Origin of the sequence: uncultured Campylobacter sp., assembly GCF_905372745.1 — a bacterium.
Taxonomy (GTDB): Bacteria; Campylobacterota; Campylobacteria; order Campylobacterales; family Campylobacteraceae; genus Campylobacter_A.
In genome coordinates this window covers 1-56,685 of record NZ_CAJPQR010000004.1, presented here as the reverse complement: position 1 = coordinate 56,685, position 56,685 = coordinate 1, and the positions used below count along the sequence as shown (strand labels likewise).

Sequence of the window (56,685 nt, the reverse complement as noted above, 5' to 3'; positions counted from 1 at the left end):
GTCATAGACATCACGATGCAAAGCAAGAGCCTACAAGCGGTATTTTATAGCCCGGAGCCCGTCATTTTCACGGGCATAGTTTACTACGTCAGCGTGAAGTTCTTTACGTTTTTGGTTAAAATTTTAGAGAGGAGACTAAATCGCCATGATTGAGATTAGAAATTTGAGTAAAAATTACGGCGATTTACGCGTCCTCGATGGTATCAGCGTAGATATCAAACAAGGCGAAATCATCGCTATCATAGGTCCTAGCGGCGGCGGAAAGAGTACCTTTTTACGCTGCATAAACCGCTTAGAAGAGCCAAGCAGCGGGCACATCAAGATAAACGGCGAGGATATAACGGATAAAAAAACGGATATAAACAAAATCCGTCAAAAAGTGAGCATGGTTTTTCAGCACTTTAACCTTTTTGCAAATAAAAACGTCTTGCAAAATTTAACCCTAGCTCCGATAAAAGCGGGAATTTTGGATAAGCAAAGCGCGGAAAAAAGAGCCGACGAGCTACTAAAAAGCGTGGGTCTAAGCGATAAAAAATACGCATTCCCGCACAAGCTATCAGGCGGTCAAAAACAGCGTATAGCAATCGCTAGAAGCCTTGCTATGAATCCCGAGGTCATACTTTTTGACGAGCCAACGAGCGCGCTAGATCCCGAGATGATCGGCGAGGTGCTAGACATCATGAAGGACGTCGCGGCAAAAGGCATCACGATGCTAGTCGTCACGCACGAGATGGGCTTTGCTAAAAACGTGGCAAATAGGATATTTTTCATGCACGGCGGTAAAATAGCCGTGGACGACACGCCTAAAAACGTATTTGAAAACCCTAGCAATCAGCGTTTGCAGGATTTTCTAGGTAAAATTTTAAACCACTAAAAGGGGGTCAAAATGTCACGAAACATCATTGCGGCTTTGTCCGCCGGCAAATTTAAAAAACTTTTCGTTTTCGTAGCCGCCGCTTTGATGCTTTCAGGCTGCGGTCAAAGCTCGAATGAAAAAGCGAGCAAAGACGCCGCAGTAAAAAACGAGGCAACCCCCGTAGCGGTACAACAAACGATAAAAGTAGGCTCTAGCGCGGACTATCCGCCGTTTGAGTATATCGACGAGCACAACAAGATCGTAGGCTTTGAAATCGACATGATAGAGGCCGTCGGCAAGAAAATCGGCGTCAAATTCGACGTACAAAACATGAGCTTTGACGGGCTGATCCCGGCTCTAAAAACGGGCAAGATAGACGCCGCGCTAAGCGGTATGAGCGCGACCGAGGAGAGAAGAAAATCGGTCGATTTTACCAAGCCTTATTATTTTTCGGATAATCTTTTCATCCGCAAAAAAGGCACCGACGTAAATGCAACCAATATGCACCTCAAAAAAATAAGCGCGCAAATAGGCACATTGCAAGAGACCGCGGCTAAATCCATTTGCGGCGACCTATCCGTGCCTGCAGAAACCGTAGCGGCTGCGATTTTATCGCTAAAAGCGGGCAAGATCGACGTCGTGCTAACAGATAGCCCGATCGGTTACGAGTATCTAAAGCAAAACTCTGATTTGGAGGAGTTTTTAAAGCTTCCCGACGGCACCGAGGGTTTTGCCGTCGCGTTTGATAAGGGCAAACACCTAGAGCTAATCGGCAAGATAGACGCTGCGATAGAGGAGCTAAAAAAGAGCGGTGAATTTGATAAGATGATGGAAAAATACGGCCTGAAGTAAATTTACGAGCCCGCACTAAGACGCGGGATTAAATTTGAAACCAAATTTTAAAGGAGAGAAAATGAAAAAGATTTTTGCGCTGCTTTTAGCGGCTCTAGCTACGCTTGGCGCCGCCGAGCTAAAGATCGGTACGGCCGCAAACTATCCGCCGTTTGAGTACGTGGACGAGCAAAACAAGATCACCGGCTTTGACATGGATCTAGTAGCCGAGCTCGCTAAACGAGCGGGTTTTGAGTACAAGATCGTAAATATGAGCTTTGACGGCCTCATCCCGGCTCTAAAAACGGGCAAGATCGATGCCGTAGCAAGCGCGATGAGCGCAACCGACGATAGACGAAAATCTATCGATTTCACGCAGGCCTACTATGCGGCCGAAAATATCTACTTGCGTGCTAAAGGCAACGACGCTATCGCGAGCAAAGACGCGCTTAACGGCAAAAGAGTAGGCGTACAACAAGGCACCGTCCAAGAGATCGCCGCTAACGCTATCGCAGGCGCTAAAGTAGTACCTGCCGAAGATCCGGTTCCGCTAATCATGGGACTAAAAAAAGGCAAGATAGACGCAGTCGTACTAGATAGCTCGATCGGGTACGGCTTTTTAAAGAAAAATCCCGAGCTTGAGGAATTTTACAAAGAAAACGACGGTAGCGAGGGCTTTTCTATGGCGTTTGACAAAGGCAAGCAAGCCGATTTAATCGCTAAAATAAACGCCGCGCTTGATGAGATGAAAAAAGACGGCAGCTACGACAAACTGCTAGAAAGATATGATCTGAAATAATGAAAAAAAGCGCATTTTTTACTCTGATTAAATTTTGCGCTTTAGCCTTGCTGTCGGTAAATTCGGCTGCCCAGTTTACCGACATGCAAATCACTCAAACAACCAAATCCAAACGCGAAAAAGTCGTCAAAGAGGTCCTTTTTCTAGAAAAAATTTTAGACTACGATACCTTTGTCTTTAGACTAAACGCCGCCGTGATCGCCCCTTGCAAGCTTGCAAACGTTAAATTTTACGACGGCTCAAAATGCATAAAAGATAAAAAAGAGCTGGAAAATTTCAGCAAATCCTACGACAAAGAGATCAAAAAGATATTTCGTCCTGAGCGCAACTACTACGTGCTCACGCTAAAAAATCTAGGCGATAGATGGCTGTGCGAAGTAAGCGACGAAAGCAAAATCCTAAACAAAACCCTAGTCAAAAACGGCCTTGCCTCGCCTACTAGCGAAGGGTATCAAAAAATCGAGGTCAAAGAGGACTGGACAAAGAAAAATCACGCGGAAATTTACGAGTGCCTAACCGGCAAAAAGCTAGAAGAACCGAAGAAAAAACCTAAAAAAGCCGAAAATAACGCCACTAAAAACGTTCAAACCGAGCAAAACTCTTTAGGCTCGCAACCTGCGCAAACGCAGCCGCAAACCGCGCCTGCGCCGATGGAGTCGCAAGGAAACGGCCCCGTAAATTTAAAGGAGCTAGGCGTCGAGTTTGGCAAGGATTTTGGCGACAGATAAATTCGCCTAAAGATAAATTTAACAAAACCGCTCAAGGCAAAACAATGAAAAATCCTAAAAAAAATATCCTAATCATCGCTGGCAGCGACAGCGTCGGGAGTGCCGGCGTGCAAGCCGACATAAAAACCTGCGAGGCCTACGGCTGCTACAGCGCGACTGCGATCACGGCTCTAACCGCGCAAAACACGAGCGGCGTGAGCGCGGTGATGCCCGTAACGCCCGAGTTTTTAAACGCGCAGCTAGAGGCCGTCTGCGCCGAGCTAAAATTTGACGCCGTAAAGATCGGCATGCTCTTTAACGAACAGCTCATAGCCTGCGTCAAATCCTGGCTGGAGCAAAACCGCGGCATACCAGCCGTGATAGATCCAGTCTGCGTGGCGAAATCAGGCGCAAAGCTACTGCAAGAGGGCGCCATAAACGCATTAAAAGAGCTTTTAAGCCTAGCTCGCGTCGCGACGCCCAATTTAGACGAAGCGCGAATTTTGGGGTTAAATTTTGACGGCGAGCGGTTAAATTTAGGCGCGGATCTTCCATGCGACATCGTGCTAAAACGCACGCAAACAAGCGAGATTTGTGAGGACACGCTTTATAAAAAAAGCGGCGAGGTAGTTAAATTCGGAGAACCGCTAGAGCAACCTACGATCATGCACGGCGCAGGATGTAGCTTCGCCGCGGCTATCGCCTGCGCCCTAGCGTGCGGGGCAGACGAGATTACGGCGATCAGGCGTGCCAAAGCCTTCGTCGTAAACGCGATCAAAAACGCTCACGGCTCAAATTTCGGCGTGCGTCTGCTAGATCACAAAGCTGCGGGCGAAAATGTCTGAAATTTACGCTATCACGGACGACGTCCTAACGCCAGAAAACAGCGTACTCGAGCAAACTCGCGAGCTGCTAGAGTGCGGAGTGAAATTTTTACAGTACCGCACCAAGCTTGAGCCCAAAAACGAGCGCGTTGCGACTGCGCTAAAAGAGCTTTGCGAGCGCTACGGAGCGAGATTTATCATAAACGACGACGTAAAATTCGCCGCTAAAATAGGTGCGAACGCCGTTCACATCGGCAAAGACGACGGCGGAGTAAAGACTGCTAGAAAGATTTTAGGCGAGAACTCTTTCATCGGCGTTAGCTGCTATGACGATCTAAATTTAGCTCTAAAAGCGCAGGATGAGGGCGCCTCTTACGCGGCATTTGGCGCACTGTTTGCGAGCCCGACCAAACCGCACGCCCCGCTTTGCAAATTTGAAACGATAATGCGCGCAAAGGAAATTTTACGTATCCCCGTTTGCGTGATCGGCGGCATAAACGCGGCAAATATCGCGCAAATCGCCGCGCTAAACCCAGACTACGTCGCCGTTATCTCAGCGCTCTACCAGCCCGCATCCATAAAAGAAAATTTGCGAAATTTGCAAGCGTTTTTGTAAAAAAGCCCGCAAATTTACGCCCGCTTTATATCCGAGCAAGCAAAAGCGACTATTTTCCCGCGCGTTAAGACGGCGCGCTCAGGCTTGATTACCAGGTCCGTCCAAAAACGGCAGATCAAAGTTCGTATTTGCAGACTAGATTAAAGCCTGCGCGATGCTCTGCTCAAATTTAAGCCAAGTTTGTTAAAATCTACTTCGATGGAGCTTGAAACGTTTTGGGAACGGGCGCGCATCGATGGCTGGGTTAAATTTTACCTAGTTGGGGTTTGAAACGGCTTTTCGCATAAAATTCAAGGGCTGGAGCAAGGGCGTAAATTTACCCCATTTGGTTTTGAAACGCCGATCGCGAAATTCCGTATAGAAGCGCAAGGCAGTATAAATTTACTCCGTCGGGATTTGAAACCAGTCTGTCGGTTTATCTTATCGCCCACTTACCCACGCGTAAATTTATCCCGTGGAGTTTGAAACTCGAACCTCGCGATGCCACGACTGCGTCCTAGTCTAGCGTAAATTTACCCCGCTAGAGTTTGACCCCACCCCCCCCCGTACTTGATAGCTCTACGGTAGTGCCGTCGGTGCAAATTTACCCCGTTAGAGTATGAAACAGCGTATTTGCAAACTTAAGGCAGCGCTTGCCGACGGTTAAAATTTACTCGATTAAAAAGGATAAAAATGAAAACTCTAATCATCCTAGCCCACCCGGGCATCCAAAACTCGGTCATAAACAAACGCCTACTGCAAGAAGCTCTCAAAGAGCCGCAGCGCTTTAGCGTTCACGATCTGACGCAGGTTTACAGGAGCGGCGATATCGACGCCACGCGCGAGCAAGAGCTCATCAGAGCCCACGACGCCCTCGTTTTACAGTTTCCGCTTCACAACTTCTCCTGCCCTCCGATTTTAAAATCGTGGATCGACGCGGTGATGACGCACGGCTTTGCCTACGGACGGGGTTCAGACGGCATAGCGGGGCGCAAGGTGGCGCTAGCCGTGACCGCAGGCATCAAAAAGAGCGACTACTGCCCGCAAGGACGCTATCATTTTAGCTTGCGCGAGGTTCTTACGCCGTTTGAGCTTGCGTTTAAATACTATTTTCACGCCGATTACCGTGACTTTTTCGCATTTTACGGCGCCGAGGAGACTCCGGGCGTGGACTACGTATCAAGCAAGGACGATTTAGAGCGCGGCGCCAGAGAGTATGCGGAGTTTTTGCGAAATTTAGGCTAAATTTGATAGTCGCGGTAAATTTAGAGCGCTTTTTGAGCAAGCCAAGCAAGTAGCGCCCGCTTGTCTTGCCGTAAATATCGCTCTAAATCAAGCTAAGCCGCTGCCGTTTTTCTTTGCCGCGACCTTTTGGCGAAAATCCGCAAAATCCGAAAGCGATCTAGCAAAGGCGGTAGATTAGCGGGTTAGCAAAAGCGGCGATTCGTCCGCGCCGTTTAAATTAACGCGTTAAGTTAAGCTCGGCTCGCGTTTTGAAAACGGCTAAAATCGCCGAGTTTTTTGCGCCGCCTAAATTCGAGCGTCTAGCTTCGGTATTAAATTTAAACGACGACCGTGTTAAATTTTAAAACCGGCGCGCACAAATTTAGCCCGCTACGCGGCAAACTTCGCTTGACCCGCACGGAGATAAGCTTGCATTTTGCCCTAAGCTGCGCAAAAAGCCGTAAAATTACGCTAGCTTGCGCCGTTACGAGTCCAAATAAACTCTGCAAAACCTGCAAAAGCGTAAATTTCGCTCGTTTTGCTCCTCCCAAAAAACCAAACTAATCCCAAAGCGACCGCCGTACCCCTAAGCTCTAGAGGTCAAATTTAACGCCTCAAATTCGCGCCTTTTGGGATTAAATTTAGCCTGTTCCAGCCGAAAACGTAAATTTAAACGCAAGGTAAAGATGCAAAACTAATTTTAACCGTTTCGCGCAAGGCCAAATCCAGCCAGCAAAACTAAACGGCAGCTTAAATTTATGCCTTTGCCGTAAAATATCGACGCAAAACGCGCAAATTCGGCGTAAAATCAAACGGCGCGTTTGTAAATTTTAGGCGTAAAATAAAACCCGTTAAGACGGCTAGCCCGGATTTGCCTTGCCGTCTCGCGGCGTAAATTTACGCTGGGCCAAACCTAAACCGCGCGCCGATGAATTCAAGCTCTAAATTACGAGGCGGCCAAGTTCCGACCTACTCGCTCCACGCTAAAACTAGTCTCGCCGAAGGCTAATCTTTTTTATAAAACACGTTAAAACCAAATCCGCCAAGCAAGATTATCACGCCCGCAATCCCCGCAAAAGGCGAAAACCAAAAATCCATCATCCCCGCATAGAGCAAAGCAAGTCCCGCTAAAAGGCTTATCGCGATATCAACGTTAAACCAAAACACCCTCTCAAAAAAGCCTTGAGATTTTTTCGCCGTCAGATTTTTACTGAGATTTCGTATTTCTAAAACCTTGAAATTTTCGTATTTCACGCTCGCTTCGTCGCCGTTTGCTAGCTCCAGGGCGCGCTTTTTAGGGCTGCTACCCCACAAAAACGTATCGCCGACCGTGACGCTAAAATAGTTTTTCTCTTTTGCCTCAAAAATCCTTAGATTGCGCACCGCGCCGCTAACCTCGCCGCTAGACTTGGGCTCTTTTGCGGCACCGAGCACCGATCTAACGCGTAAGCCCAAAAACGCCTCGCGGTGAAATTTAAACCAAGCAAAGGCAAGAGAGCCCAAACCAAAAACAAGCAGCAAATCGCTAAAAAGCAGCCGCCATTCGTCAAGCCCCGAAAAAACAGCCCAAACGCAAGCCGCGGCAAACAGCGCAAAAAGCACAAAAAGCGCAAGAAATAGAGTCGCAGAAAAGAGGCTAGGCTCATAGGCATACCAGGCCGCGGAGTTCAAGGAGCGGTTTTTTAGCCCCAAAACCCGCCCCTTTTTATCGCAAACCGCCAGCATCTCATCGCCGTCATTTACCGGCAAGAGCGGACTTTGTAGCGAGCTAACGTTTAAAATTTGTCCCTCCAAGCTAAAGCTATAATTAAATCCGCTTTTGTCTTTATAGACGCACTCAAGCAAACCCGCGCGGCCGCTGAGTAGATTTAAACCGTTTTGCGTTTTCATCAAAAATCCCCTTAAATTTATCTCATTTAAAAATTTTCTTACAGTTAGATATGCCTCGACAGTGCCGCTTAAGCTCTTATTTTCGCTCCAGTATATGTGCAAAAATGGCAGCGATAAAAACAGGCAAACAACAAAGGCAAACAAGGCTGCCATGCCTGCAAATTCGGACAAATGCTTGCTTAGATAAATGATAGGTATCGCAAAAATCGCGCCTAAAATTTTACCCGGAACGATATCAAAGATCGCCGCCCAAGGTAGTATAAAGTGCGCGCGCCAAGCGTAGTTTTTGAGCCACTTGTTTGAGGTCAAATTTTTAAAATTCCAAACCTCGTTTTGCTCGTCGTAGGCTACGGCTAAACGGTCGTTTTCGCGCGGCACGAGGCGCTCTTTGAGGTTTTTAACGTTAAATTTCGCGCCCTCTATCTCAAAAACGCACTCGTCCGTCGCCGCATCCCATCTCACGTTTTTTACCTCGCCCGCTAAGACCTGAAACTCGCGCGAATCTTGCATCTAAATTTTCTCCAAAGTTTTTGTAAATTCGTAAAAATTAACGCCGTGCAAATTTGAGCTGGACATAAAAATACGTCAAATTTGAGCGAGGCAAAAACCCGCGCGGGCGTATAAATTTGACCGCATGCGCAAAAAAGCACAAGCAAAGACTTTAAGCTCTGCGGCCGAGTTTGCCTGGGCGCTAGCAGAATTAGCAAATTTACGCCGTAAAGATAGCCGGGCAAAAGCTCGCAAGCCGCAAAATGCCGCCGGAAGCGAGCTAAATTTATCCGTAAAAAGCAGTCAAATTTGGGCAAAAGCAAATTCTGCACCGCTCGATAAATTTACCCAAAAATCGACCCAAATTTAAGCCTAGCAATTACCGGCGCGTCAAATTTGAGCCGAGTAATCTAAATTTACATAAAACGCAAAGCCGCCCGCAAAAAGACAAAAGCGCGGACGGTCAAATTTGACGGATCGCCTGGCCGAAAAAAGCAAATTTATGCCGCAAAAGCCCGCAAATTTACCGCGCCGCTAGTCCTTCCAGCTCCTTTGCCAGCGCGTTTACTTTCGAGTCGTCCATACCGTTGCGCTCGACGTCGCTCACGACGATATCCTCCCACGTCTTGGCAAACTCAGCCTGAGATAGCCCGAGGCCGCCCTCGCCCTTTGGTAACATACCGCTTATCACCAGCGCGCGGAAGCACACGTGGCGGTCGCCCTTGTAGGCTTTGCACTGCTCTAGCGAGTTTTTAAACTCGGCTCCTAGGTGCTGCGTGACCTTGTCGTCCGGATATTTTTCTGCCGCTCGAGCTATGTCAAGCGCTGTTTCGTAGTACTGCGATATGGCCTTAAACTCGCCGTTTTTAGCGGCGTACCCTAGTAGTTCGCCCGCTCTTTTGCTATCTCTTGGCGCGCCTAGACCAGTAACGTAGAGCAGCCCCAGATCGCCGCAGGCGTCTCTTAGACCCTCGTCGCAGTATTTTTTGCGAAGCTCGAATTCCTCTTTAAATTTGCCGCTTTCAAAGTAGTTGTTCGCGCCCGCGACGGAGTTGTACTCGCGCAGTACTTTTGCGTACTGCTCGGGGCTAAAGGGCTTTGCCTGCGCACAAACGGCGCAAAGGGCAAACAAGGCTGCGGCTAAAATTTTATTCATTTCTTTTCCTTTTTGGTTTTAAATTTTTTGATAGTTTTTTTGATGGCCTTTAGCAGATATGCGACGTCTTTTTGCGTGTGCGAGTAGTGCAGGCTCGCGCGCACCCAGCCGGGCTTTTGATCAAATTTCTGATCGTCTTTTAGCCCGAGCAGATCGTGTCCGTACGGACCGGCACACGCGCACCCCGCACGGGTCTGCACGCCGTAGTCCTCGCTCAGCGCTTCGGCAAAATCATAAGGCGAAACGCCTTTTACGTTAAACGCGAAAATCGGCAGTCTCGGCACTGCGCGCGGGCAGTAGCTCACGACCTCGGGGATCTTATCCAGCCCCTCGCAAAATAGCTTTGCAAGCTCATCCTCGCGGCTTTTTATGACGTCTAGGCCGACCTCGTTTCGCAGTCTGTATGCTAGCGAGGCTCTTATGAGCCCCATCACGTGCTGGGTGCCGCCCTCCTCGGTGCGCTCCACGCTAGGCGCGAAAAAATGCGAGCTGCGGCTCACGTAGCTAACCGTCCCGCCCGCGGCAAATGTCGGTTTGCTTGATTTTACGAGTTCTTTTCTTATCGCGAGCAGTCCGCAGCTGCCCACGCCTCCTAAAAGCTTATGCGGCGAGAGAAACAGCGCGTCGAAGTAGTCGGCGTCGAGGTTGTCGTGCGGACTAAGGCTAGCCGCGTCAAAGGCCACGGTCGCGCCGTATCGCTTCATCATCACGTAGATTTTTTTGTAGTCGCTGATTATACCCGTGACGTTTGAGGCCGCGCTAAAAGAGCCGATGATCTCGCGCTTTGAGTTGATTTTGAGCAGTTGATCGAGCCTGCCGAAATTTATCTCCCCGCTCTTGCTTAGCGGTATGCGCACTACCTCGCACAGCCCCTCGCGCAGGCTGACTTCGTTTGAGTGGTGCTCGTAGGGCGAGATGATGACGAGGGGCAAATTTGCGCCCTTTAGACTCTCCTCGCCCAGGCGGTTCGCGCTCATAGGCGGCAGGTAAAGCCCCATGATTTCTTCAAATTTCTTTATCGCTCCCGTCGCGCCGCAGCCTGCCGAGATCAGATAAAACCGCTCGTCAAGCCCCAGCGCGTCTTTTAGGCTCTGCCTTGCTTTTTCGTAGCGTTTTTGCGTCTTTAGCGCATTTGAGGCGCTTTCGGAGTGCGTGTTGGCGTAGGTTTTTAGGTATTTTGCGATCCTGCGCTCGATAGGCGCGTAGGCTAAGCCCGAGGCCGTATAGTCAAAGTAGCGCACGCCCTTTTTTAAAATAATATTTTTTCTGATTTCGTCGATGCTAACCAAAATTTTTCCTTATAAAAAAAGAGATTATAACCAAAGTTGTGCTAAAATGGGCTAAAAAGGAGCGAAAATATACGCCTTAAAATCAAGCTACGCGCGCTTTAAGCACCTTGATATCTTGCAGCTTATTTACTTTCATTTAGTCTTTGACGCGCTAAAATTTGAAGCGAATTATTACGATATTTTCGAGGCGATCGAAAAGGAAATTTTAGATAAATTTGAAGATTTGTCGCTCAAATTTAGCTTTGACGCCCCTTTTGAGAGCGAGCTTAAATTCGCCCTTTGCAAGCTTGCTAAAAACGACCGCAAAAAATACGCCCTAAATAAATTTTTGCCCCGCCCTCTCATCCTAAAAATTTACGCCGCCGCGATAAACTCGGGCATAGTCAGTATCGAAAAGACGCTGGAAAAACCGCGCGTAAAAAGCAAATATCAAAAATCTAAAAAGCTGCCCGAGCGCGACAAGGCGCAGGATAAAGTGGTCTTTAACGACAATTTTACTAGATTTTGGTTTTATTTCATCGAGTCAAATTTGGCCCTTTTAAAAAACGGCGAAAAGGCCGCACTGATGGAGATTATCAGACGAGAGTTCGACTCGTACGCGGGCTTTGGCTTTGAGCTGCTTTGCCGAGAGCTTTTGGCATTTAGACTAGGTGCCCAGCCCGCACGGGTGCGGAGCCTATGGGCGAAAAATATCGAGATAGATATATTTTTAAGCACCCAGGGGCGCATCGTCGTCGGAGAAGCTAAATTTAAAGAGCATAAAATTTGCAAAAACGTGGTAAATTTACTCCTTAAAAAATGCGAGCGACTAGGCTTCGTGCCCGACGCCGTCGCGCTATTTTCCAAAAGCGGCTTTAGCAACGAAGTCGGCCGCCTAAAAAACGAGCGAATTTTACTTTTTGATTTAGAAAATTTCGAGGAGCTTTTATGACTCAGATCGATAAAACCAGCGTCCAGGACGGACTAAAAAGCCTGATCGAGCAAACCTATCTGATAGAGCGCGAGTATAAAAACCTAACCGCGTCCTATGCGAGTTTGCAAGGCTTCATCAAAGATATCGTGGAAATTTTGCCAAACGCGATCTGGGTTTTGGACGAGGCGGGCGAGATATTTTTACAAAACTCAGAAGCCCTAAAACTCGGGCAAATTTTAAAATTTATCCCGCAAGAGGGAGGCGAGATAAGCGCCGCGGGGCAAATCTACCTCATCAAAATCGCCCAAAAAGAGGGCAAAAAAATCATCTCCGCAACCGATATAACGACCGAAAAGCGCACCGAGCGCCTAGCCTCGATGGGTCAGGTCGCAGCCCACCTCGCGCACGAGATACGCAACCCAGTGGGCTCGATCTCGCTGCTAGCCTCCACGCTGATAAAAAAGGCGGACGAGCGCACTCGCCCAGTCGTCGAGCAGATGCAAAAGGCGATCTGGCGAGTCGAGCGCATAATCAAGGCTACTTTGCTTTTCACAAAAGGCCTCACGATAAACGCGCGCGAATTTAACCTCGCCGAGCTAAAGGGCGAGTGCGAAGCGGCGATAGAGTGCTACACATACGGCAAGGAGATCAAATTTAGCCTAAATTTCCCCGACCTACTCTACGTGGGCGACCGCGATCTGCTGGCGATGGTGTTTCAGAATATGCTATTTAACGCGATCGATGCGGTCGAGGAAAACGAGGACGACGAGGGCTGGGTGCGCGTGGACTACGAGCAGCGCGAGGGCGAGCATAAATTTGCCGTGACCGATAGCGGCGTGCCGATCAAAAACCAAGCCATGGTCTTTGAGCCCTTTAAAACGAGCAAACTAAAGGGCAACGGCCTTGGGCTGCACCTGTGCCTACAGATCGTCCAGGCGCATGGCGGCAGTATCGAGATCGAGCTTGAGCCAAAGAGCTTTTGCGTAAATTTGCCCGCAAAGACGCGCGGCTAGGCGGAGTTTAAATTTGAACGCGAAATTTAGGGCGGCGGAAGGTTTGGCTTCGGCCAGCCGATCAACGAACGTAAAAACAATCAAAACAAGGAGAGAAAATGAAATTTGACGCGAAAATCTTAGAGGATTTGGCGAAGTGGTTTGAGGAGCTAAAGGAGATTAAATTTAGCGAACTTTTAGCGGGCGACGCGGCAAACACCGCATTTATCAGCGTGGATATGATAGAGGGATTTTGCAGCATGGGACCGCTAGCTAGCCCTCGAGTGGGCGCGATCGCGGACGGTATAGCGCAGACTTTTAGCGCGGCTTACGCGGCGGGTGCGAGAAATCTCGTGCTGCTCGAGGATAGCCACGAGGCAAACTGCGCGGAATTTGACGCATTTCCGCCGCACGCTATCAAAGGCACCGAGGGCGCGAATACGATACCGCAGCTACGCGATCTGCCGTTTTTTGACGAGATAAAAATCTTTCGCAAAAACTCCCTGAGCGCGGCTTACTGCGCCGAATTTAACGCGTTTATCGCGCAAAATCCGCAGATCGACACCTTTGTGGTGCTCGGCGACTGCACGGATCTATGCGTCTATCAGCTAGTCTCGCACCTAAAACTTAGCGCAAACGAGGCAAATATCAGGCGCAGAGTCCTAGTGCCGGCAAGCCTCATCGCCACCTACGACGCGCCGGGACACGAGGGGGACTTTTATCACGCGATGTTTTTGCGACATATGCAAACGGGTCTTGGCGCGCAGGTCGTGCGAGGGATCAAATTTTAGCGCCGATTTTATCAAAGGTGCGGCTAGAAAATTTAAGCGTTTAGCGGGGTCAAATTTGAGCCTAAGAGCGAAATTTGACTACTCGCCGTGCGTTTGTACAAAATCTCTTGGATGATAAATTTGTACTCCTTTAGCGTCCGTCTGCGCGGCGGCATAAAGGCAATCAGAATAAAAAATATCACAGCCGCGTTATTTTAGGTATAATGCCGGCAATGCGGAGCTGCCGCATGAAATTTTATTTTCGGAGGCGTTTTATGAAAATTTTAGGCAAGATTCGAGTCGGCGCGGCGGCGCTTGGAGCGGTGATGTGTTTTAGTAGCGCGCAGGCGTTTTTTACGATTGATTTTAACGAGCAGTGGTTGAGGCAGGATGCATATAACCGCGCTATGAATCAAGCAAGAAAAAATTTAAATCCACCCGATGATTCCGCCTATGCCAAAGACGTTAAGACCGATATACTCTATACGGGCGCGCTGGTGCGAGCGGGAGATCATTTTTTGGATATGGACGGCATAGAGCAGATAGCGCAGCTATTTCCCGCCGCGCAGCAAGATGAGGGGCGGCGCTTGCTAGTAGAGGGCATAGATAAGCTAAACGGCAGCGTCGAGCAGCTATACGGCATACCCAAAGAAAACGTGGCGACCGGCATCGTGGCGCTGCTAGGAGGCGCTTATGCGGCGTATTTTAATCATCCGATGCCGGACGAAGCCGTAAAGCCCGCATTTTTGCAGATCGCCGAGTTTTTGCGCAAAAAGCCGGAGCTGTTTGAGGGAAAAGCTACGGAAATGATGAACTCGTATCAGATATCTATGGGGCTTGGGTTTTTGCTGATGGCAATGCAGCAGGAGTTACAGCAGCATCCAAATCCGGCGCATGAGGCAGAACTAAAAGCCATAGGCAGGCTGGTTTTTAAATCATTACTAAACGTAGAACCGGAGCAAATGGATTTTACCAAATCCGGCATAGTCTTTAAATAGGCGTTTTGATTTTTGCGCGAGCAAGGCAAAACTGCGCGCAGGCTCGCGCTACCTGTTAGGTGGCTTGCGGCGCAAAAAGCCGTCCTAGCAGCGCTTTTGAGCGCGACTAAACAAATACTCAAACATAAACAAAAGCCTCTTTTTTGACACACCCGACTTTTGGCCGCGACCGAGCAAATACCCAAACCGCGCTCAAGAGCCGAATTTAAATAAGGCCGCGCACCTTGCAAAATTCGGCCGATTTTTTATTTTAAAATAGCAGGCGCATTTTCGGCGTTTTTAAAAGCTTAAAGCCAAAATCGCCTTTACGCTTTTGATTCTAAATAAACTCTCTTGGATGATAAATTTGCACGCCTTTTGCCTCCGTCTGCGCGGCGGCGATGACGGCGGTCGCGATATCTTTCGCGCTCATCGGACGGTAGTTCTTTAAGATAAATTTCGGCAAAAGCCCAAACAGCCAAACCATAAAGAGCTCTCCCATACGCACCTGCTCGCGCTCGCTTTTTATCGCGGGCAGCCGCGCGATTTGCAAACTTTTAAAACCCAGCGCGGCGATCTTTTTCTCCGCCTTGCCCTTTGCGCGCAGATAAAAAAATCTCGACCGCTCGTCCGCACCGTAGGCGGAGATGAGCGCGAAACGGCGCGCGCCTGATGCGATGCCCCATTTTGCGATATTTACGGGGTAGTTCACGTCCACTTTATAAAACTGCCCGCGACTGCCGGCTTGCTTCATCGTCGTGCCCAGCGCGCAAAATATCTCGTCTATCTCGCGCGGCGGCATGTTTTTTACATCGCTAAAATTTACGATCTGCGTCTCTAGCTTTTCGTGGCTAAAATTTAGCTCCCTGCGTGCCCAAACGATGATTTTGTCGTAGTTTTCATCCTCGCAAAGCCCGCGCACTATCTCGCGTCCGACCGCTCCCGTAGCTCCTACGACCAAGGCCGTTTTACCCATTTTTACTCCTTAATCTTTAAATTTTATCCCAGGCTAAGAGCCTCGCCTAAATTTAGCGCGGTTAATTTTAATCGCCCGTTTAAATTTGCCCCAACTAGTTAGTCGCGCTAAGCCCTTTGCCTAAATCAAAACACAAGCGAGATTAAATTTACCGCGCCGCTTGGCAATATTCTTTCTTATACGGCGCTCGCTCGCAAAGGCGCGCGTACACTCGCTTTACCTCAGCGTCGTCCAAGGCGTATAAAGCACCTCGTTTATGATGCTCTGTAAGCATAATACAACCGGCTAACATATCCGACTCAAAGCAGTTTCTAGTGAGCGCTTTTATGGCATCCTCAGGATCGTACGACAAAGACGAAATACCCAGAGAAAGGCATCTTCTAGCATCTATTTCACAGGCTTTTTTTAGATAGAAATATCCTGGCAAATCCTGCGGTTCGTCATGCAAGTAGGGTTCGGCTCGAAGCAAAAGCCCCAAATTTTCGCACCCTAGCGCCGAGTTTTTGTCGCAGGCGATTTCATATAGCTTTTGTGCGTGTTTTTTATTTTTAGCGGGCGAGTGTTTTTCCAAATATCTACCGTAAACGGCGCAGGAGTCATAATGACCGCTTAGGCATGCAGGCAGCAAAAGCTCTTTTGCCGCGTCGTAATTTTTATTTTCTATATGTATTTTGCCTGCCTCCATGCATGCGTCAAATTTACCCTCTTTGCACGCGTCAAGCAAAGTCTGCATCGCCGTTTGAGCTTCATGCTCGTTATATTTGAGCTCGTCTTTTTTATAAAAAAAGACCACGCGTTTGCAGGCTCTAGCGTCCTTTTGGGCGCACGATTTTTTAAGCGTTTCGTAGCGCGCGCTTAAAAACGCCTCCTTTTCGGGATCGGCTTCTTTTTTTTCTTGTTGGCTAGCTACCGCAGCTATGGCAAAAAATGCGAATGCTAAAACGATTAATTTTTTCATTTTTTCCTTTATGATTTTCGGCCAAATTTACGTTCGGATGTAAATTTAACCTTGTAAGTTTAACTCGCGAAAATCTACCGCATTTGTGCGGCGCTTGTATCTCGTGCGCCGCAGATAAACGGGTATCCTAGGCAGCAAAATTATCTACACTCAAAGCTACTCGCGCTATTTTCGTCGCCGCCTACGTAGGTAGCCACTTTAGGATACGCGCAAATCGGGATCTGCTTGCCCGCGCGACTCGTGCTTTTGCCTAGCAGGCTAGATGGAGCCGTTCCCTGCTCGCGCCACGCTTCAAGCGCGCTTAGCGGATCGACGTCATCGATGCCGTTACCGCCGCCGCAGTGATTCATCCCAGGCAAGGCAAAAAATCGCGCAAATTCGTCCGCATTCGCGTTGGTTTCTACTAGCTTTTTAAACCAATCGCGCTGATCCATCGCCGAAAATACGGGATCGGAAACGCCCGTTACGATGATAAGTTTACCGCCATTAGCGCGGAAGCTATCAAGCTTGGTCGAAATCGCATCGTTTATCGCCGCGGTTTCGAACGTTCGCTCTACGTCCTTATCGAAATCAAATTTCATCAGATCAAACTCCGGTTGCGGCGGCGTCAAGAAATAATAATTCATCGAGCCCTTTGAGAGTATGATATTTCTAGCATTTGGCTCTGCCGTTTGCGAGTCGCCAAGCTTCCACATGCGCCAGCCGGGCTGATTTACTCCGGCATCGTAAAACCAGCCGCTGTAAATTTGCTCGCCCTTGCTGTTTTTTGCGCCCTCAAATATCGCTTTTATCGCAGAAATTTTTTCTTTAGCTAGATCAAGTCCGCTGGGATCAAACTCGCAACGTTCCCAAGCGCCAATGATTCCGTCTTTTAGGCCGTCTAGCGCATCGCATTTATCTAAAGCCGCCCTACTTAGCTTATCCAAATCCTCCTGCGTAAGGGCGTTTGCGAAAATTTTATCCCCTGCGGCGTTTTTAGGCGCGATCTTCATAAGCTGCCGGTTGTCCCACTGCTCCGCGATCGCCGCGCGCGAAAGCCTAAAACCCGGATTTGCCGCGATTACGCCGTCAAATTCCAGCGGATACCTCTGCGCCGCCATCAAAGCCGAGCGCCCGCCGTTTGAGCAGCCCATAAAGTAGCTGTGCGCGGGCGCCTTTTTATACGCTGCAAAAATCAGCTGCTTTGAGACGCTCGCGACCTTGCCGATGGCCTGATATGCATAATCTAACCGCGCCTGTTGCTCAAGTCCAAACTCGGGCGTAGGCGTAGGATGTCCTGAATCGGTCGTAACTACCGCATAGCCCCTCATAAGCGCGGGCGTTGCGGTGCTAGTGCGGATAGATACGGCGCCAAGAGCAGGCGCGACGAAGCCGTCCAGACCGCCTCCGCCCTGAAATAGCAGCTTGCCGTTCCAGTCGCCTGGCAAGCGCAGCTCAAATTTTATGCCGTAATGCTTGCCGTCCGAGCCCGTGCGCGAGGCTATCTCGCCGTGAATTATGCAGTGAGGCGCGGCTTTTAGCGTCTTTTTGGCTCCGCCGGTTAGCGCAGACATCCTATCGGCGCCGATTTCGCCGCTTTGATTCCAGATCGCTTCGCTAATCTTTGTATCGTAAATTTTTGCACCCTTTAGTGCCGCGCAAGCCCGCTCGTCAAAATCGCTCGCAAGCGCTCCTTTTAAACCCAAAGCAGCCGTAAAGGTTGCAACTAAAATTTTCTCTTTCATTGCCGCTCCTTTTTAAAATTTTATCCAAAACGACTAATTTAAAAGCCTCCAAAACTGCAAATTTAACGTTTTAAAGATGCGGGTTTTGGCAACTAAAATTTAAAAATTTGACTTCAAATTTAAATACAAATAGTTAAGGCACGGTATTTTGAGATGATTTTTCGAGTTTTGAAGCAAAATTGAGCGTACGCTAGGCATGTAGCCTGCGGAGCGAAAATTTTGCGAAATCTCGGAAAAGCACTCAAAAGACAAGCCGTCAAATTTAAACGGCTTGTTTTAAACCCAGCGCTCTTTCCTCAAACCCCTCTCCCACGATAAACTCCGTCGTATAAACCAGCGCGCGGCCTTCTTGCGCGTCTTTGATGCGGATGATCAGTCGTTTGTTATTTTTATCTGCTGCGGCGCGGTGTTCGCCGATGGCGGCGCGGTAAATTTGCGTGATGAGATCCTTGCCCGTTTCATCCAAATTTAGTTCTAACACCAGATCCTCGAGCTCTCTTTTACCTCTGCTTTCGCTAGCCGCCGAGCCGTTTTGGTAGCTGCCGCCGCTACTTTCCTTGCGCTGTTTAAAGCTTCTGCTTTGGAAATTCATATCGCGCGCGTCCTCTAGGCTTACGACGTCGATGAGGTTTATGCGAGCGCCCTGATCGTCGCGGCTGTAGCGCACCTTAAATGCTAGCGGAGCGTCTTTTTGCTCCTCGCTTAGGTTCTCGATGAGCCCCTTTTCGGAGTCAAACGCCGCGACCTTAAACGTGCCAAAAAGGTCCATAATGCTTAGCATCATAAACTCTTTGCCGGTTTTTTTGCTAGGGATTTTAGCGATCTCGGCGATCTTGCCGACGACTAGGATCTCGCTCGTTTTATCTATCTTGCCGAAGTCCTTGCTAGGCGTGTGTTTGATCTGCTCGATTTGCTCTTTGTATTTTTCGAGCGGATGCGAAAAATCCATGCCCATAGCCTCGTCAAGAGTCAAAATTTTATCCAAATTTATCCGCATGAACTGCCCGTCTTTAGAGTAGCGAACCTTAAACGCATGCGGCAAATCGCGCTCATCGGCACTCATCGCCTCGACCGCTCCAAGGCCTCTGTCAAAGACCGCAATCTCGACCGTACCGTGAAAATCGAGCATCTCTATAGTGCCCATTTTTTTGCCGTTTTTCTTGCTGATCCTAGTCGTTAGATCCTCTATCTTGCCCACGAGCAGCATCTCGCCGTTTTCAGGTAGCTCGTCAAATTTATCGCTTAGCGTGTATTTTATCTTTGAAATTTGCTCGCGGTACTCGTCTAGCGGATGGCCGGAGAGGTAGATACCCACGCTTTCTAGTTCAAATTTGAGCTTGGTTTTTAGCTCTAGCTCGGAGTCGTCGCGCACGAGACTAGTTTTAACCGTCGCCATGCTCTCGTCGTCGCCAAACAGACTCTCGGCCGCGTTTTTCTTGATAGTAGCGGCGTTTTTGCATGCCTCTACGATGTTATCTAGGTTGTTTAGCATCATCTTGCGCGTTAGGCCGAAGCTGTCAAACGAGCCTGATTTTATCAGGCTTTCAAAGACTTTTTTATTTACTTTAAAGTTATCCACGCGCGAGACGAAGTCGTCGATATCCTTAAACTCGCCCTTAGCCTGCTCCTCTAGGATATTTTCTATCGCCGCGCCTCCGACGCCCTTTATCGCGCCTAGGCCGTAGATGATGGCGTCCTTGCCGCCTTCGCTAACGACTGAGAATTCTTTGGCCGATTTATTTACCGACGGCGGCAGGATAGCGATATCTAGGCGCTTACACTCGTCTATGTAGCGCGAAATCTTATCGGCGTTGGCCTCCTCGCTCGTGATGAGAGCCGCCATAAATTCGGCCGGATAGTACGTCTTCATATATGCCGTTTGAAAGGTCACGTAGGTGTAAGCCGCGGCGTGGGACTTGTTAAATCCGTACGAAGCGAAGTGTAAAATAAGCTCAAACAGTTCGTCGGCCTTTTTGCCGTCTAGCCCCTGTGCCTCGGCCCCCTCGATAAATTTACCCTTTAGCCTATCCATCTCCTCTTTTATCTTTTTACCCATCGCGCGGCGCACGAGATCAGCACCTCCTAGCGAAAAGCCGCCGATAGTCTGCACGATCTGCATAACCTGCTCTTGATATACGATGACGCCGTATGTAGGCTCTAGTATCGGCTGAAGTTCGGGGAAAATGTACGTGATAGGCTCCAGGCCGTGCTTGCGCTTGATGAAATCTGGTATAAGATCCATCGGACCCGGGCGGTAAAGCGAGATCATAGCGATGATATCCTCGAAGCAGTCCGGGCGCATATCGGCTCCGACTTTTTGCATACCTTCGCTTTCTATCTGAAACAGTCCCAGCGTCTGGCCGCTACTGATCGTTTCGTAGGTTTTTGGGTCGTTTTTATTGACCTGCTCCCAGACGATCTCTTTACCAAATCTCTTTTTTACGAGCTTAACGGCATTGTCTATCACGGTTAGAGTCTTTAGCCCCAGGAAGTCAAATTTGATGAGGTCGACGTCCTCTAGGTACTTTAGGCTATACTGCGTGACGAAGTGATCCTCCTCGGCATTTGGCTGACGAAAAAGCGGGGTTTTGTTCCACAGCTCCTCGTTTGAGATGACCACGCCTGCGGCATGCATGCCTGCGTTTCGGTTTAGACCCTCTAGATCCAGGGCGAATTTCCAAATTCTATTTGCATTTGAGTTGCTTGCTATCAGCTCGCCGATCTTTGGCTCTTTTTCAAAGGCCTGCTCTAGCGTGATGCCTAGCTCGTCAGGGATGAGTTTTGCCATCGCGTCGGCCTCGGCGTAGGGCATATCGCATACGCGCGCGACGTCGCGGATGACGCCCTTTGCCAGTAGCTTACCGAAGGTAATAACCTGCGCGACGTTAAATTTACCGTATTTTTCTATAACGTAGTCGATGATCTCGCCGCGGCGGTTTTGACAAAAGTCCACGTCGATATCGGGCATGCTCACGCGCTCGGGGTTCAAAAAACGCTCGAAAAGCAGGTTATAGGGCAGCGGATCCAGGTCGGTGATCTTTAGACTATATGCCACGAGGCTTCCCGCCGCAGAGCCGCGTCCGGGGCCTACCGGCACGCCGCGCTTTTTAGCTTCGTTGATAAAGTCCCAAACGATCATCATATAGCCCGGGAAGTTCATCTTGTTTATGATATCTATCTCGCGTTGCAGACGGGTTTTATACTCCTCGTGGCGCTCAGCTGGGATAAATTTCAATCTCTCCTCTAGCCCCTGCCTGCACTCGTATTCAAACAGCACGCTGTCGTTTGGTATGCTGTAGCGTTTATCAGGCTCTGGCAGGCTCAAATTTCGCTCGGCGGCGTATTCGAGCGTAAATTTAAAATTTGGCGGCGTAGCGTCGCCTAATTTTATCGTAAGATCGCATTTACCCACTATTTCTTGCGTATTTGCGACGGCTTCGGGGATATCGGCGAAAAGCTCGCTCATCTGCGCAGGCGTCTTGACGTAAAATTCATGCACGCTGTGGCGCAGGCGGTTTGGATCGTCTAGCAGTTTGTTCATCGCGATACACATAAAAACCTCGTGAGCTCCCGCGCGTTGCTTAAACGTATAGTGCGTGTCGTTGGTTGCGATGACCTTGATATTTAGCTCCTTTGCCAGGCGCAAAATTTCATCGTCGATCCTGCGCTGATCGCCGATGCCGTGGCGCATGATCTCGAGGTAAAAATCATCGCCAAAGACCTCTTTGTACCACAGCGCGGCTTCCCTAGCCGCCTCATATCCGCCCGCGCCGAAACGTAAATTTCGCTCGCTTTGGTTGAGGTTCCAGTTCACCTCGCCTTGCAGGCACGCCGACGAGCAGATGATGCCCTCGCTGTGCTCTTTTAGTATCTTTTTGTTGATACGCGGATAATAATAAAACCCCTCGATATAGCTCATGGAGCTCAGATACATCAGGTTTTTGTAGCCGATTTCGTTTTTAGCAATGAGGCAAAGGTGAAAGCGCTGTTTGGTGCTTTTATCTCCCAGCTCCTCGCCGTTGTGGATGTAGGCTTCGATGCCGATTAGCGGCTTTATGCCTTCATTTTTCATCGTTTTATAAAAGTCTATAGCGCCGAACATATTGCCGTGGTCGGTGATGGCTGCGGCTTTAACGCCTTGTTTTTTTAGCGTTTTAGCTAGCTCTTTGATACGGTTCGCTCCGTCAAGCAGCGAATACTCCGTGTGCAGGTGCAGGTGCGTAAAATCTGTAAAATCGCTCATTTTTTCGTCCTTTTTAATGCTTTTGATTTTACAGAAACTTTGCTTTTAGGTGGATAAATCGGTCTTGTTTAAATTTAGCTAGGCTCGGAAAACAGGCTGCTGGTGTGGGCTTTTCGTCAAATTTGAGCTCAAATTTGACGACTGAGGTGGGGACGACTCGGTTTAAATTTACGGCTCCGAATTTAGCTTAAATTTGAGCGGTAAATTTGACGAAACCTTGCGAGTGTAATAAAAATTTGAAGCACGATTACGAGGGGATTAAGAAAAATTTGGATAAGGCGGATAAAAATTACCGTGCTTTTTAAATTTAAAATTTAAAAAATACAAGTAGTGAGTTTAAATTTATCGGCCAAATTTCTCTTTAAATATCTCAAGCAAATTTGACAGAGTATCGCATTTTGACGCGTCAAGACCAAGCTTAAGAGCGGCGAATTTATAGTGGATTTTGGCGCCGTCCGCTACGCTCACCGCCGGCGCGCTCGAGCTCTTGGATAGCTTTTTGCCGCTCTGCGCTAGTAAGCCGTGGTGGATGAAATTCACGCCCGCAAAATCGTAACCCAAAATTTGCGCTGCGTACTTTTGCGCCGCCGAGCACGCGAGCAGATCCTCGCCTCTCACGAGCAAATTTACACCCAGCATCTCGTCGTCCACGAGGCTAGCGAGATTATACGCGGGCGTATCGTCCTTTTTCCAAACGACGAAATCGCCCAAAATTTGCGCCAAATTTACGCTTTGAGTTTGCGCGAATTTTTCCGTTTCAAACGCCGCTTCGTCCGCCAAATTTAAACCGTCCGAATTTGCCGAATTTAAAATGCGTTCTTCCGGATTTTCTACCGCGTTTGGGTTAAATTTCTTATCGCCTAGTTTGCCTCCGCCGGAGCCGCGCCCCAAAGCGTCAAATTTTATCAAATTTTGCCGGACACAAATCGCCTCGTCAAGGACGCGTAGTCGCATGGCCGTTTCGTCTTTTTTAAATTTAAGATTTTTATCCGCGCAAACCCGCGCGTAAATGCCGTTTTTAAACGAGCTTTTCATCGAGTGCGAGCACTCGCAAGCGTAGCAAACGCCTTTTTGCTCGAGCTTTTTTAGCGCGTTTTGGTAGGCGCCGAGGCGAAATTTGGAGCTAAATTTACTCTCAAATTCCCCCACTCCGCTAGGCCCGCCGTCAAAATCAATGCCCAGCATATCAAGCACGCGAAAGATATTTTCCACGTATTGCCTGCGGTAGCGCGGCAGGTCGTAGTCGTCGATCCTTAAGTATAAAATACCATCAAATGCGCGAGTAAAAAGATATGTTAGTAAGAAGTTGTAAACATTGCCCACGTGCAAAAAGCCGCTTGGCGTCGGAGCGATACGAGATGTGATTTTTTGGTTCATTTGGAGCGAAATTTGGTTAAAAAGCTTAAATTTAAAAATTAGTTAAAAGCCGTCAGATTTGACGGCCGGATTATTCTTTAGGTTTAGATTCGTTTACTCTTAGGGCTCTGCCGCCTACTTCCTTGTTGTTTAGCGCTTCGATCGCTTTTAGCGCGTCTGCGTCGTTTTCTATCTCGACGAATCCAAATCCTTTTGAGCGATTCGTGTCGCGATCTTTGACGATTTTCGCGCGTTTTACTTCGCCAAACGGCGCAAATGTATCCTTAAGCTCTGCCTCAGTCATGCGATATGACAAGTTACCGACGTAAATATTCACAGTAACGTTTCCTTAAATCAAATTCCCGATAAATCGGTTAAGGGATAATACCTGAATTTAAATAAAAAAGCTAGATAAAAAGCTCGCTTTTTATAATTTAGTATTAAATTTACCAATCAGTATATCCGCAAGCTCTTTAATGCAGCAAAATTTAGCCGATTTTTCAAACCGGCAAGCTTTTAGGGCTTAGAAAACGGCTTCATACAAAAGCCTATTTCTCGCGCGTAAATAAAAACTCGGCGAGAAAGAGCGGGCAAAGCTACGTTAATTTTTGCTCTAAATTTATCGCCTGGGCTTTGTGCCGTTTTATTTTACGAACAGCAAGCCCTCTTTTACTTCTGCGTAAATTTGCTCGCCGCCTAAAATTTTAAGCAACTCCAAAGCAAACTCCATTGCCGTGGCGGGACCTCTTGAGGTAATGATATGGCCGCTTTGCACGACGTTTCTATTGCTTACGTAGCTTCCGCCGCGTACGGCTTTTTCGCAGCCAGGATAGCAGGTAAACTCGCTTCTAACAATCTCTGCGGCGTCAAGAGCGATCGGCGCGGCGCAGATGGCTGCTATAAATTTACCTTTTTTATCGAAACGCTTTATAATTTCTCTCATTTTTAGATTTCCCTCGATATTTGAGACGCCCGGCTGACCGCCCGGCAAAACTAGCATATCGTAGTCCTCCTCCTCAAGATCGTAAAGCGTCATATCGCAGACGAATTTCACTCCGTGAGCGCCTGCTATAGGCAGCTTATCAAGCCCGACGATATCGACTTCTACGCCGCCTCGTCTAAGCACGTCCACGATGCTAACGCCCTCTATCTCCTCAAACCCGTCGGCAAAAATCACGGCAACTTTTTTCATAATTTTCTCCTTAAATTTTCGGATTATTATACTCTCGTTTGCTAAATTTGCGCTATAATCGCGCCACTTTAAATTCGAAAGGAAGGAAAATGGAAGTAAAGATTACGTATTGCAATTCTTGAAACTATAGACCGGTAGCTTCTCGTGTAGAAGAAGAATTTTTAAGTCAAATTCCAGGTGCTAAAATTAGCAAAACCGTCGGTAGCGGCGGAAACTTCATAGTTGAAGTAGACGGAAAAGTAGTCTTTTCTAAAAAAGATCTCATCGGTACGGACGTAAACGCCCTGCCAAATCACGAAGAGATCGTTGCTTTGGTCGATAGCGTTAAAAAATCAGCCTAAAGTCTAAGCTAAGGCTTAGGCCTTGGCTTTTATTTTTTCAAATTTTATCTCGTCTTTTTCATATTTTTTCAGCAAATCGTTTATACGCCTCTCAAAAATTTTCCATCTAGCTTCATTTCCATGTTTTTCAAACAAACTTAACGCTTGGCGGGTCAAAATTTCTTGTTCGTGCATTATGAGTAAATATTCAAAAAGCCGGTCAATCACCGCTAGACCGTTTCGCTCTAGCATCAAATCAATCAAATTTCGTTCGGTTTACTGCGTCAAAAAATCTAAATACCGCTCTTAAATCACTCGTTAAATTTTCGCAAAGCGCTGCCGCGTCGGTATTTTCGTTGATTTCATAGTAAGGCGTTTTGGAGCCCACGATAAATGAAATTCTATCCCTAAAATGGCATTCGTATTCTTTGGGTTTTAAGACGAATGCCTTGCCGGTTGCGGCGCCTACAAACGCGCCCTAAATGCCGCAGTTTACGTAAGATCTGGTTTTCAAATGCGGTATCGCCGCCATCTTTTTAAAATTTTCGATTATAGATAAATTCGGGAGTATTTTTGTAGAAATTTAGCCCGCTTTTGGTAAAGCCGTTATCTTTAAACAGCGGCTTTACTCGGGCTATAAGCTCGTCAAATTTTGCTTTCATCAAATTTGACGACTGCGATTATTTATTTGCGCGCTCGATGTATTCGCCGCGGACGGTATCTACGCGGATGACCTCGCCCTCAAGCACGTGGAAAGGTATCTGTACGACCGCGCCGCTCTCAAGCGTAGCAGGCTTTTTACCGCCCTGGGTGTCGCCTTTAAAATTCGGCGGAGTTTCGACGATCTTTAGCTCGACTACTTGCGGCACCTCTACGCCGATAGCCTTGCCGTTGTGAAACAAAATCTCAACCATCATGCCGTCTATCATCCATTTTTTAACATCGCCCACGTCATCGTCGCTGATCGCTACTTGCTCGTAGGTCGCAGTGTCCATAAACTGACAGAACTCACCGTCGTCGTAAAGATACTGCATCTCTTTTTCTTCCAAATTCGGCTGATCGCATTTGTCGCCCGCATGAAACGTCTTTTCAAGCACTTTGCCGTCGATGAAAGATTTGATTTTTGCGCGAACGAAAGCCGCGCCCTTGCCCGGTTTTACGTGCTGATACTCGACGACTTTATACGGAACGCCGTCTAGCTCGATCTTTAGTCCTTTTTTTAGGTCGCCCATAGAATAGGTTGCCATTTTTTCTCCTTGATTTAAAAATGGTTGATTATATCCAAAAAAGTTTAAATTTAGCAGGCGGAGCAAACGAATTTCAAACGATTGCCCCGAATTTAGCGAGTAAATTTAATAAACCAAAACATAAACTATCTGCGAGCCGTGCACGCCCAAAACCGGCACGAGCTCGATATCGGAAGTCCTTGAAGGGCCGCAGATGAAAAGGATATTAGTCGGCAACTTTTCGTTTTCTTTTTTTATCTCGTTTAGGCACGCAGATAGGCTTTTTACCACGTCTTGCTTTTTTAACAGCACTATGCAAAGTCTTGGCGTTAGGCTTAGCAGTCTTGGTTGGCTCTTGCTTGAGATTACGCAAAAAACGCCGTGCGAACTAACGGCTTTGGTTGCTTTGATTATAGAGACGTCGTAGTTAAAAAGCTCTGATTTAAACTCCTCCACGGGCCTATCAAAGGCGAATTTTACTTCCGCTTCTACCTGCGATACGTCGATAGGCAAGTCTGCGGGATAGATTAAATTTTTAGCGTTTTGTTGCTTGATTATCGCGTTTATATCGGCGATTAAATTTTGACTTCTTTGTACAAAGGCCTTACTTTAGGACTTTTCTCTGCTATTCATAGCAGAGAAAAACATATAAACTCTTTTCATTTTTCCTCCTTTAAGGTCTAAAATTCGTAACTACGGGCACGAGCTGCGGAAACAGATGTATAACCGCCCACGTGATGAAGCTAGCCAAAACTATAAATAAAAGCGAGTATTTAAGCGTAAATTTAAGCACTTCGCTCTCGCGTCCGGCCATTCCCACCGCCGCGCACGCTACGGCGATACTTTGCGGACTAATGATTTTACCCACGACGCCGCCCACGGTGTTTGCCGCCATAAAAATAACGTCGGGTACGCTTAGCTGATTTGCCGTTACTTGCTGAAGCGTACCGAAAAGCAAATTCGCGCTGGTAACCGAGCCCGTTAAAAATACGCCCAGCCAACCGATGACGGGCGAGAAAAAGCCAAACGCGTTGCCCGTGCTTGATAGCGCTAGGCCCATAGTCGCGGCCTGACCGCTATATTTAGCCACGTAGGCGTACGCGACGATAAAGCCTATCGTAACGATGGGAAAAGCCATCTCCTTTGCCGCCTCTTTTGCGGAAGCGACTGCGATTTTGGGGTTTATCTTTAAAATCAGCGTCGTAAGAATCGCGGCTAGCAGTATCGCCGTTCCCGTAGCCTTTAGCGCGTCCCACGTATAAACGGCGCTAATAGCTTGCACGCCCTGCGAGATAGGCGAATTTGATGCGGTTAGATTATGCAAGTTTGCGACTTCAAATTTAAACGTAGCAAAATCCACGAGAGATTTAAAACCTGAGCTGTTCCAAACGACTATAGCCGCGATAATGAGGATAAAAGGAAGCCAAGCTTTAAACGCGTCTTTAGCGCTTAGGCTTACGCCCTCTTTTGCCTCGCTTTGCCCGCTTACTCTAAATACGTCTTTAATCTTCCAAATTCTAAGCGCCGCCCAAAGCATGACGATGGAGACGATAGCGGCGATGATATTTACCAGCTCCGGGCCTAAAAATTTAGCCGTAGCGTACTGCGCGATAGTGTAGCTAGCCGCCGCCGTAACAACGTGAGGCAAAACGCCTAAAACTCCCCTAAATCCGCTAACTAAAAACACGAGTAAAAAAGGCAGCGTAAAGGTAATGGGCGGTAGCATCCTAGCCGTCATCGTAGAGATTAGCTGCGCATCGACGTTTACGGTACCGCTAAGCGCCGTAACCGGTATGCCCACGGCCCCAAACGCCGCTCCCGCCGTGTTTGCTATCATACTAAGTCCGGCCGCGCTTAAAGGCTTTAGCCCAAGCCCCATAAGCAAAGCCGCGCAAATCGCAACCGGCGCGCCAAAGCCTATGGCTCCTTCTAAAAACGAACCGAAACTAAACGCTATTAAAATAACCTGAATGCGGCAATCGGGGCTAATAGCCGTAATAGAGGCCTTTAGCGTCTCGAAGTAGCCTGATTTTACGCTAAGTTTATAAAGAAAAATCGCGCACAAAATAATCCAAGCTATCGGCCAAAGCCCGTAGAAAAAACCGTAAGCAAAGCTCATAAACGCCGTAACCGCAGGCATCTTATAAAATATAATCGCCACGGCAAGGCTGGCTGCGACGGTTAGAAACGCCGCGACGTAGCCTTTTAGCTTAAAAACCGTCAAGCAGAGCAAAAACACGCCTATGGGCAAAGCCGCCGCAGCCGCGCTGAGCCAAATGTTACCCGCGGGATCGTAATTTTGCAAAAACACCTCTTGCATCAAATCCTCCTAAATTTAAAATCTCGGCGAAATTTTAGTGCGATTTCAAGCTTAATGCAAAATAAAAATCACATTAATATTTCGCTTTAAGGTTTGGGATTTGCGCCGCAAAAGTTGCGTAAAACGGTAATACGAAAAAAGACAAATTTGGCCGAGGCTAATTTGGGTATAAAATTTTACGAGCCGTCTATATTAGGCATTTTAGGAGTATAAATGTTACTAAAAGTAGCACACAAATATCCATTAAACAAAAAAGGCGTTTTTTAGAACAAATTATTTACGCGTTATCAATTAAGCAAATTTTCGAGTTTTTGCGTCGATTATTTAAATTTAATTATTTTTTTAAGCATTTGGCTAAATTTATAAAAAGATTCTGCGCTAAATCCCAGAAAAATAGCCGATATGCCGCTTAAGTTTAACGCGTAAGAGCTAAATTTAGACACGTAAAAAACGGCTAAAACTCATAGATAAAATTTCACGAAAACGGCGGTTTTAAAGATGTTAGAGGGGGCAAAATCGGCCTCTTACGCTATTTGCCCCGAGCTTTGCTTACGGTCGAGCGCCCCGCGCTAAAACGACTGTCGTTTTTTTCGTCTAAAAGATACCGCCTTTTTCGGTAACGCCGATACCGCGCTTACTAAATTTACGCAAAAGAGTCGTTGCGTGCTTTAAGAGTTGCACAAAGCCTGCGCGCGGGGAAAATGTGCTATAGACCAAAGCGGCAAGAAATCGCGCCCGCACGGCCGCATAATCTTGATACCAAGCTTTACGCCAGCCTACCATCTCGTAAACAAAAGCGCGCATCCCAAAAAACAAGGGCGGCGGCGATAGAGCGAATAAATTTCGCCTTGCTTTACCGAGGCTTATCTCTGCCGAGTGGGCCTATAATAAACGCGCCGTGGTAGATAAAAAATTAGCGCCTTAAGCGCTCGCGCAATCGCTGCGCGTCTATGCTTCAGACTTTGTTTTATTTGTCCTAGCCTAAGCCGTACCGTCAAATTTAAAAAATCGCATCTTTGCGGCGCTCCAAATTCGGCCGGCTATTTAAGCTTAACAAAAGAGGCACTTACTGCAGCGCAAAACGTTTCACGAAATAGGGCAAAGCCTCATAGACCGCGACCGCCGCACCGATAAAGTCGGCACGGGCTTTGAGGTTTTGAAACAAAAGGCTAGAAATTTTATAAATTTGCTCCGGATTTTGTGGTTAAATTTACGCTGGGAAGATCCGCGTCCTTGCGGCGCTAGACAAATAAATAGCGTAGCAAACGGCTTAAATAAGCAGGTAAAACAAGGCTTATCTCGCGGGCTTAATGCACGGCTGATTTACCGAATATAAGAGCCGTAAAATTCGTATGGCGAGTAATTAGCATTTAAATGGCGTCTTTAAATTTAAGCCTCGTAAAACTGGCAACCCTAAGGCATGCATAAAGACGGCTTAAATTTACGGGAGAAAGGAAGCGGGTTAGTTTTTCGTAAATTTAGCAAAACAGCCGAATTTGGACGAAGTTAAATTTCGCCCAGTAAATAATCCGCAAATTTACGGCTACCGTACGCGTTTATACCGACTGCTAAAACAATGCCGGTGGATAAAGCATATAATCACTAACCGCATAAAAGGCGAGTTTAAAAACCCAGCCTATACGTTTTTGACGGATTTTGCGTGACGAGAGCTTGTGCGCTAACCCCAAGCGGGCGAGGTCTGCACCGACGGGGATGTTCGCTCGTGCGCCAATACGGGTACTCTAGGCGATGCTTATCACTCTTTAAATTTAAACTCGCCTTTTTCCTTGCTCTTTTCAGACTGCGAGTGGATTTCCCTTTTCATCTGCTCGCTCACGCTTGGTTCGTCTTTTTGTATCTTTTGAAATTTCTTTTTTTCGGTCAGAATTTTTTCGAAATTTTTCGTAGTTTGCTTTTGTACCTCGCTCTCACAACCGGCAAATAAAAACAAAATCGGAATAAAAAGTAAAAATTTCATATTCAAGCCTTTCTTAAATTTGAGCCCGATTTTGGGCCCAAATTTAGATAACTGCGTATTTTGCCCATATACAAACGTCAAGTTCGTTTAGTTTAGCCAGCGTCTCTTTGGTTATCTTTTCATCGACCAGCACGACCGCAAGCGCCATCCCATGGTCGTCGCGTCCCAAGCGGAAGTCGGCGATATTTATCTTCTCATCGGCAAGGATAGACGAAATCTTAGCTATAACGCCCGGAACGTCGTTATTTTTAAAGATAATCATCTTGCCTTTGGGTTTAAAGTCTGTTTTAAAGCCGTTTATGGTTACGATACGCTGCTGATTCTCGCCAAATACCGTTCCGCCGATCGTCACGACATCGCTTTGCGTCGTGATACGAACGGTGATCTTATTTTTAAAAATACTATCGCCGCCGACGATGCTTTCGGTTTTTATACCCTTTTCGTCGCATAAAAATTTAGCATTTACGTAGTTTATGCCGTCGCCCAAACTCTCTTTTAGCGCGCCCACTATAGCAAAGGTTAGTAAGGAATTCGCGTATTCGCTAATCTGCCCGTGAGTTTCGATACGGACGGCTTTGATCGCGTTTTTGTTGATTTGCGCGGCAAGAAACGCCATCTTGCTCGTAAGCTCGATATAAGGCTCTACGAAGGGAGGCAAATCCTCGGTCTTTATCGGCAAATTTAACGCGCTAGGATAGCTGATACCGCGAGCCGCCGAGATAGCCTGTTCGGCTGCGGCGATAGCGATGTTTGCTTGAGACTCTAGCGTATTTGCGCCAAGATGCGGCGTGACGCTGACGTTATTTAACTCAAGTAGCGGGTGGTTAGTCGCGGGCTCTTTTGCAAATACGTCGATACCAGCAAACGCGATCTTGCCGCTTTTTAAGCCGTTATATAGCGCCTCTTCGTTATAAAGACCGCCGCGGGCGCAGTTTATGAGACGCACGCCGTCCTTCATCTTTGCGATCTCGGCCTCGCCGATCATATCCGTAGTTTCTTTATTTTTAGGCGTATGGATCGTTATGAAATCGCAAGCGAGAATATCTTCGAAATTTTTAGTATAAACGCCGCCCATATCGGTTACTTTCGACGGATCTATATACGGATCGTAAGCGACGATCTTCATACCGAAAGCCGCAGCCCTAGCCGCCACGCGCGAGCCGATGTTGCCAAAGCCGATGACGCCTAGAGTCTTGTTAAAAAGCTCGACGCCGTACCATTTTTCGCGTTTCCAAATGCGGTCGATTTTTAGGTCGTTGTGGGCATAAGGAAAAGAGCGAGCCGCCGCTAGCATATGAGCCATCGTTAGCTCTACTGCGGCGATCGTGTTTGCCGTAGGGACATTCATCGCGATGATGCCGCGCTTTGAACAGCCGTCGATATCCACGTTATCGACGCCAACGCCCGCGCGCACGAGAGCTTTTAAATTTTTTGCGGCATTTAAAAACGCTTCGCCGACTTCCGTTGAGCTTCGAGTGATAGCCACATCAGCCTCGCCTAAGATATCTAAAAGCTTGTCCTTTGGCACGTTTACCGCGTCGATTACTTTTATATCCTCTTCGCGATTTAAAATTTCAAAGCCGACTTTGTGCATCGCATCGCACACTATTATGGTTTTCATAGCTTGATCTCCTTAAAAGTTGAGTGTATATCATACGCCTTAAGTTCTTTTATAATGCGGTTTAAAATACCGCTATCTTGCGTATTTATGTAGATTAAATTTTGAGATTTTTCATTTACCACGCTAAAATCTACTGGTATGTTTTTTAGGGTTTGCGTAAGGCAAAACATGGAATATATGTCGTTTTTATCAATCATTAGCTGATATGCGCTCTTGACGGTAGCTTTTGATTTGTCTTTAAATTCTATAAATATCTCATTGCTTGCTAAAGCGTAATTTTTGGGAGCCAAATTTGCCATTTCACCGACCCAAGAGGTCTGCCCGGCGGTCAAATTTCGCTCCTCGCCGTTTTGCGATATTTTTAGCTCCATGGGCGCAGGTTCTTTTAAATTTACCTCCGCGTACTTATACAGCAAAGCGCCGCATACGCAGACGAAAATCAGCAAAAAAACCATCGCGCCCCAGAGCAGATATCGCTTCATTTACTTATGATAGCTGTTCTTTGATAATATCGCCCAAAGTAACCTTATCGTCGCTATTTATCTCGTTTAGCACCTCGCGCTCTTTTTGTCTCGCAAGGCGTCTTACGCTTAGGCGTATTCTATTTTTCTTCTCGTCGATAAAGGCTATCGCGGCTTCGATATTGTCGTTTATATTTAGGCTTTCGGCGCTTACATTGCCGAGGTCTTCTTTGCGGATGAGCGCATCGACGTTATCGCCGAGCTCTACAAACACGCCAAAATCTTTAATATCGCGAATTTTGCCAGTCACGATGTCGCCTACGTTAAATTTCTTAGCAAAAGCTTGTACCGGACTTTGTTTTAAATCTTTTTGGCTAAGCGAAATTTTTTGATCGTTAGAGTCGATTTTGATGATTTTTACCTCGACCTCGTCGCCTACTTTAAACAAATCTTTGCACTTATCGTTTCTATCCCAAGAAGCGTCTTCATTGTGAAGCAAGCCTTCGACTGCACCGATTTTAACAAATGCGCCAAAATTCGTTACGCTAGTAACTACGCCTTTAGTAACGTCGCCTTCTTTAAATTTGGCCTTAAATTCGTCAAATGGCTTTTTGAGTAAATTTTTAAGGCTCACTCTTAGGCGGCGATCTTTCGCGTCTATCTCGATAACCTCGACGTCAAGCTCCTCGCCCTCGCTGATGTGGTCTTTTGGATTTTTGATATTTTTATCCCAAGAAATTTCAGAGATATGCAAAAAACCCTCTATATCATTGCCAAGATCGACGAATGCGCCGTAAGGCTCTATGTTACTGACGGTTACTTTTATAGTGTCGCCAACCTCTAAACCGTCTTTTATCTCATCCCAAGGATCAGGCATCGCAGCCTTGATAGATAGAGATAGATGTTTTTTCTCGTTATCGTATTTGATAACTTTTACTAAAACCTTGTCGCCTTCTTTGTAGATAGAGCCCGGATTTACCGGCCCTTTATAGCTTATCTCGCTATAATGCACGAGTCCGTCCACGCCGCCTATATCCACAAACATACCGTAGGTAGTGATTTTTTTAACCACGCCTTCGATGACGTCGGTATTTTCGGCTACCGCAGATATTGCTTCCCTTTTTTTTCTTCTATCTTCGTCGAGTAGTTTTTTTCTTGAGACGATGATGCTTTGCTCGTCTTTATCTATCTTTATGACTTTTACTTTAAACGACTTTCCTACTACCGCGTTTGCGTCCTTAAAACCGCCTTGCGAGCGAGGTAAGAAAAACTCGATCCCATCGCTATTTTGCGCGACGAAACCGCCTTTATTTTTTCCTATGATTTTTACATCGAATACATCTTGATTTTCTTCGTTATACGAGTCGATATAGGCTTTTACTTTTTCTTTTCTAAGCGCTTTTTTGTGAGAAACGATAGGTTTTCCGCTTCTTGTCGAGCCGGTAATTACGACTTTTATCGTATCGCCTACTTTAAATTTAAGCTCTCCGTTCTCATCCTGTATTTCAGAAATGTTTAAAATTCCCTCTGATTTTCTACCGACGTTTACAAAAACCTCGTCGCCTTTAATATCGACGATTATACCGTCGCTATCTTCTTCCGTCTTTTTAAAAGACTCCTCTAGCATCGCGGCGAAATCGTCGTTTTCGATATCGTCGTTTGCCTTACTAAGTTGAACTTTTTTGTTCACCGCAGCCATCTTGTTCCTTTTTGATATATTTTGCTTTTTAACACAATTAGAGTTGATTTTACTTAATATTAACTTATTTGTAGATTAACTTACTAAATTTCAGGCTCAAATTTGAAATTTTATTTAAAAACGATACGAATTTGCTAAATTTTAAACCCTTCGAGCCTATCGACTACTTTTTGTATGATCCAATCGGGTGTAGAGGCTCCCGCGCTTATGCCGCAAAGATTCTTACCCTCAAACCACGCTTTTTCGAGCTCGGATTCGTTTTCTACTAGATAGCTATCCTCGCAGGCGCTTTTTGAGATGAGATAAAGCTGCTTTGTATTTGAGCTGTTTTTGCCGCCTACTACAACCATCACATCGGCTCTGGCAGCTAAGTTTTTAACCGCTTCTTGATTTTCGAAAGTAGCGTTGCAAATCGTGTTAAAAACTCGCACTTCTTTTACGCGTAGCATCAAATAATTTACGATTTGCATAAATTTTTCTACCTTGCGCGTCGTTTGACTGATGACAGCTACTTTTTGCGCTAGCTTTATGCCCTCTAGCTCGCCTTCTTCTAGCACGACGAATACCTTGCCGACGGCATAGGATTTCACCCCCTTTATCTCTGGGTGATTTTCATCGCCGAATATCACGATATCGTAGCCCTCTTTGCTCATTTTTTCGCAAATTTGCTGCGGTTTGGTCACAAACGGGCATGTAGCATCAATCACTTTTATATCGCTTTTTTTTAGCTCGGCCAGGTCGCCTTTTGTAATGCCGTGCGTACGGATTATCGCCTTTTTTTCGCCGTCGATTTCGCTTATTCCCTCAAGCGTTTTAACATTAAAATTTTTATTTAGGCGGTTTATCTCGTCGTTGTTATGGATGATGGGACCGATAGTTACGGCATCTTTGGCATTTTCGGCGATTTTTATAGCGCGCTTTACGCCAAAACAAAAGCCATAACTGCTAGCAAGCTCAATCTTCAACGCTAGCTCCAAGTTGTCTTAAAATCCCGCTAAAATTCGGGAACGAAGTCGCGATAAATTCGCTCTTTTCTATAACCATTCCGCATTTTAACCCAAGCACCGCAAAGCTCATCGCAATACGGTGATCGCCGTTACTGTCGATGATAGCGCAGTTTGCCTCGCCGCCTTTTACGTTAAAGCCGTCTTCAAATTCTTCGACTTCAAGCCCGCATTTTCGCAAGCCTTGTACCATGATCGCGATACGGTCGCTCTCTTTTACGCGAAGCTCTTTCGCGTTTCTCACGCTACTTATGCCCTCTGCACTTGCAAACGCTATAGCAAGAGCCGGCACCTCATCGATCAGCCACGAGATATTTTCGTTCACGTCCACGGCCTTTAGCGGCGCGTACTTTATCTCGATCTCGCCGATGCTTTCGTATGTGCCGGAAGTCTCTTTAAACGTTACTTGCGCGCCCATTTTGGCTAAAATTTTAAAGGCCTCCACGCGCGTTTTATTTAGTAGCATATTTTTTAGCACGATATGAGAATTTGGGATTATCGCTGCGGCTACGGCAAAGAAAAAGGCCGAGCTAGGATCGTTTGGAACGCAAATTTCAAGCGGTTTTAGCGGCGCGTTCATCGGTTCAACCTTGACGCCGCGGGGCAAAATTTGCAAACTCGCACCCATACCTTTTAGCATGCGCTCGGTGTGATCGCGACTAAGCTCAGGTTCGCTAAGCTCGCAGCCGTTTGACTTTAGTCCTGCTAAAATCAGCGCCGATTTTACCTGCGCAGAGGCGATTTTACTGTCAAATTTAAAATACTCCAGCTTCTTGCCTCGGATAGCCAAAGGTGCGTGATCTCCGCCGTTTGCACCGTCTATCTTAGCGCCGACGCTAATTAGTGGTTTAGCTACGCGCGCCATCGGACGACGGTTTAAAAACTCATCCCCGCTTAGCACGAAAAAACCCTCGCTAGCAGCCAAAAAGCCCATAAAAAGCCTCATAGCCGTGCCCGAGTTTCCGCACTCTAAAACAACGCTAGGCTCTTTTAAATTTGCGCTCGGAGTTATGATTAGCTCGCCCTCTTTTTCCTCGATACGCGCGCCCAAATTTTTTACGATTTCTAGCGTATTTAGCGTATCTTCGGCCTTTAGATAGTTTTTCACGCGGCTTGACCTATCGCTTAAAAGCGAAAATATCGCGCATCTATGCGAGATAGATTTATCGGCCGCGATGTTTTCCAGGCTCGCGCTTATCGGCGTTCTTAATGCGTAAACTTTCATCTTAGTCCGATATTTAAATTTTGCTTTAAAGCGTCCAAAATTTTATCCATTATCGCCGCCACTTCCTCGTCTTCAAGCGTTTTTTGTATATCTTGGAAGTTAAATTTGACGCTGAGGCTCACGTCGCCTCCGAGCTTATCGTCTGAATATATATCAACCGGCGCAAATTCTTTTAGACACTCGATTTTTAGCGCGTTTATGCACTCTTTTATCGCTTCAAATTTCATGGTTTTAGGCACGATTAGGCTTAGGTCTCTGCTGATAGCAGGGAATTTTGAGTAGGCTTTGACGACTGCGCCGTCAAATTTAAGCTTTTCAAACTCTATCTCGCAAAGATAGGTTCGCGGCAGGTCGCGCATCGCCTCGACTCGCACGTCCACGCGACCGATATAACCCACGCAAACGCCGTTTTGATAGATTTTCGCTTGTTCAAATTCGCTTAGATATTTTACGTCGTCGCACGCTTTTAGCTCAAATTCGCCGATCGCGTTTCTAACCGCCGTAGCAAAGCCTAAAAAGTCGATATCGGCAGGCTTTGCGCCGTTTAGCAGGCTAGGTTCTTTTGCTAGTCCGCTAGCTACGAAGCCAAATCTCTCGCTTTGTTCTCCGCTCTGGCTAAATACGCTACCGAATTCGAAAATTTTGACCGATTTTCGCTGATTTTTTACGTTTCGCTCGGCCGATTTTAGCAAGTGATTTGCAAGCGTCGGCCTTAGCGTGTTTAGCTCGCTATTTATCGGGTTGGCTATCTCGGCCTTGCAAGGCGCAAAACCGAGCGCCGCTAGCTCGCTCGCGTCGTCAAATACATAATGCACGCTCTCGAAAAATCCGGCTGCAGCGGCTTTTTTACGCAAATTTAGCGCATTTTTGTAGCCTACAAAAGTATCGTTTATACGGTTAGCTTCGCTGAAATTTAGCGGCTTTGAGGCGATATTATCGATACCGACCATTCGCACGATCTCCTCGCAGACGTCCTGCGCATTTACGATATCGTGGCGAAATAACGGAACTTTGGCATTCGCGCCCTCTTTTTCGGCGTTAAAAGTTAGGCTAAATCCAAGCTTTTTAAGTATCCTCACGACATCGTTTTGCGCGACTTCTTGACCGATCATTTTTTGCATTTCGCTCATCGTAAAGCTCACAACCTTCGGCTCTCGCGTCATCACGCTTTGCTGAGAGCCCGCATAAAGCGCGACCGATTTTAACGCGACTAGCTGCTTAAATAAAAAATCAGCGCCAAAGCCGACGTTTGGCTCGCTACCTCTTAATGAGCGGTAAGCTTGCGCTTGGCGCGGCATTTGCTTGTCTTCGTAAACCGTAGTCGCGATAACTTGAGGATCGGTATAGCTAGTCTCAACTATGATTAGTTTGCTGTTTTCGTCAAGTCTGGCCGCATCCGTCTGATACACGCCGCCAACGCCCAAAAGCTCGCCGCCGGCTAAAATTTCAGTCGCTAAATTTGCGCCCTTTTGCAGGTCAAAAATAGCGCGCTCGTCGTCTTTTTTGAGCTTGGCGTAATCATACGCACTAAAAAGAACGCCAGTAGAGTGCGTAGCATAGTCTAGCAGGCGCTCGATGCGGTTTTGTTTGTCGGACTCGATCAGCGCCAAGCGGATCTTCATCAGCAAATTTTCGTCGAAATACTCTTTTATCTCAAAAGCGCGGTACTGAAAGCTGCTTTGTAAATTTTCTTCGGCGTGGATGGCTAAGATACGCCCGATACCGAGCAAATTTTCGCCCTCTTCGTATCTGGCGGCGTCTTTTAGCGGCAGGTCAAGCGCGGCCGATAGATCTCTCGCTACGCCGTAGACGCTTAGGCAGTCGCCGCGGTTTGGCGTTAGCTCGATCTCGATGATATCGTCGTTTAGTAGCGGATATTCGCAAATTTCTTTACCCAGTTTTAGCTCGCCGATACTTTCATCCAGCGGCATTATACCGTCGTTTGTTTTTACGAGGCCTAGCTCTACCGATGAGCAAATCATACCGTTTGACTCGACGCCGCGTAGTTTTGCCCTCTTTATCTCTAGTCCGCTTGGCATAACGGCGCCTGATAGCGCCACAGGTACGAACTGTCCGGCCTCGACGTTTTTCGCGCCGCAGACGATTTGTAGCGTCTCGCCGCCCACGTCCACCTGGCAAACGCTTAGTTTCTCGGCGTTTTCGTGTTTTATCTTACTTTTTACGTAGCCTACGACGATATTTTTAGGTACCCTGATCTCTTTAAAGCTATCAACCTCTAGCCCGATCGAATTTAGCGTCTTTAGTAGAGTTTCGCTCGTTATGCCCGAGATATCTAGCCATTCGTTTAGCCAATTTCTTGAAATTATCATTTAAACTGCTCCAATAATCTTAAATCTCCCTCGAAAAGCGAGCGCAAATCAGGAATTTGATGAAGCAGCATCGCAAATCTCTCGACTCCCAGTCCAAATGCGTATCCACTTACGTTTTTGTAGCCGACTGCTTTAAAGACGTTTGGATCGACCACGCCGCATCCTAGTACCTCGAGCCAGCCCGTTTGCTTGCATACGCGGCATCCGTCGCCGTGGCAGAAAATACAGCTGATATCGACCTCCGCGCTAGGCTCCGTAAACGGGAAAAAGCTAGGGCGAAAGCGCACTTTAACGTCGCCGAACATGTATTTTAAGAAATTTTCAAGCATTGATTTTAAATTCGCAAAGCTCACCGCGCCGCCCTCCTCGACCACGAGGCCTTCTACCTGATGAAACATCGGCGTGTGCGTTAGATCCATATCGCGGCGAAACACCGTTCCAGGCGCTATCATGCGAATCGGAGGCTTTTTGCTCATCATCGTGCGCACCTGTACTGGGCTAGTGTGCGTGCGAAGGAGTCTAAAATCCTTAAAATAAAACGTATCTTGCATATCGCGTGCAGGGTGATATTTAGGCAAATTTAGCGCCTCGAAGTTGTGGAAATCATCCTCTATGAGCGGCCCAGTCTCGAGCGAGAAATTTTGCATCATAAAGTACTCAATGATCTTATCCATCGTAGCCATCACGGGATGCAGCGCGCCTGCGCCGCTTGGCTCGTTAAACAGCGTGATGTCGATAGCCTCAGCCTTCATCTTGGCTTTTATCTCGCCGCTTTCAAGCTCGGTTTTTTTAGCCGCTAAAAGCGATTCAAATTCGTCTCTTAGCTTGTTTAAATTTGCCGCAAATTCCTTCTTGGCCGCTTCGTCCATGTCCTTAAGCTTAGCAAACTCCGACGTGATCGCGCCTTTTTTGCCCAGTAGCGCGACGCGAATCTTGTCTAAATCCGCCAAATTTCCGCATTTTGCGATACTTTCTCTATACTCTTGCAAGTTTTTACCTTTACTGAATTTTAGGATAGATTGTAGTCAAAATTTGATAAAATCTGCCTAAAAGGCGGGAAATTTTAGCTTTTACTTGTTATAATTAAGCCAAATTTTAACCAGGAGAAAATCATGACGATATTTGAAAAAATCGTAGCGGGCGAAATACCTTGCAACAAAGTGCTGGAAAACGACAAATTTCTAGCTTTTAACGACATAAATCCAAAGGCTCCGATTCATATTTTGATCATCCCGAAAAAACACTTTGAAAATTTCCAGGAGATGGACGGGGCGCTGATGGGCGAGATGACGAAATTTATCCAAGAGGTCGCGGTGCTAATGGGCGTAGATAAGAGCGGATATCGCCTAGTCACAAACTGCGGCGAAAACGGCGGTCAAGAGGTTATGCATCTACACTTTCACCTACTAGCTGGAGCAAAGCTTGGCTGGGTAGACACCGCAACCGATCCGCAAAGTACGTTTTAAATTTCAAATTTACGCTCAAAACTCGAGCGTAAATTTTACTTAGCGAGCCGGCCGCAAGCACGACAAGCTCGCTAAATATCCAAAAAGACCGCCGCTTCTGCTAAGTCGAGCGGTCAAATAATATTATTTCCTAGCCGCTCTAACCGCTTCTAAAAGCGTTTCAAAGCCAACTTTGCTCGAGTTTTCCACGTCTTTTAGGATTTCCACTCCGGCGGCGTTATCCTTGCTGCCATCTGCGAAAATTTTGATCGCCTTTTCGAGTCCGCTATGTACGTTTTCGTGATCGCGTGAGATATCTTGTACCGTTTTTGCATCTTTTACGATATTTTTGACTTTTTCATTAAACCACTTACCGAATCTACAACGCCCATTTTCAGGTATGCTTTCAAATTCACCGTGAAGCGCGGCTCTATAACCGTTTAGTTTCATATTTATATGATCGATCTTGCCGTTACTGACGTTAACTTCGTTAGTTAAATTTAATGTTTGATTTAAGATATTTTGCGTATTTTCGTTTACGCTTGCGATAGTGCCTTGAAAATCGCTCAAAACGCGCATCACGTCGCCCGAAATTTGAGAAAAATTCTCGCTCATTCCTATCATCGTATTTGAGCTTTGTTTAAGTCCGTTTATATTCACCTCGACTTCGAGAGTGGCTTTTTGCGTGCGTTCGGCGAGCTTTCGCACCTCATCGGCCACCACGGCAAATCCGCGTCCGTGTTCGCCCGCGCGCGCGGCTTCGATAGCTGCGTTTAGGGCTAGCAAATTCGTCTGATCGGAGATATCCTTGATCAAATTTATAATCTCCACGATCGACATCACGCTGTTATTTAGCGACGAGGCATCGTTTTGCAGGTCGCCGCTCATTTGTTGGACGTTTTCCATCGAACTAACGATAAAGCTCGTCTGTTCGCGCAGTTCACCGGTCTTAGTAAACGTTAGATTATTTAGCTCGTTTATATTTTCGAGCATTTTTAGGTTTTCTTCCATCGTACCTTGCAAGAAATTTATACCGTCGGCGTAGCTAGTCAGCAGAAGTTTCGTAGCATTTTCGTTGGTTTTTGGCTCGTTATGCTCGCTCGTCGCACTTGATTTTGCGGCTTCCAGCTCGCTTTGCAGTTGCTTTATCTGCGCTTTTAGACTTTCGTTTTCCTGCGATAGAGCCGCATTTTTGCTCTCTAGCTCTTTTTTATAGCCGCTTCCAAACATCCTTTCCTCCTTAAATTTTTCTATAATTATAATTAAATTTTCGCCTTTTGGCGATAAATTTTAAAATTTATTTATCTTTCAGCCACTCGTCTAAAATTTCAATCTGCGCTGCTACGCTCTCATTTGCCGTGCCTCCTTGCGACTTGCGCGCCTCCTTAGAAGCGTTTAGATCAAGAAATTTAACCGCGCCCGTGTCCAAGCTTTCATCCACGCTAGCAAGCTGCTGCGCGTTTAGCTCGCTCAAATCCAGTCCCAAATTTTCCGCATACGCCACGGCCTTGCCCGTGATGAAGTGCGCCTTGCGAAACGGCACGCTTTTCTCCCGCACTAGATAATCAGCCAGATCGGTTGCCGTGAGATGCCCGCGCTTCGTCATCGCGAGCATATTTTGCTCGTTAAATTTAGCCGTTTTTAGCATCTGTTTTAAAATTCCAAGGCTCGCAAGAGCGGTGGAAACGCTGTCAAAAACGCCCTCCTTGTCCTCTTGCATATCCTTGTTGTATGCTAGCGGCAAGCCCTTCATTACCGTTAGCAGCGCGACGAGATTGCCGTTTACGCGCCCCGTTTTGCCGCGGATGAGTTCGGCGACGTCGGGGTTTTTCTTCTGCGGCATGATCGAGCTGCCCGTGCTGTACGCGTCGCTGATCGTGATGAATCCAAACTCCTGCGAGCTCCACAAGATGAGCTCCTCGCACAGGCGTGACGCATGCGTCATCAGCACGCTTACGTTAAACAAAATCTCCAGCGCGAAGTCGCGGTCGCTGACGCTATCCATCGCATTTGGCGTTACTCCCGCAAACCCAAGCTCTCGCGCGACTAGCTCGCGATTTATCGGATGCGGCGTGCCGGCAAGCGCGGCGGAGCCCAGCGGAGAGAGGTTATTTCGCTCGCGCGAGCTAGTAAAGCGCTCGTAGTCGCGGCGAAACATAAACGCGTAAGCTAGCAGATGATAGGCAAGGCTCACGGGCTGGGCGTGCTGAAGGTGCGTGTAGCCTGGCATCAGCGTGTCCGCGTGCTTGCTAGCGATATCTCGTAGCGCAGCGACTAGCTCGCGGATTTTTTCGGAGATCTCGACACCGCTTTTAAGCACGTAGAGGCGAAAATCAAGCGCGACCTGATCGTTTCTGCTGCGCGCGGTGTGTAGCCTGCCGCCAAGATCGCTTCCGATGAGCTCGCTTAGGCGCTTTTCGACCGCCATATGAATGTCCTCGTCGGCGGTTTTAAACTCAAATTTACCGCTTTTTATCTCCTCAAACACGGCGTCAAGCCCCGCGACGATCTTTTCGCTCTCCTCAGGCTTTAAAATCCCGCAGGCGCCGAGCATTCTTGCGTGCGCCTTGCTGCCCGCGATGTCCTCCTGCCAAAGCGCCCTATCAAAGCCGATCGAGGCGTTAAACTCCTCCAAAAGCTCGCTACTCTCACCGCTAAACCTACCCGACCACATTTTTTTTGGATTTTCTTGCATCGTTTTTCCTTTTTGCGCTAAATTTTGGCTTTGATTTTAGCTCAAATCCACTTAAATTTCACGCCGTATTCACTCTGCGCGGCTAAAATGAACGAAAAAGGAGCAAAAATGAAAAAGCGAATTTATCACGTAAGCGAGGTCGCAAAGAGCGGAGAAAAGGCGAGAAAAACGATATTTTGCGAGACGGACGCCACTAGCTGCGCAGTCTGGGTCGTGCGAGCCGGCCAAGAAGTCGCGGTGCACGCACACACTAAAAGCGACGACGTGTGGGTGTGCTTGCAAGGCGAGGGCGTGTTTTATCTTAGCAAAGAGGGTACGAGCGAGGCCGAAAAGACGGCGGGCGGACTTTTGGATAACGGCGAGCAGGTAAATTTTAAGAGTGAGCGACCCGCTAAATACAGGCAAGTCTCGGTCAAAAAGGGCGATGTGGTGATCTCGGCTAAGGGCGAGTGCCACGGCATGAAAAACACCGGCAAGGAGGATTTTATCTTTATCAGCGTTATCACGCCGTTGCCCGCTGATTACGTGGCGCTGGGGTAAATTTAAGCTAGCAAGAGTGGGGCTTATCGCGTGGGAAATGAAAATTTGTAGCATTTTAGGTATTTGTTGATTTTTGCTGCGTGTAAATTTGACAAAAGCACATAGCGGCGAAATTTTAAAAATTTACGGCAGCAAGCTAAATTTGACGCCGATAAATAACGCTGAAGCGATCGCGGTGCACGGCGATAAATTTGAAATTTTAGGACGCTAAACTGCGGCGCGAAAGTAAAATTTAGCAATAAGCGCTTTGTAAAATTTACGCTTGCGTTCGCATATAAGGCGCAAGGCAGAATTTAAATTTAGATGCGGTAAGCCGCTAACGAATAAATTTAATCAAAAGGATAAAAGATGAAAATACTACTTATCAACGGCGGAGCGCCGTTTAACGGCAATGGCGGCAAGCTAAGCAAAACCTTGCACGAGCTAGCCAAAAATACGCTGGAAGCCCTAGGGCACGAAACGCGCGAAACTACGATACATGAGGGCTACGACCTAGAGGGCGAGGTAGAGAAATTTCTATGGATGGATGCCGTGATCTGGCAGATGCCCGCGTGGTGGATGGGCGAGCCTTGGGTCGTTAAAAAATATATCGACGAGGTGTTTATGAGCGGCATGGGCAAGATAGTGGCAAACGACGGACGGCACAGCGCGAGTCCAAACGACGGATACGGCACCGGCGGCCTGATAAAGGGCAAATCACATATGCTAAGCGTCACGTGGAATGCGCCGCTTCAGGCGTTTGACAAGCCGGGGGATTTTTTCGAGGGCGTAGGCGTGGACGGCGTTTATTTGCATTTCCATAAAGCCAACGAGTTTTTAGGCACGAAAAGGCTGCCTACTTTTATGTGCAACGACGTCATTAAAAATCCCGACATCAAGCGTTTTACGAGGGATTACGAAGCGCATTTAAAAAAGGTTTTTGGCTGATTGCGGCAGGCTAGCGCCCGGCCTGCTCGTTTGCGAAGCTAAATTTAACCACCTTTGCTTTTAAATTCGGCTTGGGACAAACGGCAAATTTAATCGAAATAAAAAGGAAAAATATGGCTTACCCGTTACTAGGCACGAAAATAGTGATAGACGAAGATAAGGTTTTACGAGAGAAAAAGTATAAGCTAGACGTAATATACGAATATTTAGACAAGCTTGCCCAGCGGTGTAATTTGATTAGGATTGATAAAAACACTTTTTACGCAAAAGGCGATGAAAACGATTTATCAAATTTGGGTCTATTTATGTGTAGATACGCAGTAGAAAACGAGTGGCTAACCAAGAATATCAAAGAGTGGGTTTGCATTAGCGAACGATGTGGAAATGAGGATATGGTAGCAAGATTTAAAAAAGAGAAAATGGGAATTTGGGAATGAACGGCAAACGACGTATCCGCAAAAAACGCCCGTATGATGTTTGCGCGCCTTTTAGCTTGCACTTTGTAGGCTATTTGCGCTGCTTACGCGAAGCTTAAATTCGCCATTAAATTTTAAAAATTTAAAACGCAAATAACGTAATCTGCGAGTTTATCGTCTCGTTTACGAAACCCTCTTTGTAAAAAGCGCGAGCATCGCCTCTACGTCTTTGACACCATGTTTTAGCGCGTTTATATCAAGGGGGCGGCAGACGTTTTCCAGCGCCTGGGCCGCATCTTGCTTCACAGCTCGGGTTTACTAAATTTTCTTGCTAAATTTCGCGCCGCGCGCCGTAAGCCGCACTTCAAGCTTGCTATAAAGCATAAAATTCGCCGTTTTTACCGTATCTTTCAAAAAACGACTCCAATAAATCGCTCGTTCTAGGCGCCTAGCCTAGGTAAATTTGTATTGCCTAGTCACGCCGAAACGAAAGCGGGCAAAAATAGTAGCTTTAAGCTTCGTTTGAAGTTTTAGATTATATAATTGCTGACTTAATGATATCAGTTATTAATCTTAATCTTAAGGAGAACGGATGAGAAAAATCGTTTCTGGCGCGTTAATCGCCTCTTTATTTGCGGCTTCGGCATTTGCTTTTAGCGTAGAGGGCGAGCCTAACGTAAAATTTGTCGGCTATAAGTTGGCAAATAAAACAGGCGTCGAAGGCACGTTTAAAGAACTAGGCTTTAAAAGCGCGGAAAATGCTAATTTCGCGGATTTTTTAAAGAGCTTTGAATTTAACATTGATCCAAAAAATATAAATACAAAGCTTCCCGACCGCGATAAACGTATCGGCATAATCTTCGACGGCAACGCAATCGCAGCTAAAATCGTATCGGCTAGCGGCGACGATAAGGCCGGCGAAATAGAAGTCGAAGTAAGCGTAAAAGGAAATAGCAAAACCTACAAAACGCAGTATACGGTCGAGGGCGGCACGCTAAAAGCTAAAATCGGCGTCGATCTTTTAGCCGATCTAAAACTAGACGAGACTTTTGCTAAATTTGCAACCGCAGCCAAGGCGTTTCACGGAGGCAAAAGCTATCCGGACGTAGAAATCTCGCTGGAAGCTAAAATAAAATAATCCTCAAATTCGGCGCAGATATAGGCAGGCTAAGCCCGTTTGCGCCGAATTTATCCCTAAAACACAAAACTACTCAAATTTAAGCAAATATCTTAAAAACGCGCCAAAATTTAAGGCAAATTCGATATTACGATAATGCGGCGCAAAAGTCGGCTGGATTAATTTACGCCGAGCAATAAAACCAGGCCGCTTAAATAATCGCTACCGAATTCTTAGCAAGAGCTAAATTTAGCCTCGCTAGCCGCCGAGACTACTAGGCTAAACCTGGCTTTGTTTATTTAAGTAGTTTATAAATTTTTGCTTTATTGCCCAGATAAACCTGCTCAAATAGATTTTTATCGTGATTATCCAGCAAAAACATCTGCACGAAGGCCGAATCGTAAGCTTTTTGATCTAAAATCAAAATCCTCTCGTAATCGGCCAAAAATAAAACATGGATATCCGCGCTTTCGTCCAGCTTTTTATCGTTTTTTACGAGGCTGCCGTCCGCACCTCTAGCTATATGATGGTGGGAGTTTATTTTTACCTCTTTGCCGTTATGTAGCAGATACGGACTGTCTATGCCGGGCAACGTCCAGCCGCCGCCTAGGTCTAGCTTGCCGTCAGCTTCTATAGTAAACTGATAGCCGATGTGTACCGTTCTATCCAGCCGCTCCTCGCCCGTAGCGATATTTATGGAGGTAAATTTTAAGATAGCGGGCAGCATGTCTATTATCTCGGGCACGAAGTAATAATAAACGTCTCTCGTTTTTTTAGGAAGCTTAAAATTTTCGTCGTTTAGAGATTTTAAAAATTTATTTATATCTTTTTCGCCGTAGTCTTTTTCCGCTCTTAACAATAACGAACCGGGCTTTTCATCTAGACTTTTTTCGATGTATTCTACGCTTAGTCTTGCCATGTTAGCTGAGGCGGTTTGATTTTCGTTTAGCATAAAGGCCGATAAAAAAGCGTATTCGCCTATCTGTCTACTACCGGGGTCTGAGACGACTTTGACGTCGGCATAATATCTAATCAAATATCCAAAATCCCACCAAGATACGGCATAATCCTCTCTACTAACCTTATCTTTTAGCTGTACTAAAGGTGCGATAGAACTCTTAAAAAGCGTAGGCGGAACGAGAAATCTATATATAAAATCGACATTAGGCGTCAAGGCTAAGCAAGCTAGCAAAACGGTCATAGCGTTTTTAAGCCATCTTCTGATACCGAAATACTCAAATGTAAAATATATGAAATAAGCAAAACCCAGCGCGGTAACGGGCGTAATATACATAGCAAACCTAACCCCTCCGACAAACGATAAAAGCCCGAGCGCCGCCATAGGAAGAGCTAGGATAAAGGAGCGAAATTTAATAACCAGCAAAACAAGCCCTGCCATAGAAACTATAAAGGTAATAACGTTTCCGGTCGCATATATCGCAAAGGTGTTAAAAGATATGTTAGCCACCTCGATGACGGTCTTTCTGGTGCTATAAAAATAAAGCGTCTCTAAATTTCCTCCTACGTTTTTATTTATATAAACATCAAGCACGTATAAAACCGGCTCAAATCCGCCAAAGCTCACAAATAAAATCGCTACGAACAATCCCGCACCGATAACGGCCTTTTTGCCTAAAGAGGCGGAAGCTTTCGCCATAAAAAAATATAACGCCGCTATAAAAACGACTTTTAGGGCTAAAACGTAATTAAAGATCATTTCGCCTTCACTGCGATAATCAAATCTAATAAGAGCGACCGCCATCAGTATAGCAGCTTTATAGTTTACGTCGTTTCGCCTATCTGCTACTAGCGTATATAATAAAAACGTAACCAAAAGGCTTAAATTTAACGAATACGAGCTAACGTACCACCAAGAATAAAGCGCGGTAAAAACGGCCGGTAAAAATATATCTTTGTTAGAGCGGCTTTTTACGAGTTTGATTAAAGACCAAACCGTTAGCGCAGGCAGGGTTATGTTTAGCATATCGCTATCAAAATATCCGCCCATAGTCCTGATATAATACCCCGGCGCCGAAACGGCTAGCAAAGACGCCACGACGCCTACGCTTAGCATTTTGTATTCTCTTGATATTAAGATGACAGGCACCGCTAGCAAAGGAGATAAAAATATACTCGAATAAAATGCAACAGTATCTACGTTAGAGGATAAAATATTGCTTATTAAAAACGTTAGCGTCGGGATGGAAGCGCCGTACGGACTAAGGTCGCCTTTTTGATGAAAACCCGCTAACATATCACGCGCGCCCTCTGCGTTGGCAAACGCGTCGTTAGTAGTTAGCAGCGGCACACCGTTAAGCCAAAACTCATCCATGCCTAACGTCCAAACGACCCAATAATACCTGCATATCACGCCAAATATATAAACCAGCGTCATAACTAAAAAAATATCTCTGCGAGAATACTCGCCGCCAAAAACCGTGTTTTCTTGCATTTATGTCCTTAAATTTACCCGCGCAAAGCAAATTAGCCGCGTTGCCGGGTCATTTTTTATTTAATTCACGTTTATTATAGCAAAAATTACGTCGATTTTAACGCCGATATAAAATTTAACCGCGGATAACGCTTTTTAGGCGGTAAATTTATCTTTGCGATTAGCACTTTAATATCCGTATTTACACCGCCGTTTGGTATAATTTGCAAAAAAGGAGCAAAGATGACGGTAAAAGAAAATAAAAAAGGCGCAGCAAGCGCATTATTTTTGGCTATTGCGCTATTTTGCGCGGGTTTTGCGGGATATTTTTACTACGCCTTGGGCGGCACGGGCATTTTTACGATGGCCGTTGCCGTGATCTGCGCGGTTTTTTGCGTAAAAAAGATATTTCAAGTTAGTTTTTTGCGTATTGAAGACGACGGATTTTTCATACAAAAAGGCGGTAAAAGCGCCAAATTTTACTTTAAAGATATCAAGCAAATCAGCATCCGCGAGATAGACGCCAAGCGCAAAATAGACGTTTTAAACGTTAAATTTAAAAAAGGCGGACTGGACCGCAAGCTAGCATACGGCCTCATGCAGCCTACCGGCGATGATGACGCCGTGATATACGACAAATACGAGCTTTCAAAGAATGAGATTTTTAAAATTTTAAAGCAGAAATTCGAAAAACAAAGCTAGGACGCAAATTTATGCCTCTAAAATCGGCAAAAATTTTTCATAACGAGCGAGGGGATTTGCTTTTATTATATTAAATCTTTATTTTAATTTCTACGCAAGATTAATGTTTTAAAGATTTTGCGATTTTGCTTAATATTCATTTAATATTACTTGATGTAATATTATGCAAGTATTACCGAAATCTAAATCTAGGGGGACAAGATGAGGGGTTTTAAACGTCTATTTATCAAAAGATGCGTTATGGCCTGTATTATTTTCGTATCGTTTGTAGGCTGTGCGGCGGTAACCGGCCATCAAGACGGCATCGCGGCTTATTCTAAAAAATTTGCCGACGGAGTTTGCGACGTAACGGAGCAAAAAAATAAGATCGCAAAAAGCGACGACGCCGTACTTTCGGCAAATCAAGCAGGCGCACTGCTTAGACAGTGCGGAGACTTTAACGCTAGCGTTTATTATTTTGACGTAGCCGAGTCAAAATATAAAGAAGATATAGACGAAAAAGGCGCGCTATCTGCGGTAGGAGCCGAGATAGGTTCGGCTTTAGTAAATGAAAATACGCTTGATTACGAGGGGTATTATTATGAGCGCGTTATGACCAATATTTATAAATCGTTAGACTTTATGTCTATGAAAGATTACGATAGCGCCAGAGTGGAGCTAAACAGAGCCATAGATAGACAAAGGCGAGCTAAAGATATGTATGCCAAGCAGCTGCAAAAGGCTAAAGACGAGCTGGAAAAAGACGCCAAAGTAGAGCAAAACGATCAAAAATCTCAAAACGACTCGCAAATTTCGGCGATACTATCCTCATACGAGAGTTCGATAGGCGATTTTAGAGCCTTGCCTAATTTTATAAATCCGTTTACTTCGTATTTAGCCGGTATATTTTTCTTTATGGACGGCAATTACGAAAAATCGCGAGATTTACTAAAAGAAACCCTGCTGATGGATAGTAAAAATCCGCAGGTTAGAAAAGATATGGCGCTTATAGATAGCTACTTTTCTAAAAACGGACATAAAAATCTCTCTAAATACGTTTGGGTCATATACGAAAACGGCCAAACTATCGCTAGAAAAGAGCTCAGATACGACATACCGCTTTTTATAGCCACCATGCACGTGCCTCACGTAGGCATAGCCTTGCCGACGCTGGATCAAAGCGCTAGTTCGTATGAATTTATAAAAGTAAACGGCGAGCCTACCATCCAGATAGCCGATATGGACGCCGTGGTAAGAACCGAATTTAAAGACCAAATGCCCGTTCGCGTAACCAGAACCATAGCAAGGGCGATAACCAAAGCGGCGCTTAGCTACGGAGCTAGAGAAGCAGCCGGAGATATAGGAACGATAGCGGCCGGTTTATATTCTGCAATTACCAATAAATCAGACGTCAGATACTGGAGTACTCTGCCGCGCGACTTTCAAAGCCTAAGGGTCGAGAATAAAGGGCAAATTTTACAAATAGTAACAAACGACGCAAAGCCGGTTAAAAATATAACCTTAAAAGAGGGACTAAATGCTATTATCTATATAAAATCTCTAACGCCTGGCAATATTAGCCTAAACGAAATTTACTATGAAAGGAAATAAAATGAAAAAATTTGCGCTTTTTGCGCTTAGCTTATTGCTCATAGGCTGCTCATCAAAAGAACCTAAAGCAAGCCCGCACCTAGATATCGAGGACAGCTCGGTAAATAGCTTTTTATCGCTGCAAAGCCTAAACGACCGCTTCACTAACGGCGGTATGATGGAGGTCGAGGCTAGGTTTAAAAACGAATCGTCTTTTAACAAAGACCTGCTTTATAAGGTAGATTGGTTTGATAAAGACGGCTTTTTAATCACAAACATAACTACAAAATGGAAAAGAGTAGTCGTGCAGAGCAAAAGGGATTTTAACGTTAGAGCCGTTTCGCCTAGCGATAAAGCAGTTAATTATAAGCTACGCATAACGACCCCTGATAGCGACGATAAAGATATCAAGACCATAAATAGATACGAATTTAAAAACTAAGGAGTAAATAATGAAAAAGACTTTATTTTCCGTAGCCGTCATAGCTGCGATATTTAGCGGATGCGCTACAAGCGGCTATATGCAAAACGGCTCTAAAGTAAAAGACGCCGAGCCTATAACGATGGGTATAGATCATACCGACTTTGAAAAGGCCGCAAGCGACGCCGTGGAAAGCCTGCTATCTAGCGGATCTCTAGAAAGACCCGGCGGCGGACGTTACGTCGTAGCTATGGGCAAGGTCATAAACGATACGACCCAGCGCATCGATACGGCTTTACTAACCAAAAAAATCCGCATCGCTATGCTAAAAAGCGGTAAAGCCGTAATAACTACCGCAGTCGCCGCCGGAGGGGCAGAGGATACGATGTCTCACGACGTAAGAGAACTTAGGGAAAACGACGAATTTGCCCAAAATACGATCGCTAAAAAAGGCACTCTATTGGCTCCTGATATGAGCTTATCTGGCAAGATAATACAGCGAAATATAAAAACCACGGACAATAAACAGCTAGTGGAGTATTATTTTCAGCTTACTTTGACTCAGTTGCAAACCGGTCTAGCATTCTGGGAAGACGAGATAAATATAAATAAAATCGGTTCGAACAAAAGCGTAAGCTGGTAACTAAAGGAAAAATATGAATATCAAATTTTTAAGTTTGGCGGTAGCTGCGGCTTTGACGTTAAATTTAAGTTATGCGCAAGAAGCAAATGAACAAAGCGAACAACTAGAAAGCATAGATGATCAAAAGATACCCCAAACGGTAAACGACGCACAAAAACCTAAAAAAGAAAATATGCAAAAGCTACTAAACGATGCCGAAAAAGAACTAAAGCAAAAAGCCAAGAAAAACGGCATAAAAGCAACCGTCTACAAACAAACGGCGTCTATAGACGTAGGAACCGACGATCCGCAGTATTATGATTATCTAACTAGCGCTTATAATCAAGCTATTTTAGAGCTAAAAGCTCAGGTCGCGTTGTCAAAGGCCGGCAGTGTCGCCGTTAAAGAAGCTTATAGCTACTATAATAAAACCGTACCGGATACGATTTTGCAAGATGAGTTAAAAAAGGAATCGGACGAAAGATTAACCCAAATGCAAGCCGAACAAGACATGGACGGAGTGTTTGGCATAGTATTCGGTATAATCTCTAAAGCCGTACAAGATAAGCCGGAAGCGGAGAAAAAAAGGCTAGAGGTCGAAGTAACTAAAGATATATTTAACAAAGCTTATTCAGACGGCTTTATTAAAAGCGGTTTTGATAGCATAGAAGGTCTTGTGCCGTATGCAAATTTTATCGTTACTAAAGATAACGGCGAAATCGAAATAGGCGTATTAGCCTACACTACGGAAAAATCCATCCAATTAGCAAGGGATTTAAAACAAGGCAGACAATCTAAAAAGACGGAAAATAAAGAGCAATGTAAAGATCCTACGGACGTAGCCGATGCGCTTAGCGACGAAGAGCTTTTAAGCACCTTTGGATTGAAATATTTCTACAACGAAAACTGCCGCCCTAGTTTATTAGCTTACGGTATGGATTCTTTTATTAAAGAAGAAGGGATGAACGCAGACTACCGAAAGGAAAGTAGCGAAAGAGCTCGAGGTATGGCGGATAAATTTATGTCTAATTTTTTAAATTCTAACGTCAATGCCTTTATCAAAGACACTAAGGTACAGCAAAAAACCGTACAAGCTATGATGAAGGCTGCGAGAGAAAACGACATTACGAACTATAATGCGCCGGAAAAGAAAAAAACAAATGCCATCATAAAAGAGATGTCGCAGGAATTTAGTAGTTCATCGTCTATGAATTTACGCGGCATCGAAGACGTAAGAAGTTGGAGCGTGGATAAAGATGACTACGAGGTCGTAGGCGTAATTAGATATTACTCAAGAGATAGTATTGAGGCGGCAAATGAAAAATTTAACCCAAAAACTCAAACTAACGAGAAAAAAAGTAATAAAAAAGCGACTCCTGGAGTCAAGAAAAGCAATAATCTAAGCGTAGACGATTTTTAGGCGGCGATCATGAAAAAGATAATTTTTGCTTTTACTCTTTTCGTATCTTTGCTAAATGCCGAAGTTATAACGAAAACCAATGTAAGCACCGCTAACGGCGAAGGTTACGGGGCTAGCTACGATGAGGCTTTAAGTAAAGCTCTAGCCGATGCCGTCGGTAGGATGAACGGCGTGAAGCTAAGCGCTAGTACTTTTATGCTGACAAGTTCGATCCAAGACGGTAAAGATAGGGATTTTGAAAAAATTTATAGCGATCAAATTTCAAAGCAAACCGGTGGGAGATTCGACTCGTATGAGGTTTTAAAAAACGTAAGAACTCCGGACGGCTATAATGTTGCCGTAGAGATCAAAAAAACCAGCGTCTCAAAAAAATATAAAACCCCCGGCCTTGATCCGAATAATCGCCGCAGGCTAGCGGTTATGCCGGGCTACGTATCGGATTTTTCGTTTGAGGTAAACGGCGAATACAAAAGCAGTATCAGAGTCGCGGACGACATAACTCGCTCTTTGGTAACGGCGATAACCAAGACGCGTAAATTTACGGTTTTAGATAGGGAAAACGGCGATGCGTATTACCGAGAAAAAGCCGTACTTAGCAGCGGCAATGCCGAAAAAGAAGAGCTTTTGAAGCTAGGAAACGTGCTAGGCGCGGATTATCTCTTGGTTTTTGATTTGGAGGAATTTAGCCTTAGCGAAGGCAAGGCAAGCACCATAACTACGGGCAAGGCAAGCGGCAAAAAGGCTAGCGCGCGTATCCACTACAGAGTGCTAGCTATGGCGACTAGGCAGGTTAAATTTTCAAACGATATAGCCGCTAGTTTTAGCGTCAAAGGCGACCATGCCTACGCCCTGGCCGTCCAAGACATAGCAAAAGCCGTAACCGATGAAATCATAGCCAGCATCTACCCGCTAAAAATCTCTAGCGTCTCCGGCGATGAGATACTTATCGCGCAAAATTTAAAGCAAGGAGACGTTTATGAGGTGTATTCTCTAGGTCAAACGGTAATCGACCCGTACACCAAAGAAGTCGTCGGAAAAGAAGAGACCATGACCGCTAAGGCCGAGGTTACGCGCGTGACGCCTAAGATGAGCTATCTAAAGCTAGTCTCAGGCAGCGCTAAGGCCGGCGATATCTGCCGCCTAGTCCAAGGCTCTAATATCGGCTCGCCAAAGGTCGGCACCGACGCGGGCGGACGCGAAGATAACGTAGTTAAACAAACCGCAGGCGGAGGAGTAGTCTTACCTTTTTAGATCAAATTCGGCCGGTTTTGCTCATTAACCGGCCTGCTTTGCAAGGAGGCAAATTTATAAAGCAAACGGGCATTTGCGCGGTCCGTAAAATTAGCGTTTTAAACGTTAAATTTAAAAAAGACGGGCTAGACCGCGAGCTAGCATACGGCCTCATGCAGCCTACCGGCGACGATGACGCCGTGGATATACGACAAATATGAGCTCTCAAAGCACGAAGTTTTTAAAATTTTAAAGCAGAAATTTGAGGCGTTAAACGCGCAAAAAAGCGAAAATAAGAAAAGGTAAAATTTAGCTCGGCCCGCCGGTGTCAAATTTGGTTTTTGGCTTTGATGACCAAAAATTTACGAATTTGATTAAAATTTGAGTCAAATTTGCAAGGCTAAATTTATTTATTAAAATATGCCGCGAGCGCTTAACCAAAAAACAGCACTACTACCCAAGACATCACCTGCGGCATGCCCGCAGAAAACGTCCGCGAGTATCATGCAAAAAATAGCAAAAAGTAGTTAAATTTTGTTGCTATGAACCTCAAATTCCTTTTAATCCAAATAAATTATATCAGTTGTCTTGAAACGACTTGCCCAATTTTCTATGGTTTTTGGAATTTTATTTTTGTATCTTTGTTCTGTTGTAAAATAGTATACTTTTTCTGCATCAGAGTAGGCACCCCAAATTTCTTTATTATCATCTATCATTAAAATCGCAGCATAGTCACTATAAAATCCTGGAACAAATGCGTCAATTATGGTTGCTTTAAAGTCATCAAGATTATCAATGTATGCACTGCTACTGCCAAAGCATTTTAGAAAATCTTCCCATTTGGATTCTGGACTATAATTTTCTAAATCATGTTTTTCATCTTTAGTGATTAATGCATATATTTTTGATAAAACAAAATCATCTATGATGTCATCATAAAATGTAAAAATATCCTTTTGAAATTCATAAATACCGTCAAAATATGCACCTCTGCCACACAAATTTTGACAGTTTATCGGCTCTATTTGAATTCCATCTTTTATTTTCACAAATTTAATTTTACTTTCGCCTTCTTCAAATACAGCTTCGTTTTTTGATATAAATTTGGCATATTCATTTTCCAATATACCCAAATATGCTCCATTTTGAACCGTTAAATCAAAAATAAAACCATTTTGTTTTACGTCTTTTATAAGTAAAGAGCCTGTATTGCTAAGCGCAATACTATTTCGCTCCCATTTGCCCCACCATCTTTGATTAAAAATTAATCCAATTTTTTTAATAAAAAAATCAGCTATGTCTTTTGGTGTTTTGTTTTTGGTGCTTATATATGCCAAATTTTCATTAAGGCCAGGCAATTCTGTATTATCAAATTTAACAGGAAGTATGTATTCTTGTTCTATTTCGTTTAGTGCTCTTACTTGAACAGATCGATACTCATGCCTGGTCCACTTTTTATTTTTATATTGCTCGGAAATAAAAACTATTGTGTATTTAGCCTTATTTTGATAAATATCTTGAAGGTATTCAAATAAGTTTTTCCCCCAAATTTCATCTTGTTTAAAATCATCATAAAATACTTTTACACCAAAGTTTTTAAGAAAAATAGCAACCTCTTCTACATACTCTCTATTTTCTCCAGCAAATGAGAGTGCAATATCATACTCATATATTTTATTTTGTTTCACAATCCTTCCCTTAAAAAGCTTACACGGTGAGGAATTACATATTTTGTTAAAATTTGGCTTTAGATTATTATTTTCGACAGGACTTCCTATCCCTCTAGACTATATTAGATAACAACCTTCCATTTCTCTTTTCATATTAAAGATTATCTTTAATTATTTAAGTTAGCAAATAACACAGTCAACATCTACTTTATTTTATAAAAAATTTAATTCGCTCAGAATAATTTTAAGTATACAAAAATAGCTTGTTACTCAATTTTTCTTACTTCTATTATAATCTCATTGTTTATCTTACTTGCAACTGATATTACTCCGTTTTCGTGCAAAATCACACGTTCTCCTTCTTTTATAGCAGGATATTTTCTCATTTCCTGATAATCTCCATAAAAAGCTATATTTTTTATAGTTTTTATTATAAGTGGAGTATTTTGAATAATAATGTTTCCAGAAATCGAATTTACAATAGATACGATTGAAATTACTCCAAAGAGTCTACAAAGATATATAAATTTAAATT

The 56,685-nt window shown here is 45.6% G+C and carries 56 protein-coding genes (1 of these 56 only partly in view); 26 read left to right on the top strand and 30 right to left on the bottom strand.

What is annotated here, in order from left to right:
* The 8 genes from QZ157_RS02020 to QZ157_RS01985 form a co-directional block, all read left to right on the top strand.
* Positions 1–153: the 3' end of an amino acid ABC transporter permease gene (locus tag QZ157_RS02020; RefSeq protein ID WP_002948422.1), read on the top strand. It extends 558 nt beyond the left edge of the window; only the last 153 of its 711 coding nucleotides appear in the window; the start codon falls outside the window, past its left edge; the stop codon is at positions 151–153.
* The gene (locus QZ157_RS02015) at positions 146–874 is read left to right on the top strand and encodes an amino acid ABC transporter ATP-binding protein (RefSeq protein ID WP_295141146.1); all 729 of its coding nucleotides are present in this window, start codon (positions 146–148) and stop codon (positions 872–874) included. Before QZ157_RS02020 ends, QZ157_RS02015 begins: the two co-directional genes overlap by 8 nt.
* A 12-nt stretch (positions 875–886) precedes the next feature.
* Entirely contained in the window at positions 887–1,708 is an 822-nt protein-coding gene (locus QZ157_RS02010; RefSeq protein WP_295141145.1) for a basic amino acid ABC transporter substrate-binding protein, read from the top strand.
* 61 nt (positions 1,709–1,769) lie between these two features.
* A complete protein-coding gene (locus QZ157_RS02005; RefSeq protein ID WP_295141144.1) occupies positions 1,770–2,486 on the top strand; it encodes a basic amino acid ABC transporter substrate-binding protein in 717 nt (238 codons plus the stop codon).
* Positions 2,486–3,214 (top strand): hypothetical protein, encoded by a 729-nt coding sequence (locus QZ157_RS02000; RefSeq protein WP_295141143.1) that lies wholly within the window; start codon positions 2,486–2,488, stop codon positions 3,212–3,214. Before QZ157_RS02005 ends, QZ157_RS02000 begins: the two co-directional genes overlap by 1 nt.
* Positions 3,215–3,258: 44 nt before the next feature.
* Positions 3,259–4,038 carry a hydroxymethylpyrimidine/phosphomethylpyrimidine kinase gene (locus QZ157_RS01995; RefSeq protein WP_295141142.1) on the top strand — a complete coding sequence of 260 codons (780 nt, stop codon included), beginning with the start codon at positions 3,259–3,261 and terminating at the stop codon, positions 4,036–4,038.
* Entirely contained in the window at positions 4,031–4,633 is a 603-nt protein-coding gene (thiE, locus tag QZ157_RS01990) for a thiamine phosphate synthase (protein ID WP_295141139.1), read from the top strand. The genes QZ157_RS01995 and thiE overlap by 8 nt, the downstream gene beginning before the upstream one ends.
* 672 nt (positions 4,634–5,305) lie before the next feature.
* Entirely contained in the window at positions 5,306–5,857 is a 552-nt protein-coding gene (locus tag QZ157_RS01985; RefSeq protein WP_295141137.1) for an NAD(P)H-dependent oxidoreductase, read from the top strand.
* 984 nt (positions 5,858–6,841) lie between these two features.
* Here QZ157_RS01985 and QZ157_RS01980 read toward each other — a convergent pair.
* The 3 genes from QZ157_RS01980 to QZ157_RS01970 all read right to left on the bottom strand — a co-directional run bounded on the left by QZ157_RS01980 (position 6,842) and on the right by QZ157_RS01970 (position 10,660).
* The gene (locus tag QZ157_RS01980) at positions 6,842–8,236 is read right to left on the bottom strand and encodes a hypothetical protein (protein WP_295141134.1); all 1,395 of its coding nucleotides are present in this window, start codon (positions 8,234–8,236) and stop codon (positions 6,842–6,844) included.
* A 502-nt stretch (positions 8,237–8,738) separates the two neighbouring features.
* Positions 8,739–9,371 (bottom strand): hypothetical protein, encoded by a 633-nt coding sequence (locus tag QZ157_RS01975; protein ID WP_295141133.1) that lies wholly within the window; start codon positions 9,369–9,371, stop codon positions 8,739–8,741.
* A complete protein-coding gene (locus QZ157_RS01970) occupies positions 9,368–10,660 on the bottom strand; it encodes an aminotransferase class V-fold PLP-dependent enzyme (protein ID WP_295141130.1) in 1,293 nt (430 codons plus the stop codon). The genes QZ157_RS01975 and QZ157_RS01970 overlap by 4 nt, the downstream gene beginning before the upstream one ends.
* Before the next feature lie 115 nt (positions 10,661–10,775).
* Here QZ157_RS01970 and QZ157_RS01965 point away from each other — a divergent pair, with 115 nt between their 5' ends.
* The 3 genes from QZ157_RS01965 to QZ157_RS01955 all read left to right on the top strand — a co-directional run bounded on the left by QZ157_RS01965 (position 10,776) and on the right by QZ157_RS01955 (position 13,356).
* On the top strand, positions 10,776–11,591 hold the full coding sequence (locus tag QZ157_RS01965; RefSeq protein WP_295141127.1) for a DUF234 domain-containing protein: 816 nt from the start codon (positions 10,776–10,778) through the stop codon (positions 11,589–11,591).
* Entirely contained in the window at positions 11,588–12,586 is a 999-nt protein-coding gene (locus QZ157_RS01960) for a HAMP domain-containing sensor histidine kinase (RefSeq protein WP_295141124.1), read from the top strand. The genes QZ157_RS01965 and QZ157_RS01960 overlap by 4 nt, the downstream gene beginning before the upstream one ends.
* A gap of 98 nt (positions 12,587–12,684) precedes the next feature.
* Complete coding sequence (locus tag QZ157_RS01955) at positions 12,685–13,356, top strand: isochorismatase family cysteine hydrolase (RefSeq protein ID WP_295141121.1); 672 nt, start codon at positions 12,685–12,687, stop codon at positions 13,354–13,356.
* 32 nt (positions 13,357–13,388) lie between these two features.
* Here QZ157_RS01955 and QZ157_RS01950 read toward each other — a convergent pair whose 3' ends face one another.
* Positions 13,389–13,538: a hypothetical protein gene (locus QZ157_RS01950; RefSeq protein WP_295141119.1), complete on the bottom strand. Its 150-nt coding sequence runs from the start codon at positions 13,536–13,538 to the stop codon at positions 13,389–13,391.
* A gap of 72 nt (positions 13,539–13,610) precedes the next feature.
* Here QZ157_RS01950 and QZ157_RS01945 point away from each other — a divergent pair, with 72 nt between their 5' ends.
* Positions 13,611–14,333, top strand: coding sequence for a DUF6683 family protein (locus tag QZ157_RS01945; RefSeq protein ID WP_295141116.1), 723 nt, complete (start codon positions 13,611–13,613; stop codon positions 14,331–14,333).
* A gap of 319 nt (positions 14,334–14,652) precedes the next feature.
* Here the strand turns inward: QZ157_RS01945 and QZ157_RS01940 are convergent, their stop codons facing one another.
* The 7 genes from QZ157_RS01940 to QZ157_RS01910 form a co-directional block, all read right to left on the bottom strand.
* On the bottom strand, positions 14,653–15,288 hold the full coding sequence (locus QZ157_RS01940; protein ID WP_295141113.1) for an NAD-dependent epimerase/dehydratase family protein: 636 nt from the start codon (positions 15,286–15,288) through the stop codon (positions 14,653–14,655).
* Between the two features lie 148 nt (positions 15,289–15,436).
* Positions 15,437–16,246 (bottom strand): hypothetical protein, encoded by an 810-nt coding sequence (locus QZ157_RS01935; protein WP_295141111.1) that lies wholly within the window; start codon positions 16,244–16,246, stop codon positions 15,437–15,439.
* A gap of 140 nt (positions 16,247–16,386) precedes the next feature.
* Positions 16,387–17,970 carry a tannase/feruloyl esterase family alpha/beta hydrolase gene (locus QZ157_RS01930; RefSeq protein ID WP_295141108.1) on the bottom strand — a complete coding sequence of 528 codons (1,584 nt, stop codon included), beginning with the start codon at positions 17,968–17,970 and terminating at the stop codon, positions 16,387–16,389.
* A 262-nt stretch (positions 17,971–18,232) separates the two neighbouring features.
* Positions 18,233–22,213, bottom strand: coding sequence for a DNA polymerase III subunit alpha (dnaE, locus tag QZ157_RS01925; protein ID WP_295141105.1), 3,981 nt, complete (start codon positions 22,211–22,213; stop codon positions 18,233–18,235).
* A gap of 342 nt (positions 22,214–22,555) precedes the next feature.
* The gene (locus QZ157_RS01920; protein ID WP_295141103.1) at positions 22,556–23,590 is read right to left on the bottom strand and encodes a glutamate--tRNA ligase family protein; all 1,035 of its coding nucleotides are present in this window, start codon (positions 23,588–23,590) and stop codon (positions 22,556–22,558) included.
* 70 nt (positions 23,591–23,660) lie between these two features.
* Positions 23,661–23,906, bottom strand: a complete 246-nt coding sequence (locus tag QZ157_RS01915) for an RNA-binding protein (RefSeq protein ID WP_002948394.1) — start codon at positions 23,904–23,906, stop codon at positions 23,661–23,663.
* A 306-nt stretch (positions 23,907–24,212) separates the two neighbouring features.
* Positions 24,213–24,761 (bottom strand): DJ-1 family glyoxalase III, encoded by a 549-nt coding sequence (locus tag QZ157_RS01910; protein WP_295141099.1) that lies wholly within the window; start codon positions 24,759–24,761, stop codon positions 24,213–24,215.
* 89 nt (positions 24,762–24,850) lie between these two features.
* Between QZ157_RS01910 and QZ157_RS01905 the strand changes: the two genes are divergently transcribed.
* Positions 24,851–25,102: a SelT/SelW/SelH family (seleno)protein gene (locus QZ157_RS01905; RefSeq protein ID WP_295141097.1), complete on the top strand. Its 252-nt coding sequence runs from the start codon at positions 24,851–24,853 to the stop codon at positions 25,100–25,102.
* A gap of 15 nt (positions 25,103–25,117) precedes the next feature.
* On the opposite strand, the gene QZ157_RS01900 is transcribed toward QZ157_RS01905, so the two are convergent.
* The 5 genes from QZ157_RS01900 to QZ157_RS01885 all read right to left on the bottom strand — a co-directional run bounded on the left by QZ157_RS01900 (position 25,118) and on the right by QZ157_RS01885 (position 28,627).
* Entirely contained in the window at positions 25,118–25,345 is a 228-nt protein-coding gene (locus QZ157_RS01900; RefSeq protein WP_295141094.1) for a hypothetical protein, read from the bottom strand.
* A complete protein-coding gene (locus QZ157_RS10595; protein ID WP_363147582.1) occupies positions 25,338–25,469 on the bottom strand; it encodes a hypothetical protein in 132 nt (43 codons plus the stop codon). Before QZ157_RS10595 ends, QZ157_RS01900 begins: the two co-directional genes overlap by 8 nt.
* A 292-nt stretch (positions 25,470–25,761) precedes the next feature.
* A complete protein-coding gene (gene efp / locus QZ157_RS01895) occupies positions 25,762–26,328 on the bottom strand; it encodes an elongation factor P (RefSeq protein WP_295141091.1) in 567 nt (188 codons plus the stop codon).
* 105 nt (positions 26,329–26,433) lie between these two features.
* Positions 26,434–26,874, bottom strand: a complete 441-nt coding sequence (locus QZ157_RS01890; protein ID WP_363147602.1) for an LUD domain-containing protein — start codon at positions 26,872–26,874, stop codon at positions 26,434–26,436.
* A 106-nt stretch (positions 26,875–26,980) separates the two neighbouring features.
* Positions 26,981–28,627 (bottom strand): lactate permease LctP family transporter, encoded by a 1,647-nt coding sequence (locus QZ157_RS01885; protein WP_295141086.1) that lies wholly within the window; start codon positions 28,625–28,627, stop codon positions 26,981–26,983.
* 1,496 nt (positions 28,628–30,123) lie between these two features.
* Between QZ157_RS01885 and QZ157_RS01880 the strand changes: the two genes are divergently transcribed.
* Positions 30,124–30,291 carry a hypothetical protein gene (locus tag QZ157_RS01880; RefSeq protein ID WP_295141083.1) on the top strand — a complete coding sequence of 56 codons (168 nt, stop codon included), beginning with the start codon at positions 30,124–30,126 and terminating at the stop codon, positions 30,289–30,291.
* Positions 30,292–30,383: 92 nt separating this feature from the next.
* Here QZ157_RS01880 and QZ157_RS01875 read toward each other — a convergent pair whose 3' ends face one another.
* The 8 genes from QZ157_RS01875 to pheS all read right to left on the bottom strand — a co-directional run bounded on the left by QZ157_RS01875 (position 30,384) and on the right by pheS (position 39,934).
* Positions 30,384–30,605, bottom strand: coding sequence for a hypothetical protein (locus tag QZ157_RS01875; protein WP_295141080.1), 222 nt, complete (start codon positions 30,603–30,605; stop codon positions 30,384–30,386).
* Between the two features lie 43 nt (positions 30,606–30,648).
* On the bottom strand, positions 30,649–32,226 hold the full coding sequence (gene serA / locus QZ157_RS01870) for a phosphoglycerate dehydrogenase (RefSeq protein WP_295141077.1): 1,578 nt from the start codon (positions 32,224–32,226) through the stop codon (positions 30,649–30,651).
* Positions 32,223–32,708, bottom strand: coding sequence for a hypothetical protein (locus QZ157_RS01865; protein ID WP_295141074.1), 486 nt, complete (start codon positions 32,706–32,708; stop codon positions 32,223–32,225). Before QZ157_RS01865 ends, serA begins: the two co-directional genes overlap by 4 nt.
* Before the next feature lie 4 nt (positions 32,709–32,712).
* Positions 32,713–34,386: a 30S ribosomal protein S1 gene (locus QZ157_RS01860; RefSeq protein WP_295141072.1), complete on the bottom strand. Its 1,674-nt coding sequence runs from the start codon at positions 34,384–34,386 to the stop codon at positions 32,713–32,715.
* Between the two features lie 134 nt (positions 34,387–34,520).
* Positions 34,521–35,351, bottom strand: coding sequence for a 4-hydroxy-3-methylbut-2-enyl diphosphate reductase (locus QZ157_RS01855; RefSeq protein ID WP_295141069.1), 831 nt, complete (start codon positions 35,349–35,351; stop codon positions 34,521–34,523).
* Complete coding sequence (aroA, locus tag QZ157_RS01850) at positions 35,341–36,615, bottom strand: 3-phosphoshikimate 1-carboxyvinyltransferase (RefSeq protein ID WP_295141067.1); 1,275 nt, start codon at positions 36,613–36,615, stop codon at positions 35,341–35,343. The genes QZ157_RS01855 and aroA overlap by 11 nt, the downstream gene beginning before the upstream one ends.
* Entirely contained in the window at positions 36,612–38,945 is a 2,334-nt protein-coding gene (pheT, locus tag QZ157_RS01845) for a phenylalanine--tRNA ligase subunit beta (RefSeq protein WP_295141063.1), read from the bottom strand. The genes aroA and pheT overlap by 4 nt, the downstream gene beginning before the upstream one ends.
* The gene (gene pheS, locus QZ157_RS01840) at positions 38,942–39,934 is read right to left on the bottom strand and encodes a phenylalanine--tRNA ligase subunit alpha (protein WP_295141060.1); all 993 of its coding nucleotides are present in this window, start codon (positions 39,932–39,934) and stop codon (positions 38,942–38,944) included. Before pheS ends, pheT begins: the two co-directional genes overlap by 4 nt.
* Before the next feature lie 123 nt (positions 39,935–40,057).
* Between pheS and QZ157_RS01835 the strand changes: the two genes are divergently transcribed.
* Positions 40,058–40,411 (top strand): histidine triad nucleotide-binding protein, encoded by a 354-nt coding sequence (locus QZ157_RS01835; RefSeq protein ID WP_009493554.1) that lies wholly within the window; start codon positions 40,058–40,060, stop codon positions 40,409–40,411.
* 123 nt (positions 40,412–40,534) lie between these two features.
* Here the strand turns inward: QZ157_RS01835 and QZ157_RS01830 are convergent, their stop codons facing one another.
* Positions 40,535–41,620 carry a methyl-accepting chemotaxis protein gene (locus QZ157_RS01830; protein WP_295141055.1) on the bottom strand — a complete coding sequence of 362 codons (1,086 nt, stop codon included), beginning with the start codon at positions 41,618–41,620 and terminating at the stop codon, positions 40,535–40,537.
* A gap of 67 nt (positions 41,621–41,687) precedes the next feature.
* Complete coding sequence (gene argH / locus QZ157_RS01825) at positions 41,688–43,085, bottom strand: argininosuccinate lyase (RefSeq protein ID WP_295141052.1); 1,398 nt, start codon at positions 43,083–43,085, stop codon at positions 41,688–41,690.
* 108 nt (positions 43,086–43,193) lie between these two features.
* Between argH and QZ157_RS01820 the strand changes: the two genes are divergently transcribed.
* The 4 genes from QZ157_RS01820 to QZ157_RS01805 all read left to right on the top strand — a co-directional run bounded on the left by QZ157_RS01820 (position 43,194) and on the right by QZ157_RS01805 (position 44,989).
* Positions 43,194–43,625 carry a cupin domain-containing protein gene (locus tag QZ157_RS01820; protein WP_122874257.1) on the top strand — a complete coding sequence of 144 codons (432 nt, stop codon included), beginning with the start codon at positions 43,194–43,196 and terminating at the stop codon, positions 43,623–43,625.
* Between the two features lie 88 nt (positions 43,626–43,713).
* Complete coding sequence (locus QZ157_RS01815) at positions 43,714–43,836, top strand: hypothetical protein (protein ID WP_277418951.1); 123 nt, start codon at positions 43,714–43,716, stop codon at positions 43,834–43,836.
* Positions 43,837–43,973: 137 nt separating this feature from the next.
* The gene (locus QZ157_RS01810) at positions 43,974–44,552 is read left to right on the top strand and encodes an NAD(P)H-dependent oxidoreductase (RefSeq protein ID WP_295141043.1); all 579 of its coding nucleotides are present in this window, start codon (positions 43,974–43,976) and stop codon (positions 44,550–44,552) included.
* A 113-nt stretch (positions 44,553–44,665) separates the two neighbouring features.
* Complete coding sequence (locus QZ157_RS01805) at positions 44,666–44,989, top strand: hypothetical protein (RefSeq protein WP_295141039.1); 324 nt, start codon at positions 44,666–44,668, stop codon at positions 44,987–44,989.
* Positions 44,990–45,151: 162 nt separating this feature from the next.
* On the opposite strand, the gene QZ157_RS01800 is transcribed toward QZ157_RS01805, so the two are convergent.
* The gene (locus QZ157_RS01800; protein ID WP_295141036.1) at positions 45,152–45,274 is read right to left on the bottom strand and encodes a hypothetical protein; all 123 of its coding nucleotides are present in this window, start codon (positions 45,272–45,274) and stop codon (positions 45,152–45,154) included.
* A gap of 286 nt (positions 45,275–45,560) precedes the next feature.
* Between QZ157_RS01800 and QZ157_RS01795 the strand changes: the two genes are divergently transcribed.
* Positions 45,561–46,106, top strand: a complete 546-nt coding sequence (locus QZ157_RS01795) for a YceI family protein (RefSeq protein ID WP_295141034.1) — start codon at positions 45,561–45,563, stop codon at positions 46,104–46,106.
* A gap of 274 nt (positions 46,107–46,380) precedes the next feature.
* On the opposite strand, the gene QZ157_RS01790 is transcribed toward QZ157_RS01795, so the two are convergent.
* Positions 46,381–48,537 carry an STT3 domain-containing protein gene (locus tag QZ157_RS01790; RefSeq protein WP_295141031.1) on the bottom strand — a complete coding sequence of 719 codons (2,157 nt, stop codon included), beginning with the start codon at positions 48,535–48,537 and terminating at the stop codon, positions 46,381–46,383.
* Positions 48,538–48,759: 222 nt separating this feature from the next.
* On the opposite strand from QZ157_RS01790, the gene QZ157_RS01785 reads away from it, so the two are divergent.
* The 6 genes from QZ157_RS01785 to QZ157_RS01760 all read left to right on the top strand — a co-directional run bounded on the left by QZ157_RS01785 (position 48,760) and on the right by QZ157_RS01760 (position 54,501).
* Positions 48,760–49,218, top strand: coding sequence for a molybdate transport repressor (locus QZ157_RS01785; RefSeq protein ID WP_295141028.1), 459 nt, complete (start codon positions 48,760–48,762; stop codon positions 49,216–49,218).
* 201 nt (positions 49,219–49,419) lie between these two features.
* Positions 49,420–50,808 (top strand): hypothetical protein, encoded by a 1,389-nt coding sequence (locus tag QZ157_RS01780; RefSeq protein WP_295141025.1) that lies wholly within the window; start codon positions 49,420–49,422, stop codon positions 50,806–50,808.
* 1 nt (position 50,809) lies between these two features.
* Positions 50,810–51,229 (top strand): YcfL family protein, encoded by a 420-nt coding sequence (locus QZ157_RS01775; protein WP_295141022.1) that lies wholly within the window; start codon positions 50,810–50,812, stop codon positions 51,227–51,229.
* Between the two features lie 10 nt (positions 51,230–51,239).
* Positions 51,240–51,851 carry a penicillin-binding protein activator LpoB gene (lpoB, locus tag QZ157_RS01770; protein ID WP_295141019.1) on the top strand — a complete coding sequence of 204 codons (612 nt, stop codon included), beginning with the start codon at positions 51,240–51,242 and terminating at the stop codon, positions 51,849–51,851.
* A gap of 13 nt (positions 51,852–51,864) precedes the next feature.
* Entirely contained in the window at positions 51,865–53,250 is a 1,386-nt protein-coding gene (locus tag QZ157_RS01765; RefSeq protein WP_295141016.1) for a hypothetical protein, read from the top strand.
* Positions 53,251–53,259: 9 nt separating this feature from the next.
* Positions 53,260–54,501, top strand: a complete 1,242-nt coding sequence (locus QZ157_RS01760) for a CsgG/HfaB family protein (protein ID WP_295141013.1) — start codon at positions 53,260–53,262, stop codon at positions 54,499–54,501.
* A gap of 539 nt (positions 54,502–55,040) precedes the next feature.
* Here QZ157_RS01760 and QZ157_RS01755 read toward each other — a convergent pair.
* Positions 55,041–56,168, bottom strand: coding sequence for a TIR domain-containing protein (locus QZ157_RS01755; protein ID WP_295141010.1), 1,128 nt, complete (start codon positions 56,166–56,168; stop codon positions 55,041–55,043).
* A gap of 248 nt (positions 56,169–56,416) precedes the next feature.
* Positions 56,417–56,685 (bottom strand): hypothetical protein (locus QZ157_RS01750; protein WP_295141008.1); only part of this gene is annotated, 269 nt, incomplete at its 5' end.

What these genes read in the sequence shown, in the direction of transcription:
- QZ157_RS02015 (WP_295141146.1), top strand. Translation starts at nt 146, where the DNA reads ATGATTGAGATTAGAAATTTGAGTAAAAATTACGGCGATTTACGCGTC.
- QZ157_RS02010 (WP_295141145.1), top strand. Translation starts at nt 887, where the DNA reads ATGTCACGAAACATCATTGCGGCTTTGTCCGCCGGCAAATTTAAAAAA.
- QZ157_RS02005 (WP_295141144.1), top strand. Translation starts at nt 1,770, where the DNA reads ATGAAAAAGATTTTTGCGCTGCTTTTAGCGGCTCTAGCTACGCTTGGC.
- QZ157_RS02000 (WP_295141143.1), top strand. Translation starts at nt 2,486, where the DNA reads ATGAAAAAAAGCGCATTTTTTACTCTGATTAAATTTTGCGCTTTAGCC.
- QZ157_RS01995 (WP_295141142.1), top strand. Translation starts at nt 3,259, where the DNA reads ATGAAAAATCCTAAAAAAAATATCCTAATCATCGCTGGCAGCGACAGC.
- thiE (WP_295141139.1), top strand. Translation starts at nt 4,031, where the DNA reads ATGTCTGAAATTTACGCTATCACGGACGACGTCCTAACGCCAGAAAAC.
- QZ157_RS01985 (WP_295141137.1), top strand. Translation starts at nt 5,306, where the DNA reads ATGAAAACTCTAATCATCCTAGCCCACCCGGGCATCCAAAACTCGGTC.
- QZ157_RS01980 (WP_295141134.1), bottom strand. Translation starts at nt 8,236, where the DNA reads ATGCAAGATTCGCGCGAGTTTCAGGTCTTAGCGGGCGAGGTAAAAAAC.
- QZ157_RS01975 (WP_295141133.1), bottom strand. Translation starts at nt 9,371, where the DNA reads ATGAATAAAATTTTAGCCGCAGCCTTGTTTGCCCTTTGCGCCGTTTGT.
- QZ157_RS01960 (WP_295141124.1), top strand. Translation starts at nt 11,588, where the DNA reads ATGACTCAGATCGATAAAACCAGCGTCCAGGACGGACTAAAAAGCCTG.
- QZ157_RS01955 (WP_295141121.1), top strand. Translation starts at nt 12,685, where the DNA reads ATGAAATTTGACGCGAAAATCTTAGAGGATTTGGCGAAGTGGTTTGAG.
- QZ157_RS01945 (WP_295141116.1), top strand. Translation starts at nt 13,611, where the DNA reads ATGAAAATTTTAGGCAAGATTCGAGTCGGCGCGGCGGCGCTTGGAGCG.
- QZ157_RS01940 (WP_295141113.1), bottom strand. Translation starts at nt 15,288, where the DNA reads ATGGGTAAAACGGCCTTGGTCGTAGGAGCTACGGGAGCGGTCGGACGC.
- QZ157_RS01935 (WP_295141111.1), bottom strand. Translation starts at nt 16,246, where the DNA reads ATGAAAAAATTAATCGTTTTAGCATTCGCATTTTTTGCCATAGCTGCG.
- QZ157_RS01930 (WP_295141108.1), bottom strand. Translation starts at nt 17,970, where the DNA reads ATGAAAGAGAAAATTTTAGTTGCAACCTTTACGGCTGCTTTGGGTTTA.
- dnaE (WP_295141105.1), bottom strand. Translation starts at nt 22,213, where the DNA reads ATGAGCGATTTTACAGATTTTACGCACCTGCACCTGCACACGGAGTAT.
- QZ157_RS01920 (WP_295141103.1), bottom strand. Translation starts at nt 23,590, where the DNA reads ATGAACCAAAAAATCACATCTCGTATCGCTCCGACGCCAAGCGGCTTT.
- QZ157_RS01910 (WP_295141099.1), bottom strand. Translation starts at nt 24,761, where the DNA reads ATGAAAAAAGTTGCCGTGATTTTTGCCGACGGGTTTGAGGAGATAGAG.
- efp (WP_295141091.1), bottom strand. Translation starts at nt 26,328, where the DNA reads ATGGCAACCTATTCTATGGGCGACCTAAAAAAAGGACTAAAGATCGAG.
- QZ157_RS01885 (WP_295141086.1), bottom strand. Translation starts at nt 28,627, where the DNA reads ATGCAAGAGGTGTTTTTGCAAAATTACGATCCCGCGGGTAACATTTGG.
- QZ157_RS01875 (WP_295141080.1), bottom strand. Translation starts at nt 30,605, where the DNA reads ATGAAATTTTTACTTTTTATTCCGATTTTGTTTTTATTTGCCGGTTGT.
- serA (WP_295141077.1), bottom strand. Translation starts at nt 32,226, where the DNA reads ATGAAAACCATAATAGTGTGCGATGCGATGCACAAAGTCGGCTTTGAA.
- QZ157_RS01865 (WP_295141074.1), bottom strand. Translation starts at nt 32,708, where the DNA reads ATGAAGCGATATCTGCTCTGGGGCGCGATGGTTTTTTTGCTGATTTTC.
- QZ157_RS01860 (WP_295141072.1), bottom strand. Translation starts at nt 34,386, where the DNA reads ATGGCTGCGGTGAACAAAAAAGTTCAACTTAGTAAGGCAAACGACGAT.
- aroA (WP_295141067.1), bottom strand. Translation starts at nt 36,615, where the DNA reads ATGAAAGTTTACGCATTAAGAACGCCGATAAGCGCGAGCCTGGAAAAC.
- pheT (WP_295141063.1), bottom strand. Translation starts at nt 38,945, where the DNA reads ATGATAATTTCAAGAAATTGGCTAAACGAATGGCTAGATATCTCGGGC.
- QZ157_RS01835 (WP_009493554.1), top strand. Translation starts at nt 40,058, where the DNA reads ATGACGATATTTGAAAAAATCGTAGCGGGCGAAATACCTTGCAACAAA.
- QZ157_RS01830 (WP_295141055.1), bottom strand. Translation starts at nt 41,620, where the DNA reads ATGTTTGGAAGCGGCTATAAAAAAGAGCTAGAGAGCAAAAATGCGGCT.
- argH (WP_295141052.1), bottom strand. Translation starts at nt 43,085, where the DNA reads ATGCAAGAAAATCCAAAAAAAATGTGGTCGGGTAGGTTTAGCGGTGAG.
- QZ157_RS01820 (WP_122874257.1), top strand. Translation starts at nt 43,194, where the DNA reads ATGAAAAAGCGAATTTATCACGTAAGCGAGGTCGCAAAGAGCGGAGAA.
- QZ157_RS01810 (WP_295141043.1), top strand. Translation starts at nt 43,974, where the DNA reads ATGAAAATACTACTTATCAACGGCGGAGCGCCGTTTAACGGCAATGGC.
- QZ157_RS01805 (WP_295141039.1), top strand. Translation starts at nt 44,666, where the DNA reads ATGGCTTACCCGTTACTAGGCACGAAAATAGTGATAGACGAAGATAAG.
- QZ157_RS01795 (WP_295141034.1), top strand. Translation starts at nt 45,561, where the DNA reads ATGAGAAAAATCGTTTCTGGCGCGTTAATCGCCTCTTTATTTGCGGCT.
- QZ157_RS01790 (WP_295141031.1), bottom strand. Translation starts at nt 48,537, where the DNA reads ATGCAAGAAAACACGGTTTTTGGCGGCGAGTATTCTCGCAGAGATATT.
- QZ157_RS01785 (WP_295141028.1), top strand. Translation starts at nt 48,760, where the DNA reads ATGACGGTAAAAGAAAATAAAAAAGGCGCAGCAAGCGCATTATTTTTG.
- QZ157_RS01780 (WP_295141025.1), top strand. Translation starts at nt 49,420, where the DNA reads ATGAGGGGTTTTAAACGTCTATTTATCAAAAGATGCGTTATGGCCTGT.
- QZ157_RS01775 (WP_295141022.1), top strand. Translation starts at nt 50,810, where the DNA reads ATGAAAAAATTTGCGCTTTTTGCGCTTAGCTTATTGCTCATAGGCTGC.
- lpoB (WP_295141019.1), top strand. Translation starts at nt 51,240, where the DNA reads ATGAAAAAGACTTTATTTTCCGTAGCCGTCATAGCTGCGATATTTAGC.
- QZ157_RS01765 (WP_295141016.1), top strand. Translation starts at nt 51,865, where the DNA reads ATGAATATCAAATTTTTAAGTTTGGCGGTAGCTGCGGCTTTGACGTTA.
- QZ157_RS01760 (WP_295141013.1), top strand. Translation starts at nt 53,260, where the DNA reads ATGAAAAAGATAATTTTTGCTTTTACTCTTTTCGTATCTTTGCTAAAT.